General features: G+C 57.5%; 41 protein-coding genes and 1 pseudogene (2 of these 42 only partly in view). 30 read left to right on the top strand and 12 right to left on the bottom strand.

Features of this window, described 5'->3' with window-relative positions; translation table 11 throughout:
* The 3 genes in view from BCF11_RS02105 to BCF11_RS02095 are tightly spaced (at most 7 nt apart) and all read right to left on the bottom strand, a layout consistent with a single transcriptional unit that may run on beyond the window.
* A protein-coding gene (locus tag BCF11_RS02105; protein ID WP_098493278.1) for a CHASE2 domain-containing protein crosses the window boundary here: on the bottom strand, positions 1–402 show its beginning. 1,920 nt of this gene lie to the left of the window's left edge; 402 of the gene's 2,322 nt are visible here — the first part of the coding sequence; the start codon lies at positions 400–402; the stop codon falls past the left edge of the window.
* Between the two features lie 7 nt (positions 403–409).
* Complete coding sequence (locus tag BCF11_RS02100) at positions 410–1,708, bottom strand: FecR domain-containing protein (RefSeq protein WP_158229131.1); 1,299 nt, start codon at positions 1,706–1,708, stop codon at positions 410–412.
* Positions 1,671–2,414, bottom strand: coding sequence for a response regulator transcription factor (locus tag BCF11_RS02095; RefSeq protein ID WP_098493276.1), 744 nt, complete (start codon positions 2,412–2,414; stop codon positions 1,671–1,673). Before BCF11_RS02095 ends, BCF11_RS02100 begins: the two co-directional genes overlap by 38 nt.
* Before the next feature lie 457 nt (positions 2,415–2,871).
* Here BCF11_RS02095 and bamE point away from each other — a divergent pair, with 457 nt between their 5' ends.
* From bamE to BCF11_RS01945, 12 genes are all read left to right on the top strand, one after another.
* Entirely contained in the window at positions 2,872–3,747 is an 876-nt protein-coding gene (gene bamE / locus BCF11_RS02090) for an OmpA family protein (RefSeq protein WP_098493275.1), read from the top strand.
* A gap of 126 nt (positions 3,748–3,873) precedes the next feature.
* Entirely contained in the window at positions 3,874–4,278 is a 405-nt protein-coding gene (locus tag BCF11_RS02085; RefSeq protein ID WP_098493274.1) for a transposase, read from the top strand.
* A 606-nt stretch (positions 4,279–4,884) separates the two neighbouring features.
* Positions 4,885–5,397: a DUF4019 domain-containing protein gene (locus BCF11_RS02080; RefSeq protein ID WP_098493273.1), complete on the top strand. Its 513-nt coding sequence runs from the start codon at positions 4,885–4,887 to the stop codon at positions 5,395–5,397.
* Between the two features lie 102 nt (positions 5,398–5,499).
* Positions 5,500–16,653: an ESPR-type extended signal peptide-containing protein gene (locus BCF11_RS27880; RefSeq protein ID WP_158229130.1), complete on the top strand. Its 11,154-nt coding sequence runs from the start codon at positions 5,500–5,502 to the stop codon at positions 16,651–16,653.
* 88 nt (positions 16,654–16,741) lie between these two features.
* Positions 16,742–17,542, top strand: coding sequence for an OmpA family protein (locus BCF11_RS01980; protein WP_158229129.1), 801 nt, complete (start codon positions 16,742–16,744; stop codon positions 17,540–17,542).
* Between the two features lie 60 nt (positions 17,543–17,602).
* Positions 17,603–18,085, top strand: a complete 483-nt coding sequence (locus BCF11_RS01975) for a DUF4019 domain-containing protein (RefSeq protein ID WP_098493264.1) — start codon at positions 17,603–17,605, stop codon at positions 18,083–18,085.
* Between the two features lie 251 nt (positions 18,086–18,336).
* Positions 18,337–18,621, top strand: a complete 285-nt coding sequence (locus BCF11_RS01970; RefSeq protein ID WP_098493263.1) for a hypothetical protein — start codon at positions 18,337–18,339, stop codon at positions 18,619–18,621.
* A gap of 164 nt (positions 18,622–18,785) precedes the next feature.
* Complete coding sequence (locus tag BCF11_RS01965; RefSeq protein ID WP_098493262.1) at positions 18,786–19,064, top strand: hypothetical protein; 279 nt, start codon at positions 18,786–18,788, stop codon at positions 19,062–19,064.
* 166 nt (positions 19,065–19,230) lie between these two features.
* Entirely contained in the window at positions 19,231–20,694 is a 1,464-nt protein-coding gene (locus BCF11_RS01960; protein ID WP_098493261.1) for a mechanosensitive ion channel, read from the top strand.
* A gap of 92 nt (positions 20,695–20,786) precedes the next feature.
* On the top strand, positions 20,787–21,017 hold the full coding sequence (locus BCF11_RS01955) for a hypothetical protein (RefSeq protein ID WP_098493260.1): 231 nt from the start codon (positions 20,787–20,789) through the stop codon (positions 21,015–21,017).
* Positions 21,018–21,666: 649 nt separating this feature from the next.
* Positions 21,667–24,075: a phosphoenolpyruvate synthase gene (gene ppsA / locus BCF11_RS01950; RefSeq protein ID WP_098493259.1), complete on the top strand. Its 2,409-nt coding sequence runs from the start codon at positions 21,667–21,669 to the stop codon at positions 24,073–24,075.
* Positions 24,076–24,330: 255 nt separating this feature from the next.
* A complete protein-coding gene (locus BCF11_RS01945; RefSeq protein WP_098493258.1) occupies positions 24,331–25,533 on the top strand; it encodes a M20 aminoacylase family protein in 1,203 nt (400 codons plus the stop codon).
* A 38-nt stretch (positions 25,534–25,571) separates the two neighbouring features.
* Here the strand turns inward: BCF11_RS01945 and BCF11_RS01940 are convergent, their stop codons facing one another.
* From BCF11_RS01940 to BCF11_RS01930, 3 genes are all read right to left on the bottom strand, one after another.
* Positions 25,572–25,883 (bottom strand): addiction module antidote protein, encoded by a 312-nt coding sequence (locus BCF11_RS01940; protein WP_098493257.1) that lies wholly within the window; start codon positions 25,881–25,883, stop codon positions 25,572–25,574.
* A gap of 3 nt (positions 25,884–25,886) precedes the next feature.
* The gene (locus BCF11_RS01935; RefSeq protein WP_098493256.1) at positions 25,887–26,195 is read right to left on the bottom strand and encodes a type II toxin-antitoxin system RelE/ParE family toxin; all 309 of its coding nucleotides are present in this window, start codon (positions 26,193–26,195) and stop codon (positions 25,887–25,889) included.
* Between the two features lie 87 nt (positions 26,196–26,282).
* Positions 26,283–28,055: a tetratricopeptide repeat protein gene (locus BCF11_RS01930; protein ID WP_098493255.1), complete on the bottom strand. Its 1,773-nt coding sequence runs from the start codon at positions 28,053–28,055 to the stop codon at positions 26,283–26,285.
* Between the two features lie 190 nt (positions 28,056–28,245).
* Between BCF11_RS01930 and BCF11_RS01925 the strand changes: the two genes are divergently transcribed.
* On the top strand, positions 28,246–28,710 hold the full coding sequence (locus tag BCF11_RS01925; protein ID WP_098493254.1) for an NfeD family protein: 465 nt from the start codon (positions 28,246–28,248) through the stop codon (positions 28,708–28,710).
* A 54-nt stretch (positions 28,711–28,764) separates the two neighbouring features.
* Positions 28,765–29,682 (top strand): SPFH domain-containing protein, encoded by a 918-nt coding sequence (locus BCF11_RS01920; RefSeq protein WP_098493253.1) that lies wholly within the window; start codon positions 28,765–28,767, stop codon positions 29,680–29,682.
* 233 nt (positions 29,683–29,915) lie between these two features.
* On the opposite strand, the gene smpB is transcribed toward BCF11_RS01920, so the two are convergent.
* On the bottom strand, positions 29,916–30,365 hold the full coding sequence (smpB, locus tag BCF11_RS01915; RefSeq protein WP_061942239.1) for an SsrA-binding protein SmpB: 450 nt from the start codon (positions 30,363–30,365) through the stop codon (positions 29,916–29,918).
* Positions 30,366–30,432: 67 nt separating this feature from the next.
* Here smpB and BCF11_RS01910 point away from each other — a divergent pair, with 67 nt between their 5' ends.
* Both BCF11_RS01910 and BCF11_RS01905 read left to right on the top strand, forming a co-directional pair.
* Positions 30,433–30,873 (top strand): type II toxin-antitoxin system RatA family toxin, encoded by a 441-nt coding sequence (locus tag BCF11_RS01910; protein WP_098493252.1) that lies wholly within the window; start codon positions 30,433–30,435, stop codon positions 30,871–30,873.
* Entirely contained in the window at positions 30,866–31,183 is a 318-nt protein-coding gene (locus tag BCF11_RS01905; RefSeq protein ID WP_199110717.1) for an RnfH family protein, read from the top strand. The genes BCF11_RS01910 and BCF11_RS01905 overlap by 8 nt, the downstream gene beginning before the upstream one ends.
* Positions 31,184–31,417: 234 nt before the next feature.
* Here BCF11_RS01905 and BCF11_RS01900 read toward each other — a convergent pair whose 3' ends face one another.
* Positions 31,418–31,945, bottom strand: a complete 528-nt coding sequence (locus tag BCF11_RS01900; RefSeq protein ID WP_199110715.1) for a DUF4124 domain-containing protein — start codon at positions 31,943–31,945, stop codon at positions 31,418–31,420.
* A gap of 185 nt (positions 31,946–32,130) precedes the next feature.
* On the opposite strand from BCF11_RS01900, the gene guaB reads away from it, so the two are divergent.
* The 5 genes and pseudogenes from guaB to BCF11_RS01865 all read left to right on the top strand — a co-directional run bounded on the left by guaB (position 32,131) and on the right by BCF11_RS01865 (position 38,632).
* Positions 32,131–33,591, top strand: coding sequence for an IMP dehydrogenase (guaB, locus tag BCF11_RS01895; RefSeq protein ID WP_061533967.1), 1,461 nt, complete (start codon positions 32,131–32,133; stop codon positions 33,589–33,591).
* Positions 33,592–33,708: 117 nt separating this feature from the next.
* The gene (gene guaA, locus BCF11_RS01890; protein ID WP_098493249.1) at positions 33,709–35,289 is read left to right on the top strand and encodes a glutamine-hydrolyzing GMP synthase; all 1,581 of its coding nucleotides are present in this window, start codon (positions 33,709–33,711) and stop codon (positions 35,287–35,289) included.
* Positions 35,290–35,595: 306 nt separating this feature from the next.
* Positions 35,596–35,745, top strand: a pseudogene (locus BCF11_RS01885) (Arm DNA-binding domain-containing protein); the annotation flags it as partial.
* Between the two features lie 720 nt (positions 35,746–36,465).
* Positions 36,466–37,005 (top strand): ParB/Srx family N-terminal domain-containing protein, encoded by a 540-nt coding sequence (locus tag BCF11_RS01875; protein ID WP_158229128.1) that lies wholly within the window; start codon positions 36,466–36,468, stop codon positions 37,003–37,005.
* A gap of 427 nt (positions 37,006–37,432) precedes the next feature.
* Positions 37,433–38,632 carry a hypothetical protein gene (locus BCF11_RS01865; RefSeq protein WP_143751231.1) on the top strand — a complete coding sequence of 400 codons (1,200 nt, stop codon included), beginning with the start codon at positions 37,433–37,435 and terminating at the stop codon, positions 38,630–38,632.
* A 297-nt stretch (positions 38,633–38,929) separates the two neighbouring features.
* Here the strand turns inward: BCF11_RS01865 and BCF11_RS01860 are convergent.
* Positions 38,930–40,107 (bottom strand): IS3 family transposase gene (locus tag BCF11_RS01860; RefSeq protein WP_098493244.1). Its coding sequence is split into 2 segments (ribosomal slippage): positions 38,930–39,846 and positions 39,846–40,107, totalling 1,179 coding nucleotides; the frame shifts between segments, so codons are not numbered across the junction.
* A gap of 380 nt (positions 40,108–40,487) precedes the next feature.
* Entirely contained in the window at positions 40,488–41,135 is a 648-nt protein-coding gene (locus tag BCF11_RS01855; RefSeq protein WP_098493243.1) for a TetR/AcrR family transcriptional regulator, read from the bottom strand.
* Between the two features lie 106 nt (positions 41,136–41,241).
* Between BCF11_RS01855 and BCF11_RS01850 the strand changes: the two genes are divergently transcribed.
* Positions 41,242–42,135: an NAD(P)/FAD-dependent oxidoreductase gene (locus tag BCF11_RS01850; RefSeq protein WP_098493242.1), complete on the top strand. Its 894-nt coding sequence runs from the start codon at positions 41,242–41,244 to the stop codon at positions 42,133–42,135.
* A 116-nt stretch (positions 42,136–42,251) separates the two neighbouring features.
* The gene (locus BCF11_RS01845) at positions 42,252–43,115 is read left to right on the top strand and encodes a class I SAM-dependent methyltransferase (RefSeq protein ID WP_098493241.1); all 864 of its coding nucleotides are present in this window, start codon (positions 42,252–42,254) and stop codon (positions 43,113–43,115) included.
* A gap of 486 nt (positions 43,116–43,601) precedes the next feature.
* On the opposite strand, the gene BCF11_RS01840 is transcribed toward BCF11_RS01845, so the two are convergent.
* Both BCF11_RS01840 and BCF11_RS01835 read right to left on the bottom strand, forming a co-directional pair.
* Entirely contained in the window at positions 43,602–45,527 is a 1,926-nt protein-coding gene (locus tag BCF11_RS01840; RefSeq protein ID WP_098493240.1) for a 7TM diverse intracellular signaling domain-containing protein, read from the bottom strand.
* 63 nt (positions 45,528–45,590) lie between these two features.
* The gene (locus BCF11_RS01835) at positions 45,591–46,277 is read right to left on the bottom strand and encodes a response regulator transcription factor (protein WP_098497273.1); all 687 of its coding nucleotides are present in this window, start codon (positions 46,275–46,277) and stop codon (positions 45,591–45,593) included.
* 260 nt (positions 46,278–46,537) lie between these two features.
* On the opposite strand from BCF11_RS01835, the gene BCF11_RS01830 reads away from it, so the two are divergent.
* The 7 genes from BCF11_RS01830 to BCF11_RS01805 all read left to right on the top strand — a co-directional run.
* On the top strand, positions 46,538–52,705 hold the full coding sequence (locus BCF11_RS01830; RefSeq protein ID WP_158229127.1) for a GLUG motif-containing protein: 6,168 nt from the start codon (positions 46,538–46,540) through the stop codon (positions 52,703–52,705).
* Positions 52,706–52,787: 82 nt separating this feature from the next.
* Positions 52,788–54,428: a ShlB/FhaC/HecB family hemolysin secretion/activation protein gene (locus BCF11_RS01825; RefSeq protein ID WP_158229126.1), complete on the top strand. Its 1,641-nt coding sequence runs from the start codon at positions 52,788–52,790 to the stop codon at positions 54,426–54,428.
* A gap of 334 nt (positions 54,429–54,762) precedes the next feature.
* Positions 54,763–55,014: a hypothetical protein gene (locus BCF11_RS01820; RefSeq protein ID WP_143751230.1), complete on the top strand. Its 252-nt coding sequence runs from the start codon at positions 54,763–54,765 to the stop codon at positions 55,012–55,014.
* Between the two features lie 296 nt (positions 55,015–55,310).
* Positions 55,311–55,457, top strand: coding sequence for a Flp family type IVb pilin (locus BCF11_RS28125; RefSeq protein ID WP_199110713.1), 147 nt, complete (start codon positions 55,311–55,313; stop codon positions 55,455–55,457).
* 71 nt (positions 55,458–55,528) lie between these two features.
* Positions 55,529–56,113, top strand: a complete 585-nt coding sequence (locus tag BCF11_RS01815) for a prepilin peptidase (protein ID WP_098493236.1) — start codon at positions 55,529–55,531, stop codon at positions 56,111–56,113.
* Positions 56,114–56,143: 30 nt separating this feature from the next.
* The gene (gene cpaB, locus BCF11_RS01810; protein WP_098493235.1) at positions 56,144–56,989 is read left to right on the top strand and encodes a Flp pilus assembly protein CpaB; all 846 of its coding nucleotides are present in this window, start codon (positions 56,144–56,146) and stop codon (positions 56,987–56,989) included.
* Between the two features lie 26 nt (positions 56,990–57,015).
* A protein-coding gene (locus BCF11_RS01805; protein ID WP_098493234.1) for a type II and III secretion system protein family protein crosses the window boundary here: on the top strand, positions 57,016–57,671 show its start. The gene runs 991 nt beyond the window's last position; 656 of the gene's 1,647 nt are visible here — the first part of the coding sequence; its start codon is at positions 57,016–57,018; the stop codon falls past the right edge of the window.

The following is a 57,671-nucleotide window of genomic DNA, read 5'->3' as shown; positions in this document are numbered from 1 at the left end:
GGTGTTGCTTGCGTTGTCGGCCGGCTCGACGTAGCGCAATGGCAGGAAAACAGGGAGCTTCAACATGGCTGCCGCCAATTCCTGGTCGGCTTCAGGTGTTGCCCCCGGTTTGTCGAGAAATAGATCGAGCAGGATGGCGCGCGGTGGGTGCGCCGCCAGACGCTGCAGCAGCTGCGCATGCAGATTGCGCGGCCAGGGCCACGGACCCAGTTCGCTCAGGCTGCGTTCGTCGATGCCGATCAGCAGGATATCGGGCGATGGCTCGTGTGCATCAAGGCTGATCAGATTGTCGTAAATGGCCAGGTTGGCTTGCGCCAGGCCGGGCTGCTGGCCGAGCCACACCATGAGCGGTGGCAGCAGCAAGGCAATCAGCACACATTCGATCAGGAAACGATGTTTCATCAGCTCCTCAGGGGGCAGGCACTTCAAAACTGCCGCTGAAAGACGCTGCCGGAGCCGCGTCCACAGCCGCGGACCCGTTGCTGATCTCAATGCTGCGCCAGTAATATTTCCCCGGTACGACAAAAGGTCCTACCGTCACATTGGTGCCGTAGAACGCCGAGTCCTCGGCCAGCAGCGGCGCGAATTCGGTCGTGCGCGCCAGCTCAAACCTGAATTTCTGCCCCGACCGTCCCGGCCAGCGGATCTTGTAGCGGCCATTCCCCAGACTCTCCACGCCGCTTTGGCGCGAGGCGCTGGCCGCAATGTATACAGTGCTATCGCTGGGCAGGCCCTCAAGCTGACGGCTATCGAAAGCGGTAAGGCGCAGATGGTAGAAGCCTGGATCAAGCGTGTCGGGCAGCGTAAAATGCGGCAGGCTAGAACGCTGCTCATGCATCAGCTGCAGGAAACGGTCGTCGCGCGCGAGTTGCAGCCGGTAGCCGCTGGCGTCCGGCTGCGGTGTCACCACGACATCACCATCGATGGCGGTTTCAATGCGCTGCGGCGCCGGCGGCAGCGGGTGCGACTGCATGGCGTCGCTGCCGGCCAGCAGCGAGCCTTGGGCGACGCCGACCAACAGCGTACGCGGATCTGCTGCAAGTTCGCCAGCGACGACTTTTCCTTCAATCACTTCAACCGCTGTCACGTTGTCTTCGTCGCGCACCCGGAAGTGTGTGCCGCGCACGCCCAGTTCGGCGGATTTTGTGCGAACCTCGAAGTGTCTGCCGTTCTGCTTCTCCACATGCGATTCCAGGCGCCCGCTCAGCAGTTCGAAGCGCACCAGCTGACCACTGAACACCAGTACTTTGACAGCGCTGCTGGACGGCATGACCACATGGCTGCCGTCGGCCAGCGTCATGCTCAGAAACGCGTCCTGCTGGGTCACCAGCTCGTCGCCGGCCTGCACGCCGGTGCCGCGCACCAGCGGCCGCTGCGCTGCGTTGCCGCGCTTGAGTAATGCCGAACCCGTCAGTTCCGTCACTATCGCCACATCCCCGCCCAGCATCAGTACTTGGCCGAGTTTCAGGTGTTCTGGAACCGGTACGGCATTGTTCTTTTGTATCTGCGGCCAATGCAGCGGCGATTGCATGTACTGGCGCGAAAGATCCCATAAGGTATCGCCAGGCTTTACTACGTGGGTCTGCGCAAACGCGGGGCCTGCCAGCGTAAACAGCAATGACAGCAGCAAATTCCAGAGCGGCGCCGGGTGTCGCCGCTGCGTGGCCTGTTCAAGCTGCAGGTGCGGCGTCATCTGGTATGTTGTCATCGGTTGTTTCCAGTCGATAACCCTGGCCGTAGACGGTTTGCAACCGCAGTCCACGGGCTGCATACAAGCCCAGCTTTGCGCGCAGACGGTAAATCTGGCTGTCCAATGCACGGGTTGTCAATTCTCCGTCGTGTCCCATGCTTTCCATCAGATAGGCGCGCGAGACCGCCTGACCGAGTTTGCGAAATAGGGCAAGCGCCAGCCTGAATTCGCGTTTGGTGAGTTCGAAGCGCTGCTTTTCCCCGTTTTCTTCAACGCTGATGCTGGATGAAGGCCGGTCGAATACCCAATTACCGTAACGTTCCTGCGCTTTCGATACAGCAGGGCGATTGCGCTGCAACAGTCGACGGATCCGCGCCGCCAGTTCCAATGGCCGCAACGGTTTGACAAGGTAGTCGTCGGCGCCGATGCCGAGGGCATTGGCGACATCGTTCTGCGACGAGCGCGAACTGAGCATGATCACCGGCGTTTCACTCTGCTGGTACTGGCGCAGCCAGTGCAGCAAATCGACGCCGTCCAGATCCGGCACGTTCCAGTCCAGCACCAGCAGGTCGAAGGTTTCGCGCCGCAGCGCTCGGCGCAATGCTTCGCCGCGTTCGAACGTGACGCATGAGACGTTCTCATCGCCCAGCGCGAGCTGGTGCTCCAGGGTGTGTACCAGATACTCCATCTGGTTGGGTTCGTCTTCAAGTACGGCGATACGCATCGGAGCAGTTTCGGTTAAGTGGATAGAGAGAAAAAGACGACTGCCACGATCGTGGTCCGCTACGCTGCATAAAATTCACAAATTCTTGCATGGGCCACGCCTATCGGACAGACTGAAAGTGGCCGGACTGGCAATAGCTGCCTCGATCCGTCAATTCTTGCTTCAGGTAAAAGATCATACAAAATACGACAGCATTCGTGCCCAACTTGCGAGAATTTGTCAGGATCTACGATCAGGGGGAGGAGGAGCTGGCAATCAGTGGTTACACTATTTAATTCTTTTGTGCAACAAGATATTATCATTGGACGGGATGCAATTCTGATGAATTCTCGCAGAATCATCACAATAGATTTTTTTCTAAATATTATCGTCCCATACAAACTCAAGACAAGGCGGCTAGCAGTTTCGTCCGGCTGAAAGTGTCAGGGCTAGTGGGGCAATTTCAGGAGATGGAATCATGGTTGAGCAAGCGCGGACTGCGGTCCTGCGGACGGCGATGAAGTCTCTATTGCTGTCCACGGCAACGATGGGGATTTTCCTGCTCGGCGGCTGTACCGGCTCAGGCCTGCTGGGAATGCAGCGGGAACCGGCAAATCTTGCTGCACCGCAGGATGGAGATTTTCCCAACCCTGGCTCCTCCATATTGCGGCAAGGTACGGTACCCACCACCGAAGCGTTGCGTCTGATGCGCACTGGCATGGACAAGGACGAAGTACGTCAGCTGTTGGGTACACCGCATTTTAGCGAAGGAGTATTTGGTGTCCGCGAATGGAATTATCTGTTCCACCTTCGTGGCAGCAAGGAAACGGAGGATGTGGTTTGCCAGTACATGGTGCGTTTCGATAGCAGTGTGCGCGTCAGCGGTCTCTATTGGCGCAACCCGGATTGCGCCTTGCTAGTTGAGCCGCCGCCGGTTGAAGCGGTCCAGGCAATGGCTGCAATGACGCCGCAAAAACTGACCTTGAGCGCGGACAGTTTGTTCGGCGTGGAGGGAAAGGGATTAAAGGACATGCCGCCGGAAGGCCGCTTGAGAATTGAACGCCTGGCAAACGACATTAAGCGTAATTTCAGGCGCATCTATTACGTGGTTGTGACGGGGCATACCGACCGTCTCGGCGCTGAGGCTGACAAGATGGCACTGTCACTGGCCCGGGCCGACGCGGTAAGCAAATTGCTGGCGCAGCAAGGCATCAACGCCAAGGTCATCCGCGTTGCCGGCATGGGCGACCGGCAGCCGCTGGCGCAGTGTCCTGGCACGGCGAAGACGGCGGTATTGCAGGATTGCCTGCGTTCCAACCGCCGTATTGAAATTGAAGTGGTTGGGGAAGAATGAAGTGCAAGCGTATTTGAAGTATTTGTATCGGCTGGCTGTTTTGCTGGAGAGCGAGATAACGCAAGGCATGTGCCGCCAGGCCGTCGGTATTTTATTGCAGGAATAAATTTTCAGTAGAGATTTTTGATGGATGAGATACATATATACGAGATGAAACTGCGCGACGATCAATGGCTGCAGCTTGAGCCGTTGATGATCGGGAAGGCTAGCGACCCCGGCATGCACGGCAGGAATAATCGACTGTTCATGGAAGCCGTCTTGTGGATAGTGGCGAATAAAGGGTTATGGCATCGCATACCTTCTGAGTTTGGTCAATGGAACGCGACCTACATGCGGTTCCGGCGCTGGACTGAGAGTAATTTCTGGCGCTTCCTGGCCCAAAGCAGAATCCAGGATCCGGACCTGTTGCGCATGCTGACAGAGATTGCCGATTACGCCGATTTATACACGCAGCGTAGGGAGCAGCGACGGGTCAGGAAAAGCTACAGGAAGCGTTACATGGGGGGAGTCGGCATAGCCAAAGACATTTAACCGACCTGGATCTGGGTAGGTTGTTTATTGATTTCGATTGTCAGTAAATGTTACCTTAAAACAAGGTGAGACGAAAGCGAAGCGAAATTCCACTCTGACCACGAGCGATTAAGCAAACAAGCGGGAAACTCGATTTCAGATTAATGACGCCATCTGTCTGGAGCAGACATTTTGCGAATGGGGATTTTTGCGTCCGGAAAAATATGTTTCTGTATTCGTCTGCAATGCCATGAACAAGAGGGAAGTCCGGTCGTAGCAAGTATCCATATGGTCCGATTATCCGAATCATTTGAGGTGCTCAAAATTTTTAGCAATAAAACTGGCGCGCGCATATTGCAGCCGTTGTGCGCTGAGTTGGGAAGTTTTAATGCATTCATATTGCATCACTCATCGGAAAATTTCCTTATAGAAATTTAACGGTGAACAACTGTTAAAAACAGTATTTGGTTGTTGAATTTTTATTCAATGAGAATTACTTTAAAAATACGCGTACTACTTTTTACTCAGTTTGAGAGCGATTGAAGGCGCATATATCAAGGTGACCGAGATAAAAGTATAAAAAAACGTTTCTTGAGTGCATTGAAGCGTAGGAATACGGAGAAGACAATGGCAAGAGCACTGCAAATAACAAGCCTCAAATCAGGCTTGCTACGCCAGATGGCGTGCTGTTTCGGCAAAGCATCTATTTTTGCCAAACTGGCCTTGATGTTTCTAAGCATGGCGATCGCAACGTACGCTGCGGCGCAGTCGCCATCCGCCGATGCGGCTATTGATGCCGCTCTGCAGTGGCTGAAATTAGCCGACACCGGGCAGATTGACAAGATGTGGGAACAAAGTGACCCCCTGATGAAAAGCAAGTCGGAACAGACGGCTTGGATCAAATATGTCGGGAATATGCGCAGCCAGTTAGGCCCCCCACCCGAGCTGCGCACGTGGCAGGCGATGGAGCATCAGATCGACAACCCCAGTTTGCCTCGAGGCGAATTCGCCAGCGTCACTTTTCTATCCAGGTATTCCAATGTGCCAACTTGGGAAAAGGTATCGCTGGTCTGGTCGAGCGAACACTGGACCCCTGTCGGATATCAGTCCGGCTTGATTGCGGCAGCAGAAAAAAAATAAATTATCCGCATCCGTTCTCTCTTTAGCTTTTTTGCGCTACTGCGATCAAGCTGATTGATTTTTAAAAGTTGCATTTTTACCAAATTTGGCGGGGAGCCAATCATGAATAAGATTTATCGCACAGTCTATAGTCAAGCACTTGGCACCTCGGTTGTTGTGTCGGAAATAACCAATAACAAGAGCAAGTCGAATCGCTCATCCATCGCCACAGGCAAGCCGCAGAAGGCGGTGATTGCCATGGCTGCCGCATTGCTCGCCTTCGGGGGAGGAGCAACAGCCGCTTTTGCCGGGACTGCGATTCAAATTGACCAGATCAACGGCTCATCGGCGCTGGGTTCGGGCGGCTCCGCTCCAGCAACTGCGGATAGCTTTTCCATTGCAATCGGCGGCGGCAGCGGCGCTACAGCGAGAAACATCAGTATTGCCATTGGGGACGGCTCAATCGCGACCGGAACGAATTCAACCGCCCTTGGTAGGCAGACCAATATTACCGGCAACAATGCCACCGGGGTCGGCTGGGGCGCCGTCGTGGCTGGCGTTAATGCCTCCGCCTTTGGTGAGCTTGCGAACGCCGCAGGCGGCAATGCGGTGGCAGTCGGCGCCTCTGCGATTGGTAGCGGCCCGAATGCTGTCGCCTTCGGCTACACTGCGAATGCGTCGGGTGCCAATGCCGCCGCGGTCGGGTCGGCCGCCATTGCTAGCGGTACCAATGATTCCGCCTTCGGCGTGAAGGCGGTTGCCTCAGGCGGCAATTCGGTGGCTCTCGGCGCCTTGGCAAATGCGTCATCGGCCAACGCTATCGCGATTGGATTTCAAGCCAACGTCAGCGCCTTCCCCCTTGGTGCTGGCATCGCGATCGGCGTAAATTCCGTTGCTTCGTCACCTAGCGGTGGTGGCGATTCTCTTGCGATCGGAACCTCGGCAGGGGCGACTGGCCAGGACTCTACTGCAATCGGCGGGCAGACTACCGCTACCGCCACCAACGCCATCGCGATAGGCAATAACGGTACGACCGCCACCGGAACGGGCTCCATCGTCATCGGCGTCGGGGCCAGCTCGACAGGAACAAGTTCCACCGCCTTAGGCACTGGCAGCAGCGCTACGGCGAATTACGCGACTGCATTGGGCGGTACAGGCACCGCCGCCACCATCGCGTCCGGCATAGGCGCCACGGCAATCGGCACGAATGCGACCGCAGGCGCGGCGGCCGCGGCGCAGAATTCGATCGCCATCGGCGGCCAATCGTTGGTCGGCGCAGCTAATACCTCGGGCATCGCGGTCGGACGTGGCGCTACTGTCAATGGCGCATTCGGTATTGCGCAAGGCGACGGGATTGTCAGCGGCGCAACGGGCCAAAACGTAGCAATAGGCTCATCTGGCACAACAGCCAATTCCAGTACAGCTGCTGGTGGGGCCGTAGCAATCGGACGTGGACAGAAAGCCACTGGCAATGGTGCCGTTGCGATCGGTGATCCAAACGTATCGAACGGTACCGGCGCTGTAACGATGGGTGCGAATAACACAGCCGCTGGCAATGTTGCCGGCACTACTGCGGCCAATGGCGCGGTTGCAATCGGTAACGGCAATAGCGCAATCGGGCAAGGCTCGGTGGCGCTCGGCAATGCCAGCAATGCAGCTGCGGCTGGCGGTGTAGCACTGGGCGACACTGCTGTCGCGAATAACACCAATGATGTCGCCTTAGGTTCGCATTCAACTACCGCAGCGCCGCACACAGGCACTACAGCACAATTCGGCGGCACTGCCGCCGGCGTGGAAGCGGCGGCTTCGACCAACGGCGTGGTGTCGGTCGGCGCTGCGGGTACTGAGCGTCAGATCCAGAACGTAGCAGCTGGCGTCATATCGGCGGCCAGCACCGATGCTATCAACGGTTCGCAGCTGAATTCGGTCGTTACCGGCGTCAACAATCTGGGAACTACCACAGCGAGCACGCTGGGCGGTGGCGCGACTTATAGTCCGGCGACCGGCAATATCACCGGCTTCAGTCAGCCCATCAACACCGTGAGCGCCACTGGAGCTGTGACCGGTCCGACGGCGCAGACGACGGTCGCCGCTGCCTTAACAGCCCTTAACACGAATGTCGATAACACCGCCAATATCGCAGTCAAGTACGATGCGGCTGGCGGCACTAAGATCACTCTGGGTGCGACTGGAGGCGCCGGTGCGGGTGCGCCGGTAACGATCACCAACCTGGCGCCGGCGGCGTTGAATGCAACCAGCACCGATGCGGTAAACGGTTCGCAGCTGTTTGCGACAAATAGCCTGATCAACAACATCAACAACGGTGCGGGTATCAAATACTTCCACACCAACTCCGTTCTGGCCGATAGTTCGCCAACCGGCACCGATGCGATTGCGGTTGGACCTGTAGCCAATGCTTTCGGCAACGACTCGATTGCACAGGGCCTGAATGCAGTGGCTGGCGTCAGCGGCACGCCGGCGACGGCGAACGATATTGCCTTGGGCAACGCTGCCAGCGCGACTGGCGGCAATTCGATCGCCATTGGCGCCGGGGCCAACGCTAGCGTTGCCGGTTCCATAGCATTAGGTCAATCGGCAACTACGACGAGTACGGCATCGGCAGCTACCGGTGGCACTGGCAGCGTAGCCAATGCCACGATAGGCAGTACTACCTTTGGCCCGTTCGCCGGCGCCAGTTCGAGCGCAGGCGTGGTCAGCGTCGGCGCGCCGGGTTCTGAGCGCCGGATACAGAATGTCGCTGCAGGACTGATTGGCGCCAGCAGCACGGATGCTATCAATGGCAGTCAGCTGTACACCGTCGCGAGCACTGTAGGTTCCAATATCAGCAGCTTGTCGACGTCAACATCGACAGGCCTGAGCACGACTAACAGTAGTGTCGCATCTTTGTCGACCTCGACTTCAACCGGTCTGAGCACGACCAACAGCAACGTGGCATCGCTGTCGACCTCGACCTCGACCGGCCTGAGTACGACCAATAGCAACGTGGCGTCGCTGTCGACGTCCACCTCGACCGGTCTGAGCACTACCAACAGCAATGTGACATCGTTGTCAACATCAACCTCCACTTCGATCGTTTCGCTGTCCACTGGCATCAGTACGGTGCAAGCACATACGGATAATCTCGGAAATAGCACAGCCAGCACGCTGGGCGGCGGTGCGACTTACAATCCTGCGACCGGCACGATCAGCGGTTTCAGCCAGCCGATCAACACCGTGAGCGCCACCGGGGCTGTGACGGGACCGACGGCGCAGACCACGGTTGCAGGAGCCTTGACGGCGCTGAATACGAATATCGATAACACCGCCAATATCGCTGTCAAGTACGATGCGGCAGGCGGCAATAAGATCACCCTGGGCGCCACTGGTGGCACCGGTGCAGGTGCGCCGGTGACGATCACCAACCTGGCGCCGGCGGCGTTGAACGCGACCAGCACGGATGCGGTGAACGGTTCACAGCTGTTTGCGACAAACAGCCTGATCAACAACATCAATAACGGTGCCGGCATCAAATACTTCCACACCAACTCGGTTCTGGCGGACAGTTCGCCAACCGGCACCGATGCGATTGCGGTTGGACCTGTAGCCAATGCTTTCGGCAACGACTCGATTGCACAGGGCTTGAATGCGGTGGCCGGCGTCAGCGGCACACCGACGACGGCGAACGATATTGCCTTGGGCAACGCTGCCAGTGCGACTGGCGGCAATTCGATCGCCATTGGCGCCGGGGCCAACGCTAGCGTTGCCGGTTCCATAGCATTAGGTCAATCGGCAACCACGACGAGTACTGCATCGGCAGCTACCGGTGGCACTGGCAGCGTAGCCAATGCCACGATAGGCAGTACTACCTTTGGCCCGTTCGCCGGCGCAAGTTCGAGCGCAGGCGTGGTCAGCGTCGGCGCGCCGGGTTCTGAGCGCCGGATACAGAATGTCGCTGCAGGACTGATTGGCGCCAGCAGCACGGATGCTATCAATGGCAGTCAGCTGTACACCGTCGCGAGCACTGTAGGTTCCAATATCAGCAGCTTGTCGACGTCAACATCGACAGGCCTGAGCACGACTAACAGTAGTGTCGCATCTTTGTCGACCTCGACTTCAACCGGTCTGAGCACGACCAACAGCAACGTGGCATCGCTGTCGACCTCGACCTCGACCGGTTTGAGCACGACAAATAGCAGTGTGGCTTCGCTGTCGACATCAACATCGACGGGCTTGAGCACGACTAACAGCAGTGTTGCATCTTTGTCGACCTCGACCTCAACCGGTCTGAGCACAACTAACAGTAGCGTGGCGTCGTTGTCGACATCAACATCGACAGGCTTGAGCACGACTAACAGTAGTGTCGCATCTTTGTCGACATCGACTTCAACCGGTCTGAGCACAACTAACAGTAGCGTGGCGTCGCTGTCGACATCAACATCGACAGGCTTGAGCACGACTAACAGTAGTGTCGCATCTTTGTCGACGTCGACCTCGACCGGTCTGAGCACAACCAACAGCAACGTGGCATCGCTGTCGACCTCAACCTCCACCTCGGTCGTTTCGCTGTCTACTGGCATCAGCACGGTGCAAGCACACACGGATAATCTCGGGAATAGTACAGCGAGCACGTTGGGCGGCGGCGCGACTTACAATCCGGCGACTGGCACGATCAGCGGTTTCAGTCAGCCGATCAATACCGTCAGCGCTACAGGCGCCGTGACGGGACCAACTGCTCAGACGACGGTTGCTGGTGCTCTGACTGCATTGAATACCAACATCGATAACACGGCCAATATCGCAGTCAAGTACGATGCAGCCGGCGGCAGCAAGATCACCCTTGGCGCTACCGGCGGCGCCGGTGCAGGCGCACCGGTGACCATCACGAATCTGGCGCCGGCGGCCTTGAATGCCACCAGCACGGATGCCGTGAACGGTTCGCAGCTGTATGCTGTCACCAGCGGCAAGGCTGGCCCCTTCGTGTCGGACAACAGCGTAACCGCAGTGCAGCCGGTATCGAGCGGCGCCAATGCCAGCGCCGGCGGCTTCGGCGCAACGGCAACAGGTGCGGCGTCGACAGTGCTGGGCAACCAGTCCACCGACAACGGCAACGCCAATGCGACGATACTGGGCCAGGGCGCTAGCATTGCAGCTGGCACGGCCGGCAGCAACGTGGCGCTGGGCCAGGGCAGCACGGTGGCGGCAGCTGCGGTGCCAACTGCCGGTGCGACGATTGGCGGCACAGCTTATACCTTTGCCGGCGGTGCGCCGACCGGTGTTGTCAGCGTGGGCAGCGCAGGATCGGCACGCCAGATCACAAATGTAGCGGCAGGTCAGCTGAGCGGAACCAGTACCGATGCGGTGAACGGTTCGCAGCTGTTTGCGACCAATACCGCCATTAACACGATCAACAATGGCGGCGGGATTAAATATTTCCACACCAATTCGGTCTTGGCGGACAGTTCGCCAACCGGCACGGATGCGATCGCCGTGGGGCCTGTGGCTAATGCTTACGGCAACGATTCGATAGCGCAAGGCCTGAATGCAGTGGCTGGCGTCAGCGGCACGCCGGCGACGGCGAACGATATTGCCTTGGGCAACGCTGCCAGCGCGACTGGCGGCAATTCGATCGCCATTGGCGCCGGGGCCAACGCTAGCGTTGCCGGTTCCATAGCATTAGGTCAATCGGCAACTACGACGAGTACGGCATCGGCAGCTACCGGTGGCACTGGCAGCGTAGCCAATACCACGATAGGCAGTACTACCTTTGGCCCGTTCGCCGGCGCCAGTTCGAGCGCAGGCGTGGTCAGCGTCGGCGCGCCGGGTTCTGAGCGCCGGATACAGAATGTCGCTGCAGGACTGATTGGCGCCAGCAGCACGGATGCTATCAATGGCAGTCAGCTGTACACCGTCGCGAGCACTGTAGGTTCCAATATCAGCAGCTTGTCGACGTCGACCTCAACCGGCCTGAGTACCACCAACAGCAGCGTGGCATCGCTGTCGACCTCGACCTCGACCGGCCTGAGCACGACCAATAGCAATGTGGCGTCGCTGTCGACTTCTACCTCGACCGGTCTGAGCACCACCAACAGCAATGTGACATCGTTGTCAACATCAACCTCCACCTCGGTTGTTTCGCTGTCCACTGGCATCAGTACGGTGCAAGCACATACGGATAATCTCGGAAATAGCACAGCCAGCACGCTGGGTGGTGGCGCGACTTACAATCCGGCGACTGGCACGATCAGCGGTTTCAGCCAGCCGATCAACACCGTGAGCCCCACCGGAGCTGTGACGGGACCGACGGCACAGACCACGGTTGCAGGAGCCTTGACGGCCCTCAATACCAATATCGACAACACTGCCAATATCGCGGTCAAGTACGACGCGGTTGGCGGCAGCAAGATCACCCTGGGCGCGACCGGCGGCGCCGGTGCGGGCGCACCGGTGACGATCACCAACCTGGCGCCGGCGGCCTTGAATGCCACCAGCACGGATGCCGTGAATGGTTCGCAACTGTATGCCGTCACCAGCGGCAAGGCCGGTCCCTTCGTATCGGACAACAGCGTGACGGCGGTGCAGCCGGTGTCGAGCGGCGCCAATGCCAGCGCCGGCGGTTTCGGTGCAACGGCAACAGGTGCGGCGTCGACAGTGCTGGGCAACCAGTCCACCGACAACGGCAACGCCAATGCGACGGTAGTAGGCCAGGGCGCCAGCATTGCGGCTGGCACGGCCGGCAGCAATGTGGCGCTGGGTCAAGGCAGCACGGTCGCTGCTGCGGCGGTGCCGACCGCAGGTGCAACTATCGGTGGCACGGCTTATACCTTTGCGGGTGGGGCACCGACCGGCGTAGTGAGTGTGGGCAGTGCGGGGTCGGCACGTCAGGTCACAAATGTAGCGGCAGGACAGTTAAGTGCTGCAAGCACGGATGCCGTGAACGGTTCGCAGCTGTTTGCAACCGATACAGCCATCAATACCATCAACAACGGTGGCGGCATCAAGTACTTCCACGCCAATTCGACCCTGGCTGACTCGACGGCAACTGGCACCGATTCGGTCGCGGTCGGTCCGGCAGCAGTGGCAACCGGAGCAGGCAGCTTCGCCGCCGGCAATGGAGCGACGGCGAACAACGCCAATGATGTGGCATTGGGTGCAGGTTCCAGCACAGCGGCCGCAGTGGGAACGGCGAGCACGGTGATCAATGGCGCGACTTTCAACTTCGCAGGTGCTACGCCAGCATCGACGGTGAGTGTTGGCAGCGTGGGTAATGAGCGTACGATCACTAATGTGGCGGCGGGCCGTCTCAGCGGCACCAGCACGGATGCTGTGAACGGCAGCCAACTGTTTGCCACCGACACAGCTGTCACCAATCTGGGCAACACTGTCAACAACATCAACAACGGTGGTGGCATCAAGTACTTCCATGCTAATTCGGTGCTGGCTGATTCAACAGCGACAGGCACTAATTCGGTCGCGGTCGGTCCGGCAGCAGTGGCAACCGGAGCTGGCAGCTTCGCCGCCGGCAATGGCGCGACGGCGAACAACGCCAATGATGTGGCATTGGGTGCAGGTTCAAGCACTGCAGCAGCAGTGGGAACGGCGAGCACTGTGATCAATGGCGCGACTTTCAACTTCGCAGGTGCTACGCCAGCATCGACGGTGAGTGTTGGTAGTGTCGGCAATGAGCGCACCATCACCAATGTGGCGGCGGGCCGTCTCAGCACCACCAGCACCGATGCCGTGAACGGTTCGCAGTTGAACGCAACCAATACAGCGGTAACCGGTATCGGCAATACCATCAACAACATCAACAACGGTGGCGGCATCAAGTACTTCCACACTAACTCGGTCCTGGCAGACAGTGTGCCAACTGGCACCGATTCGGTCGCGGTCGGTCCGGCAGCAGTGGCAACCGGAGCAGGCAGCTTCGCCGCCGGCAATGGAGCGACGGCGAACAACGCCAATGATGTGGCATTGGGTGCAGGTTCCAGCACAGCGGCCGCAGTGGGAACGGCGAGCACTGTGATCAATGGTGCGACTTTCAACTTCGCAGGTGCTACGCCAGCATCGACGGTGAGTGTTGGTAGTGTCGGCAATGAGCGCACCATCACCAATGTGGCGGCAGGTCGCCTTAGCGGCACCAGCACGGATGCAGTGAACGGCAGTCAGCTGTTCGCCACCGATACCGCAGTGACCAATCTGGGAACCACAGTCAATACCATCAACAACGGTGGCGGCATCAAGTACTTCCACGCCAATTCGACCCTGGCTGACTCGACTGCAACTGGCACCGATTCGGTCGCGGTCGGTCCGGCAGCAGTGGCAACCGGAGCAGGCAGCTTCGCCGCTGGCAATGGAGCGACGGCGAACAACGCCAATGATGTGGCGTTGGGGGCCGGTTCCAGTACCGCGGCGGCAGTCGGGACGCCCAGCGCTGTGATTAACGGCACCACCTACAATTTTGCTGGCGCCGCACCGGCATCGACGGTCAGCGTAGGCAGCGTCGGCAATGAACGTACCATCACCAATGTCGCGGCGGGCCGTCTCAGCACTACCAGCACCGATGCCGTGAACGGTTCGCAGTTGAACGCAACCAATACAGCGGTAACCGGTATCGGCAATACCCTCAACAACATCAACAACGGTGGCGGCATCAAGTACTTCCACACCAATTCGACGCTGGCCGACAGCAACGCGGCGGGTACCGACAGCATCGCCGTCGGACCGGTCGCCAATGCCTACGGCAATGATTCGATCGCCCAGGGCCTGAATGCGGTGGCAGGCGTCAACGGCACGCCGGCGACTGCCAACGATATCGCGCTAGGCAATGGCGCGCAAGCGACAGGCGGCAATTCGATTGCGCAAGGGACCGGAGCGATAGCAAATTCCGCCGGCGCCATCGCCATCGGCCAGACAGCGACGGCAACCGGCGGCAAGGCGGTTTCGATAGGCGTGGGCAATACTGCCAGCGGCGACGGTGCGGTGGCGATTGGCGATCCGAACAATGCGACCGGCACGGGGGCGGTAGCAATGGGCGCCAACAATACCTCTAACGGCCAAGGCGCCGTGGCGCTGGGAAATGCCAACACGGCTACCGGCCAAGGCTCGCTAGCGCTGGGTAACGCATCGCAGGCGAACAATGCAGGCTCCATCGCTTTGGGCGACACTGCGACGGTGTCGGCTGCGGCGACGCAAGGGATTGCCATCGGTTCCGGCGCCTCTTCCAACAATGCCGGCGCAGTAGCTTTGGGCGCAGGAAGCACTACGGCGGCGGCAATAGCAACGACGGGCGCGACCATCAACGGCACTGCTTACAATTTTGCCGGCACCGCGCCGGCAAGTACGGTGAGCGTTGGCGCAGTCGGTGCTGAACGTACGATCTCCAACGTTGCCGCCGGCCAGGTTAGTGCGACCAGCACTGATGCGATGAATGGCTCGCAATTGTTTGCCACCAATACGGCGATAAACACCCTGGGTACGACAGTCACGAATATCACCAACGGCAAGGCTGGTCCATTCGTATCGGACAATAGCGTAACGGCGGTACAGCCGGTATCGAGCGGCGCCAATGCCAGCGCCGGCGGCTTCGGCGCAACCGCAAGCGGCGCCGCATCCACGGTGCTGGGCAATCAGGCGACCGATAACGGCAACGCTGATGCCACGGTGCTGGGGCAAGGCGCGAGCATTGCGGCTGGCACCAGCGGCAGCAATGTCGCATTGGGCCAAGGCAGTACGGTGACTACCGCTGCAGTAGCCACCACCGGCGCGACCATCGGCGGCACCGCCTACACCTTTGCCGGCGCAGCACCGGCAGGCGTGGTGAGCGTGGGCAGCGTGGGGGCTGAACGTCAGATCACCAACGTGGCGGCAGGGCAGTTGAGCGCGACCAGCACCGATGCCGTGAATGGTTCGCAGTTGTATGCGACCAACCAGCAGGTCTCCGTCAACACCACCAACATCGCAGGCAATACGACGGCGATCAATAATCTCACTGCCGGCAAGACTGGTCCATTCGTATCGGACAGCAGCGTGACGGCGACGCAGCCGGTCTCGAGCGGCGCCAATGCCAGCGCCGGCGGCTTCGGCGCGGTAGCGTCCGGAACCAACAGTACGGCGCTGGGCAACGGAGCTCAGGCTACGGTAGCGAACAGCACAGCCGTGGGGCAGGGCGCTATGGCAAGCACGGCCAACAGCGTGGCATTGGGTAATAGTTCGACTACTGGAGCGGCGGTCGCCACGGCCGGCACCACGATCAATGGGACCAGCTATACCTTTGCCGGCGCGGCGCCGGTGGGCGTGGTCAGCGTCGGCAGCGCCGGCAGCGAGCGGCAGGTCACCAACGTGGCGGCCGGCCAACTGACCGCCAGCAGCACCGATGCCGTGAACGGCAGCCAGCTGTTCGCAACCAATACTGCGATCAGCAACCTGACCTCTGTCGTGGCGCTGGGCCAGACCAAGTACTACAGCGTGAATTCGACTGGCGGCAGCAACGAGCATAACGAAGGAGCGACGGGGCTAGACGCGATTGCTTCCGGCAAGAATGCCGCTGCCACCAGCATGAACGCGGTGGCGATCGGCGCCGGCGCCAGTGCGACAGCCAGCGGCGGGGTGGCGCTGGGCGGCGGCTCGACGGCTGACCGTGCCGGCATGAACGGCGGCAAGGAGCAGTTCTCCAATACCGCGGTGGCGTCCACGCAAGGTGCTGTGTCGGTGGGTAGCGCAGGCAACGAGCGTCAGATCACCAACGTGGCGGGGGGCACCCAGGCAACCGACGCTGTCAATGTGCGCCAACTGCAGGCGGTGCAGTCAGGCGGTGTGCGTTACGACACCAATCCTGACGGTACGACCAACTACAGTAGCGTCACCATGGGCAACGGCAGCTCAGCTGGCCCGGTAACCATCCATAACGTTGCGACCGGGACTGCGCCCACGGACGCAGTCAATGTTCAACAATTCAATACCGGCCTAGGGGCTGCGGTACAGCAAGCCAACCAGTACACCGATAGCAGAGTGCAATCCTTGCAGAACTCGGTCGATTCGAATCGGCATGATGCTGATGGTGGCTCAGCGGCGGCAATGGCAGTAGGTGGATTACCGCAACCGTCAACGCCTGGGAAGAGCATGGTGGCGATTGCCGGAAGTACGTTCCAAGGGCAAACCGGGTTGGCGTTAGGTATTTCGACCATCTCCGAAAACGGGCGCTGGGTCTACAAGGCAGCTGCGACATCGAGTAGCCGAGGTCAAACAGGCGGTGTGGTATCCGCTGGCTTCCAGTGGTAACGGAGCTGCCCATGACAGATGCAAGCATCTGTCATGGGGCTAACATCCTGAACGTCTAATCGGGGAGGAAAATATGAAACAGTCAATAATGAAACCGAGCATTCTGGGGGCGGCCGTCTATGCTGGCTTATTGCTGCTTGTCGCTGGTACAGCCCTGGCAAATGACCCGCCAGAAAAATTTCCGGATCGAAATTCTTCCTACATGCAAGAAGGGACCTTCGTTTCGATTGAAAGCCTTCGCAACATGGCGCCTGGTCTAAGCAAGACCCAGGTCTACGACTTGCTGGGCGTGCCGCATTTCCACGAAGGTGTCTTTAACGTGAGAGTTTGGAATTACATTTTCAATTTCCGTACCGGTAAAAACAATGAGTACGTGACTTGTCAATATATGGTCAACTATGACTCTGACTACCGTGTCACCTCTACCCTCTGGAAAGAGCTGGATTGCCAGAAATACCTTAATCCGACCAACCCGACAATGGTGGTGGCAGACCAGCCTTACCATCAACGTGTCACCCTTTCCGCCGACGGCTTGTTTGTCTTTGGTAAATCCGGCCTCGCTGATCTGACCGGGCCGGGCCGGGAAAAAATCGACAGCCTGGTGAGCCAGCTCAAGCAGGATGGCGTCACGCTGGCTTCCGTGGTTGTGACAGGGCATACCGACCGTATCGGTACAGAAACTTCCAACTTCACCTTGTCCAAGGCAAGGGCTGAAACCATCCGCAGCTACCTAGTGCAGCAGGGCTTGGACGAAAAAGCGATAAAAGCTTATGGCGCTGGACTATCGCAGCCGGTGGTCCAGTGCCAGGGCGAAGCCGTTACCCCGCAGCTGGTGCAATGCTTGCAGCCCAACCGGCGTGTCGAGATCGACGTCATGGGAGAAAAGTAGGGCGCCGGCATCAGGCCGCCGGAGAATGCACAGTATCTTGACATCGATTGAGAGAGACAAATGATTTCACTTTCAGCATTAAGAAAAGCGGCCCTTATCTGGACAATCGCAATGAGCGGCTTAGCTATGACAAATTCGGCGTCGGCCCAGATAGACGGCTCGATCGACAGCGCTGTCGTCACGGCGACCCAGTGGGCAGCCATGGCGGATGCCGGCCAGGCCGATCGCATGTGGGAGCAGAGCGGCCAGGCCATGCAAAAAAACATCGGCAAGGATGGGTGGCTGAAATACCTGGGCGCGGTAAAAAAAGACCTGGGAGCGATTGGCGGGCGTCAATGGGTGCAGATAGTGCGCATCACCAATCCGCCCAGCCTGCCGCCAGGCGAATACATCAACATCGCATTTTCGTCGCGCTTTTCAAAAGGTATGGCGGTGGAGAAAATTTCGATGATACAGACGACCGGACAGTGGATTCCTGTCGGTTATGTCATAACGAAAATCGAAGCTGGAGCGGCGGCGCCGAATCCTGCCAAGATGAGATGAACTGACGATCATACATGTGCGAATGAGGCAGGCAGGATGCAAAGCGAAGGTTACCAAGCGTTGCTTGCGAGAGATTATTCAAGGTACTTTTGACGGTCGGCAGTGTGTCGGAGAAATACGGAATATTGCCCGTCAACATTGAATTTGAAAACTCTTGTGAAATGCCGCGAACCCCAATAGACATGGGGCTCACCACTCCTTAAGATTGATCTTAATGCAATTAAGCCGCAATGCTGTTTCTGGAGTACGTAATGGACGTTCATATCGAAAACTGTTTTATCGATGAATGCATCAATAAAATTCAAACGCTGGCAGCGCTGTCTCTCTATGGTGATAGCGTGGAGCTGGCAGTCCTGGTCGTCATCCACGATGCGTGCCGCTATATCATCCTGAGCAAGCCGGGCGACCCGGAGCTCAATTTACTCGCATTCAAAGAGCAACTTGACAAGCTGGCCGCCAATACGCATCGTAGCTTACCGCATTACAAGCAGACTCTGGCGTATGCAGCCTCGCTTATCGTGATTCATCAGGTCTGACCGAGCGATCTGCTCGATGCAAGGCTACTAAAGCCGTCAGATTTACCACTGGTAAAGCATTTAAAGGCGCCCTCAACAAAAAATGAAATGATGTGGCGCAAGTGTGGGGAACTCAGGTACATAACTGCATCGCCCGTAGAATGAATTTTCTGGAGTGATCTCTGATGAAGAAATTGTCTTTTATTGTTTGGCGCATGAGTAAAACCGACCTGCGCACCACGTGGTTTGCATTGCGGCATGCGGATCGACCGGGTTGGTTCATGCCGGCGATCATTTTACTCACGATGTATTTCTTCGCTCCGTTCAACTTGGCATTGCCTTTGCTCGGGATAGCCGATGACTTTGTACTGGTGCCGTTGATGCTGCACGCTCTTATCACAATGCTGCCCGTGCATGTCCGGCAGGCTGCACTGCAGGGAACAATCCGGTATCCTCGCCGCTAAAAAAAGGATTGAAACCACACAGTATTGCAAGTCTCGCGTTCAAGTTGATTTTGATGCGGACACGGACTGCTGTATCGACACACGACGCTTATTAGATAAGGTTTATCAGAAGTTCGAAAGAGGTAACGGTCGTCAAATCGCATCACAATGTTTGAGGGGGCACAAAATGGATTTATCCAGTTTTTTTATCTCGCTGCAAAACACGTTGGGAGCCTATCTACCAAAGATTGCCGGCGCACTCGGCATTCTGATCATCGGTTGGCTGATTGCTGTTGTTGCCCGGGCCGCAGCCCGCAAATTATTGAATGCACTGAAAGTCGATCAGCGTATCACCGAGAGCACCGGGCAGGGCGCTCGTATCGAGGGCATGATTGCAAGCGGACTATTCTGGCTGATTCTTCTCATTACCGCCGTGGGTATCTTCAATGTCCTGAACCTGTATGCGGTCTCCAATCCTTTCGCGCAACTCGTCACGAGGATCATCAACTATCTGCCGAACCTAATCGGCGGAGCGGTGTTGGCGCTGGTCGCTTGGCTGATCGCGTCGTTACTGCGCAGTATTGCCGACAAGGCGCTGCGCTCCAGTAAATTGGATGACAAACTGGCCGAAGCTACCGGCATGCAGCCTATGAGCGGCTATCTGGGCAATGTGCTGTTCTGGTTGGTCATCCTGATGTTCATTCCCGCCATTCTGGCAGTGTTCAACTTGAATGGCCTCTTGACGCCGGTGCAAGGCATGACGGATAAGTTGCTGGCGTTTGTGCCGAATATCTTTGCCGCGGCTGTGATTGCATTGGTCGGCTGGATTCTTGCCAAGATCCTGCGCGGTCTGGTTGTCAATCTGCTGGTAGCTGCCGGCGCAGACAAGCTGGCGCAGGGGGCAGAGAGCGCGATGCCGGTCAAGCTATCCAGTCTGGCTGGCGCCGTAGTGTATATCTTCGTTTTCGTGCCGACGCTGATTTCGGCCCTGGATGCCCTCAAAATCGAAGCAATTTCCCGCCCGGCCACTAATCTGCTCGACCAGTTCCTTGGCGCCGTACCCAATATCGTCGGCGCTGTCGTAATCCTGCTGGTAACTTTTTATGCCGCGCGATTTGTCGGTGCTCTGTTGCAAAAGCTGCTGGTGGCCGCAGGGGCGGACGGTCTGCCGTCGCTGCTCGGCCTGGAAAAAGTGTTCACCAGCTCTCTGCAGCCGTCGACGGTGGCGGGGCGTTTGGTGGTTTTCTTCGCCATGCTATTCGCGGTCGTGGAAGCCGCCAATCGGCTTGGCTTTTCGCAAGTGCGGGACGTCGTGACGCTGTTCATTGAATTTGGCGCGCATATCCTGATGGGTAGCGTCATTCTGATAATTGGTTTCTGGCTGGCCGGACTGGCGCGTCGTGTTATCCAGCAAGCAGACAATGACAACAGTAATTTGCTTGCACGCATTGCTCAGTTTGCCATTCTTGGACTTGTGTTCGCGATGGGCTTACGTGCCATGGGCATTGCCAATGAGATTGTGCAAATTGCCTTCGGCTTGGTCCTGGGTGCGATTGCGGTGGCGATTGCATTAGCCTTTGGGCTAGGTGGGCGCGAGGCGGCCGGCAAATTGCTGGAGCGCTGGTTTAACGGTCGTTCCGGACAAGACTGACGGCCGCACTTTTAGTGCGGTCAATCTCTAAACTAGTTGTGTGTGAAGTGGTTGGATATTTTTATACTGACGGCATCACGACAGGAGGGCTTATGACCGCTGAAGATGCAATTACAATTTTCCAGCGATTGAATGTAGAGGGTAGAGCGACGGTTGATCTGGATCACACGATTGCAGGTTTCGCAGGTTGGCTTGCTGAAGCGTGGCATAAACTGGACGATGACGCTATTGCCTTGCTGACTTCTGTCGGCGCAACCCTGTATCGAGAAGGGCTTGAGCAGCGTCAAAAATCCACTGGCGGCGAGAGCGATAAGGTTTTGTAAAATCAATCGATGGCAGAAAACGCCACACGGTTCTATTTCGACGTGCCAATAAAAAAGCGGCCCACATCACTGTGAGCCGCTTCTGTACTACTTATTCGTGGTAGGCCGTGCGGGATTCGAACCTGCGACCAACGGATTAAAAGTAGGGACTGCGGCCATTACAGGTCTCCACATAGACTTTCGCAAATAGGGGATCTTGTTCGAAGCCGGTAATACTTGTTTGTTATGCACAAGACTGTTGTGTTATATAGAGCCGGTAACCTTTCGATTACTTTGCCTTGGCTTTCGAAAAAATCAAACAGTCTAGCTCTGCGTAAATATCGACAAAGTATGTCGTCGTGTTTGGCTTCTATCCGCATTTCCCCGATTGCCGATTTCGATTCTAGCCTAAGCGTTTGAGATCGTGGCAGTTGCCTGACCTCATCCCTTAACCGATATACTTTCGCAAACATTCTGCCAACTCAAAAATACTGTATAAATAAACAGTATGTTTGAGTTTTGAGGAACAAGTCGGTATTTGCGGAACTCACACCTCGACCCAACCATACTGCCACGCCTTATAATAGGCTCCAATGCGAAGTACGCCTAAATTGGCAGCAATAGATTTCTTATCATCAAACTAGAGGTTGTTATGTCCAATGCAATACAGATGGGTGCTACCCAGGGGGCGGCTTACGTCATCTCCTTTGAAAATCTGCGGATGACGGATGTCGAATCCGTCGGCGGCAAAAACGCATCACTGGGTGAAATGATCAGCCAGCTGGCCGGCGCCGGAGTACGGGTGCCGGGCGGTTTCGCGACCACGGCGCAGGCATTCCGCGACTTCCTGTCGCATAGTGTCGACGGTGGGCCGGCCCTGGCCGACCGTATCGCCGAACGCCTGGCGACGCTGAACATTGAAGATGTACGGGCACTGGCGCAAGCCGGCGCCGAGATCCGTCAATGGATTGTGGAAACACCGTTCCAGCCGCGCCTGGAACAGGAAATCAACGATTTCTACAAGCGCTTGGTGGCAGATTCCTCCAGCGAAATGTCGTTTGCCGTGCGTTCTTCCGCGACCGCTGAAGATTTGCCGGACGCTTCATTTGCCGGTCAGCAAGAAACTTTCCTCAACGTGGTCGGCATCGACAACGTGCTGGAAGCCATGAAGCATGTGTTCGCTTCCCTGTATAACGACCGCGCCATTTCCTATCGCGTGCACAAAGGCTTCACCCATGCTGAAGTAGCGCTGTCGGCCGGCGTGCAGCGCATGGTGCGTTCCGATGTCGGCGCCGCCGGCGTCATGTTCACCCTGGATACCGAATCCGGCTTCAAGGATGTGGTCTTCATCACTTCCAGCTACGGCCTGGGTGAAACCGTGGTGCAGGGCGCCGTCAATCCGGACGAATTCTATGTCCACAAGCCGATGCTGGAACAAGGCAAGCTGCCTATCATCCGCCGCAATATCGGCTCCAAGCTGATCAAGATGGAATTCACCGGCGAAGCCAAGGCCGGCCGTTCGGTCAAGACAGTCGACGTGCCTATCGAGCTGCGCAACCGCTACTCGCTCAACGACAACGAAATCGTCGAACTGGCCAAATACGCCACCATCATCGAAAAGCACTACGAGCGGCCGATGGATATCGAATGGGGCAAGGACGGCCGCGACGGCAAGCTGTACATCTTGCAGGCGCGTCCGGAAACCGTGAAGTCGCAGGAAAAAGCCACCGATGCGCAGCAGCGTTTCAAGCTCAAGGGCGTCGGCACCGTGCTGACCCACGGCCGCGCCATCGGCCAGAAGATCGGCGCCGGTCCGGTGCGCGTGATCCACGATGCTTCGGAAATGGAAAGAGTGCAGCCGGGCGACGTGCTGGTAGCCGACATGACCGATCCTAACTGGGAACCGGTGATGAAGCGTGCTTCGGCCATCGTCACCAACCGCGGCGGCCGTACCTGCCACGCGGCGATCATCGCGCGTGAACTGGGCGTACCGGCGGTGGTCGGCTGCGGCGACGCTACCGACGTGCTGAAGGATGGCACCCTGGTGACGGTCTCATGCGCCGAAGGCGACGAGGGCAAGATCTATGACGGCCTGCTGGAAACTGAAGTCTCCGAAGTGGCGCGCGGTGAATTGCCGGCGCTGCCTTTGAAAATCATGATGAACGTCGGCAATCCACAGCTGGCTTTCGACTTCCAGTCGATTCCCAACGGCGGCGTCGGCCTGGCGCGCCTGGAATTCATCATCAACAACAATATCGGCGTACACCCGCGCGCGATCCTGGAATATCCGAACATCGACGCCGACCTCAAGAAGGCGGTCGAGTCGGTAGCCCGCGGCCACGCTTCGCCGAAGGCATTCTATGTCGACAAGCTGGCGGAAGGCATCGCCACTATCGCTGCCGCTTTCTGGCCGAAGAAAGTGATCGTGCGCCTGTCCGATTTCAAGTCGAACGAGTACAAGAAGCTGATCGGCGGTTCGCGCTACGAGCCGGATGAAGAGAATCCGATGCTCGGCTTCCGCGGCGCGGCGCGCTACCTGGCCAGCGACTTTGCCGAAGCATTCGAAATGGAATGCCAGGCCATGAAACGCGTGCGCAACGACATGGGCCTGACCAACGTTGAGATCATGGTGCCTTTCGTCCGTACCCTGGGACAAGCCGAGAAAGTCATCGGTCTGCTGAGCAAGAACGGCCTGGTGCGCGGCGAGAACGGTTTGCGCGTGATCATGATGTGCGAAGTGCCGTCGAACGCTATCCTGGCAGATCAGTTTCTCGAACATTTCGATGGCTTCTCGATCGGCTCCAACGACCTGACCCAGCTGACCCTGGGCCTGGACCGCGATTCCGGCATGGAATTGCTGGCCGCCGATTTCGACGAGCGCGATCCGGCCATCCTGGCCTTGCTGGAAAAGGTGATTGCGACCTGTATCGCCAAGGGCAAGTACGTCGGCATCTGTGGCCAGGGGCCTTCGGACCACCCGGATTTTGCCGAGTGGCTGATGAAGCAGGGGATCGAATCGATTTCCCTGAATCCTGATTCGGTGATCGATACCTGGCAGAAGCTGGCGGCGGCGCAGTAACAAACTCCCGCGGGACGGTTGCACGTCCTGCCAGCCATGAAAACGCGAGCCATGTGCTCGCGTTTTTATTTTCCGTGCCAGATCACGGAAGCTTATCCTGCACGGGCTGGAAGCCAGTAGCCAAAAAACACGCGAACAATTGTATTTTTGATAAAATCCAAGAGGCGTCTGCTTTTCCGGCGTCTGCGAGTCATCACGGCCAGTCCCCTGTCCGTTTTGGCCCTGAGTTTGCTTTTTCATCATTGAAACGGGCTGATTATGATACTTACCCCAGTCGATTCCATCCGCGCTTATCAGGATGAACTGACGGCAATCCGCCGCGACATCCATGCCCATCCCGAACTGGGTTTTCAGGAAAACCGTACGTCCCGGCTGGTGGCGGATTATCTGCAGAAATGGGGAATCGAAGTACATCGCGGGATCGCCAAGACCGGCGTGGTGGGGCTGGTCACTGGGCAGCAGAGCGGCGCCGGCATCGGGCTGCGGGCGGACATGGATTGCCTGCCCATGACCGAGACGAATTCCTTTCCCCATCGTTCCACGCATGCGGGCCGGATGCATGCTTGCGGCCACGACGGCCATACCGCGATGCTGCTGGGCGCGGCCCGCTATCTGGCGGAAACGCGGCGCTTTGCCGGCACCGCGGTGCTGATTTTCCAGCCGGCGGAAGAAGGCGGCGGCGGCGCCGAAGCGATGATCAAGGAGGGACTGTTTGAACGATTCCCGGTCGATGCGGTTTATGCCTTGCACAACAACCCGAGCCTGCCGCCCGGCGTGATTGCGGTGCAGCCCGGACCGGTGGAGGCTGCCGCGGATGAATTCGAACTGGTCGTCAACGGCCGCGGCGGCCATGCCGCCATTCCTCACACGGCGATTGATCCGGTGTTGGCGGCGGGCCATATCATCACGGCGCTGCAAAGCATCGTGAGCCGTAACATGCATCCGCTGGACGCAGGCGTGGTGACCGTTGCCAGCATGCAGAGCAGCCAGACCACGGCAAGCAACGTGATTCCCGCCTCAGTCCGGATGATCGGCACGGCGCGCAGCTTCACCGCGGCGGCGCGCGACCTGCTGGAGCAGCGGATAGGTGACATCGCGGCTAATATCGCCGCCGCGTTTGGCGCCAGCGTCGAGTACGTCTATCGGCGTGGCTATCCGGCAACCGTGAATCATCGCGAACAGGCATTGTTTGCCGCCACGGTGGCCGACAGCTTGATCGGCGCCGATAAGGTTATCCGCGACAATCCCCTTACCATGGGGGCGGAAGATTTTTCCTATATGCTGCAGGCTAGTCCTGGCGCCTACATTTATCTGGGGCAGGGCGGTGCGGAAGCATCCGATATCAGCGCTTGCGACTTGCACAACGACCGCTATGATTTCAACGATAACGTGACCGCCCTGGGCGCCGGCATGCTGGCGTCGCTGGTGGAGCAGAGCCTGCCCTTGAACCGCTCATAAGCTCGGCGGCGCAGCCGAGGGAGAGCGGCCGTTGCGGTTTATGGACGCGCCGCTGCTTCCAGTTGTGGGTTGGGCACGATGGTGATCCTGACGCCGAGCGAGTTGATCAGCTTGGCGATGGTTTCAAAACGCGGCTTCGCGCCTGGAGCCAGCGCCTTGTATAAACTCTCGCGGCCAAGCCTGGCATCCTTGGCGGTCTGAGACATCCCGCGTGCTTTCGCGACATCGCCGAGAGCGGCGATAAATACGTCGGGGTTGTCGTCTGCCAGCGCTTCGGTCAGATAGGCCGCGATGACTTCGTCGTTATCCAGAAAGTCCGCCGCGTCGAACGGGGAAAATATCGGTTTCATGCCTTATTCCTTCAATGAATCCTGCAACGATTTCGCCATTTCCTTGGCGCGCTTGATGTCCTTCTTCTGTGAGGACTTGTCGCCGCCCACCAGAAGCAAGATCAAGGTTTTGCCGTGCCTTGTGAAATAAACGCGGTAGCCGCGGCCGGTATGTATGCGCAGTTCGCTGAGTCCTTCGCCAACCGCTTCAACGTCGCCAAAGTTGCCGAAGCCTGCCGATCTTATCCGTCTCAGGATGCTGGCTTTTCCTTGCGCGTCGGGTAAATCATGAAGCCAGTCTTTAACGTAGTCAGAGAGAAAAATCTCAAACATGGGAATACTGTATCCAATTGGATACTGAAGTCAAGAATATTCAACTTTCATGTTTGCGAGAGTTGTTGTCAAATAAATACTCTGTATTTAGCTGATTTTGGGTGAAGCACTTAAGAAAATATTCAATTCCTTGACTACCCGTTTGATCACCCCATGCCAGTCTGCGATAGCATCCTGCCGGAACAGGCGGGCACTTGGATACCACGGGCTGTCTTCGCGATCCAGCAGCCAGCGCCAGTCGGGCACCCATGGCAAGAGTATCCAGACCGGCAAGCCCAACGCGCCGCTCAGATGGGCGATGGAGGTGTCCACGCTGATCACCAGGTCGAGATTGGCGATGATCGCCGCGGTGTCGTCAAAGCCGTCGATATCGGCCGCGGGCAGCCGCAGCTTGGGATTCTGCTGCAGGAAGGCGAGGTCGCTCTCCCGCACTTCCTTCTGAATCAGGAAAAAATCGGCATGCAGTTGCAGCAGCGGCGCAAGATCCTGCAGCGGCATGGAGCGTCGGTGATCGTTGGTATTGCCCGGATTGCCGGAGCAGACCAGGCCGATCTTCATCTTGCCGTTGGCAAAATCCTGCCGGCTTCTCCAGCTTTCCTGTTTGCTCGCATCGGCGTGCAAATAGGGCGGCCCGGCCGGGATGCTGGCCAGGTCGGTCTTGAACACCAGCGGCAAACTCATCAGCGGCGTCTGGTAGTCGACCGGCGGCGCATGCTCGCCAATGGCTATGACCTGGAACTGGCCCATGGTCTGGGCAATGGTTTTCAGGGACGGATCGACTTCCAGGATGACCTCTGCTCCCAGCGCGGCGACCAGGGTCGCGTAGCGGCAAAACTGGATGGTGTCGCCCAGACCCTGTTCCGACCACAGCAGGATTCGTTTGCCGGCGATGTCCTGCCGGCCCAACCACAATGGGAGATCGGTATGGCGCTGGGTATCGGCATTGCCTTTTTTCCAGCGGTATTCATAGCTTTGCCAGCCGGCGTCGAATTGCCCCAGCACCAGCTGCGACAGCGACTGGTTGGACAGCACGTCGGCATAGTCGTTTTGCAGATCCAATGCACGGCGGTAGCTGGCGAGCGCCTGCTCATGGCGTTTCATACGGCTCAGGGTAAGGCCGTGATCGCCCCATGCTTCGGCGTTGCCGGGCGCCAGCGCCAGGCCATGTTCATGATCGCTCAGGGCTTCCTCATAACGCTCCAGCTTGTGCAGGATGACTGCGCGGTCCAGCCGGTAGGCGGCGCTGTCCGGCGCCAGGGATACCGCGCGGTCAGCGCAGGCCAGCGCATCCGCATAGCGTTCCAGCTTGTCCAGCACCAGGCTTTTCTTGTACCAGCCGTCCGCCATGGCCGGTTGCAGCGCCAGCGCCTGGTCCAGGCATAGCAGCGCCTCGTCGAAATGACGCAGCTGGTAGCAGATGGCGCCCTTGTGGGCCCAGCCGTCGGCATAGTCCGGCCAGTGCGCCAGCGCCTGCTCCAGGCAAGCCAGTGCCTCCAGATGGCGCTGCAGCTTGATCAGGGCGACCGTCTTGGCTAGCAGGATTTCCGGTTTCACATAGCCCAGGGCGATGATGCGTTCATAGCCTTGCAGGGCAGCGGCGAATTCGCCGGACTCGAACTGCACGCGGGCGAGTTTGTAATGCAGCGAGACGTTGCTGGCATCCAGCGCCAGCGCTTTCTGGAACAGGCCGATCGCGGCCGGGCGTTGGCCGGTTGCGGCATAGATCACGCCGAGGATATGCAGGGCGTCAAAATTGGCCGGCTTGCTTTGCAGGATGTTCTGGAGGACTTGCTCGGCCTGCCTGGCATTTCCATTTTGGAAATCCTGATAGGCCTGTTGAATGATATTAATTGTGTTCATGTACTTGATTGAGTGCAGCCCGGATCAGGGGTTGTGCCTATGGGCGAGATCAGAGCATAGCATTTCATCAGACCCACGGCAGCCTGGCCAGATCTGGCCGGATCTGTTTGTTGATTGTCCGCATCAAGAAATCACGTGTTTATTTATCAATTGGATTACACTATGCGCTCTACATAACGGAAAGCAATATATGGCTGGATGGGTGATGTGGATGTTGGCGGCCGGGGTGCTGGTCGTGGCGGAATTGGCGACTACCACCCTGTATCTGCTGATGGTGGCGATTGGCCTGGTAATGGGCGGCGTCGCCGCGCTGATAGGCCTGGACGTCGAGTGGCAGCTGCTGGTCGCGGCCGTGGTTGCTCTGGCGGCCACTTACCTGTTGCGCCGCAGCCGCTTCGGCAAGCGTTCCCGAATCAAGGCCGAGCGCGATCCTAACGTCAATCTGGACATCGGCCAGTCTGTCACAGTCGACCAGTGGCAGCACGATGCCGCCAGCGACGGCGCCGGCGGCGAATTCACCGCGCGCATCAGGTATCGCGGCGCCATGTGGGATGTCGAACTGGCGCCGATGGCGACTGCCCGCGCCGGCCTGTTTTATATCCAGGAAATACGCGGCAGCCGGCTGATCGTCGGCAACAACCCCGATCAGCACTAGAACTTCTTTCGCCTGTGGCGAATGACCCTGTTCTCAATTCAAAAGGAAAAAATCATGTTTGGAAGCGTCTCCTTAGTCCTGCTGGTGATCGTCGTCATCTTTATCGCCAAGACCATCAAAGTGGTGCCGCAGCAGCATGCCTGGGTGGTCGAACGCCTGGGCAAATACCATGCGACCCTGGGACCGGGCCTGAGTATCGTGGTGCCGTTCATTGACCGCGTCGCCTACAAGCACGTGCTGAAAGAAATCCCGCTGGACGTGCCGCCGCAGGTTTGCATCACGCGCGACAACACGCAATTGCAGGTGGACGGCATCCTGTACTTCCAGATTACCGATCCGATGCGCGCGTCCTACGGTTCGTCCAACTACATCGCCGCCATCACGCAACTGGCGCAAACCACCTTGCGTTCGGTGATCGGCAAGATGGAGCTGGACAAGACCTTTGAAGAACGCGACCACATCAACACCACTATCGTCAGCGCCATCGACGAATCCGCCGCCAACTGGGGCGTCAAGGTGCTGCGCTATGAAATCAAGGACCTGACGCCGCCGAAGGAAATCCTGCATGCGATGCAGGCGCAGATCACTGCCGAGCGCGAGAAGCGGGCGCTGATCGCGGCATCGGAAGGGCGTAAGCAGGAGCAGATCAATATCGCCACCGGCGAGCGCGAAGCGTCGATCGCCAAGTCGGAAGGCGAAAAGCAGGCTTCCATCAACCGCGCCCAGGGCCAGGCTGCGGCGATCCTGTCGATTGCCGAAGCCAGCGCCGAAGCGATCCGCAAGACCGCCGCGGCGATCCAGTCGCCGGGCGGTTCGGATGCGGTGAACCTTAAAGTGGCAGAGCAGTACGTGGCGGCCTTCGGCCAGCTGGCGAAGACCAATAATTCGATCATCGTGCCTGCCAATATGGGCGATATCAGCGGCCTGATTGCCACCGCCATGCAAGTGGTCAAATCCCAGAGCAAGTCTTAACTTATTGAGAATTTCATAAAACAGGACAAGCCATCGTTCTGAAAATCGATATCGTAGGGTGGGTACTCCGTGCCCACGCTGTGCCGTGGAGATTCACGTCCTTGGGCATTCGTGCCCACCCTACCGGTGATTTGTTGTGATTTAAAGAAGCATCAATAATCACCGCATAAGAAACGCGGCCCCGGCGAAATTCAGATTCGCCGGGGCGGTTTTTTATTGCGGCTGGGGTTGGCTTAACGCCGATGCTGCTTCATCGCGGCCTGCACTTCGCGCTCGCCATCACGCTGGCGTTCGGTATCGCGCTTGTCGTGCTGCTTCTTACCCTTGGCCAGGCCGATTTCGCACTTGATGCGGCCGCGCAGGTAATGCAGGTTGATCGGCACCAGCGTATAGCCGGAACGCTCGACCTTGATGATCAGCTTCTTGATTTCTTCTGCGTGCAGCAGCAGCTTGCGGGTGCGCACGGCTTCCGGATGCACGTGGCTGGAAGCGCTGAGGAGGGCGCTGATGTGGGCGCCGAACAGGTAGATTTCGCCGTTGCGGACGATGACGTAGGACTCTTTCAGGTTGGCGCGGCCGGCGCGGATGGCTTTCACTTCCCAGCCGTGCAGTTCCATGCCTGCCTCGAAACGTTCTTCTATGAAGTAGTCGTGGAAGACTTTTTTGTTGTCAATAATGCTCATGTAGTAGGAAAATCGCGCAGGTCGGTTAAAATTTCAAGTTGTGATTCTATCAAACGGTTGATATTCAATGGCAGTAGTGCATAAAACGGTACTTTTGGGGTACAGCGCAGAGCAGATGTTTGCGCTGGTCGATCGGGTGGAAGACTACCCGCAGTTCCTGCCGTGGTGCGGCGGCGTCGATGTACGTGAACGCGCGGCCGGCAAATTGGTGGCGACACTGAACATACATTACCACGGTATCAAGCAATCGTTTACTACTGAAAACAGCAACACCCCGCCCAGCGCAATGCAGATGCGCCTGGTGGAAGGGCCGTTCAAGCACCTCGATGGCAACTGGAGCTTCAAGGCCTTGCGCGCCGATGCCTGCAAGATCGAATTCGATCTGCATTACGAGTTTTCCAGCAAGATCCTGGAAAAGCTGATCGGCCCGGTATTCAGCATGATCGCCAACAGCTTCGTCGACTCCTTCTGCAAGCGCGCCGACGCTGTCTATGGCCATCATGAGTGAATCAGCAACGGGCGCGGCCAGCGACGCCGGGCAGATATGGATACAGGTCTGCTACGCCACGCCCGCATTCCAGGCCTTGAAGGAATTGTCGGTGCCGGCCGGCACCCTGCTGCACGATGGCATCAAGCGCAGCGGCCTGCTGGAAGAGATACGCGAAATCGACCTCAGCTGCTGGCGCGTCGGCATCTACGGCAAGCTGAAGACGCTGGATACGGTGCTGCGCGATCGCGACCGGATCGAGATCTATCGGCCGCTGATCGCCGATCCTATGGAATCGAGGCGCAAGCGCGCAGACAAAAAAGCCCGCTAGGCAGCTAATGCCGTTCAGTTAAAACTGAACGGCATTTTTATTTGCGAAACTCGTAGGGTGGGCACTCCGTGCCCACGCGGACGGGCCGGGGCGTGTAGCCGGGGCACGAATGTCAGAGACACGAATATCCATGATACTGGGTGGGCACGGAGTGCCCACCCTACGCCATGTCGTTCTATCCTAACTGAACAGCATTACCGCTAGACAGCGGGTTTTTTTACGCCACTCGATGCTTTATTGGCAGTCGTTCAGGACTGCCCGGTTGTCGGCGTTCTGCTTGGCGCGCTGGTCATCATTCATAAAGGAACGCTGGCCGTTGGCGTCGGTCTGGGCAACGCGCGTGCCGGAATCCAGGGTGCGCTGGTTGGCGCGGGCGCGCGCACAGTTTTCGGCCTTGTCCGAGGCTTGCTTGGCTTCCTGTGCGGTTTTCTTGTTCTTTTCGGCCTGCTCAGCCTTGCGTTTCTGATAGGCGGCGTCCTGCTCGGCTACGGTAGGAGGGGCAGTCTGGGCCGTTTTTGCATCTACCGCGTTGTCAACCGCGCCATCGCTTGTTTCGGTGCTGCCGATGCCGCGCGGCAGGTTTTGCCCCGGGGTCTTGAGAATCCGCTTGTTTGGCACCGAGGTCGGTGGCGGCATGTCTGAATACTGTTTCACGCCCTTTTCGTCCAGCCAGATGAATTGCGCCAGGGCAGAGGTCGCTACGCCTAGCAAGACTAGCGCAGCAGCGGTGGAGAAAACGTGTTTCAGGCGAATTGCATTCATTGCTATTCCTTGGAGCGGGAGGGTTTGTTGAACAGAAGCGCAGATTTCGCCATGATTCATCCCTCATGTCAATCAAACGGTAGTGCTTTGTGGAAATATTTTCTCCTGCTCGCGTAAAATCACGCAAGGTTAGGCGACTTGCGCGGATTTCTGTATAATTCGCTTTTGCGCCTATAGGAAAAACTATGCGTCTACTTCAGAAAGCACTCACGTTCGATGACGTGCTGTTAGTTCCGGCTTATTCGGACGTCCTCCCCAAAGACACTACCCTCAAAACACGTCTGTCCCGCAATATCGATATCAACATTCCGTTGCTGTCGGCTGCGATGGATACCGTGACTGAAGCGCGGCTGGCTATCGCCATGGCGCAAGAGGGCGGCATCGGCATTATCCACAAGAACCTGACCGCGCAGGAACAGGCGCGCGAAGTGTCCAAGGTCAAGCGTTTCGAATCCGGCGTGGTGCGCGATCCGATCACGATCCCGCCCAACATGCGCATCCGTGAAGTGATGGCCTTGTCAGAACTGCATGGCATCAGCGGTTTCCCGGTGGTCGAAGGCAATCGCCTGGTCGGCATCATCACCAACCGCGACCTGCGTTTTGAAGAAGAACTGGACGCCGAAGTCAGCGCCAAGATGACGCCGCGCGACAAGCTTGTCTACGTCAAGGACGGCGCCGATCTGTCGGAAGCCAAGCGCCTGATGAACAAGCACCGTCTGGAACGCGTGATGGTGGTCAACGACGCCTTTGAGCTGCGCGGCCTGATCACGGTCAAGGATATCCAGAAATCGACCTCGCACCCGCTGGCCTCCAAGGACAGCCAGGGCAAGCTGCGCGTAGGCGCCGCGGTGGGCGTCGGCGCCGATAACGAAGAACGCATCGAACTGCTGGTGAAAGCCGGCGTCGACGTCATCGTGGTCGACACCGCGCACGGCCACTCCAAGGGCGTGCTGGACCGCGTCAAGTGGGTCAAGCAGAATTTCCCGCAGGTGGAAGTCATCGGCGGCAATATCGCTACCGCGGCAGCCGCCAAGGCGCTGGCAGACCACGGCGCCGACGGCGTCAAGGTCGGCATCGGTCCTGGCTCGATCTGCACCACGCGTATCGTGGCAGGTGTCGGCGTACCGCAGATTTCCGCCATCTCCAACGTTGCGCAAGCGCTCAAGGGCACTGGCATTCCATGTATCGCCGACGGCGGTATCCGTTTCTCGGGCGACATCGCCAAGGCGCTGGCCGCCGGTGCCTCGACCGTGATGATGGGCAGCATGTTCGCCGGCACCGAAGAAGCGCCGGGCGAAGTGATCCTGTTCCAGGGCCGCAGCTACAAGTCGTATCGCGGCATGGGCAGCCTGGGGGCGATGTCGGACGGCTCCGCCGACCGCTACTTCCAGGACTCCGCCAACAAGGCTGACAAGTTCGTTCCTGAAGGTATCGAAGGCCGGGTGCCGTACAAGGGCAGCGTCCTGACCATCCTGTACCAGCTGATCGGCGGCGTGCGTTCTTCCATGGGTTACTGCGGTTGCGCCACCATCGACGAGTTGCGCGAAAAAGCTGAATTCGTGGAAATCACCTCGGCCGGCATGCGCGAGTCACATGTCCATGACGTCCAGATTACCAAGGAAGCGCCTAACTATCGCACCGATTGATAGTTGGATTTGCACCTTGATCTAGTCCAGGAACGCGCCACCTGCAGTGATACTGCAGGTGGCGCGTGCAGTTTAAAGATTCTCATTTTTTGCTAAATCAGCCACCAGGCATCCACCATGCACTCAAAAATCCTCATCCTCGATTTCGGCTCCCAGGTAACCCAACTGATCGCACGCCGCGTGCGCGACGCTGGCGTGTTTTCCGAAGTGTTCCCCTACGATGTGTCCGATGAATTCGTCCGCAACTACGGCGCTTCCGGCATCATCCTGTCGGGCGGCCCGAACAGCGTCACCGACGGCGATACCCCGCGCGCGCCGCAAGCGGTGTTCGAGCTGGGCGTGCCGGTCTTCGGCATCTGCTACGGCATGCAAACCATGGCCGAGCAGCTGGGCGGCAAGGTCGAGATGGGCAAGGTACGCGAGTTCGGCTACGCCGAAGTGCGCGCCCGCGGCCACAGCGCGCTGCTGGAAGGCATCAGCGACTTCGTGACGCCGGAATCGCACTCCATGCTGAAGGTCTGGATGAGCCACGGCGACAAGGTCGACCACATGCCGCCAGGATTCAAGCTGATGGCATCGACCCCGAACTGCCCGATCGCCGGCATGGCCGACGACGAGCGCCGCTTCTATGCAGTGCAGTTCCATCCGGAAGTTACCCACACCATCAAGGGCGAAGCGATCCTGAGCCGCTTCGTGATCGATATCTGCGGCTGCAAACCGGACTGGAACATGCCGGACTACATCGCCGAAGCGGTCGAATCCATCCGCCAGCAGGTCGGCAGCGACGAAGTGATCCTCGGCCTCTCCGGCGGCGTCGACAGCAGCGTTGCCGCCGCCCTGATCCATCGCGCCATCGGCGACCAGCTGACCTGCGTCTTCGTCGACCACGGCCTGTTGCGCCTCGACGAAGGCAAGATGGTGATGGAAATGTTTGCCGAAAACCTCGGCGTCAAAGTGATCCATGTCGACGCTTCCGCGCAGTTCATGGGCCACCTTGCCGGCGTCACCGATCCGGAAGCCAAGCGCAAGATCATCGGCCGCGAATTCGTGGAAGTATTCCAGGTCGAATCCGCCAAGCTGCAGAATGCCAAATGGCTGGCGCAAGGCACCATCTATCCTGATGTCATCGAAAGCGCCGGCAAGGGCAAGAACGCCGCCCACACCATCAAGAGCCACCACAACGTCGGCGGCCTGCCGGAAACCCTCAACCTGCAACTGCTGGAACCGCTGCGCGAACTGTTCAAGGACGAAGTGCGCAAGCTCGGCGTCGCCCTCGGCCTGCCGCACGCGATGGTGTACCGTCATCCGTTCCCGGGCCCGGGCCTGGGCGTGCGCATCCTCGGCGAAGTCAAAAAGGAATTCGCCGACCTGCTGCGCCGCGCCGATGCCATCTTCATCGAAGAGTTGCGCAACACCAAGGACGATGACGAGCAGTCCTGGTACGACAAGACCAGCCAGGCGTTTGCGGTTTTCCTGCCCGTCAAGTCAGTCGGCGTGATGGGCGATGGCCGCACCTATGAATACGTGGTGGCCCTGCGTGCGGTGCAGACGCAGGACTTCATGACAGCACACTGGGCGCATCTGCCGCATGAGCTGCTGGGGCGGGTGTCGAACCGCATCATCAACGAAGTGCGCGGGATCAATCGCGTGGTTTACGATATTTCTGGGAAGCCGCCTGCGACTATCGAGTGGGAATGAAAATGCGTCTAGCACTCGCAAGTATACGAAAGTAGAAAATGCCTCAAAGCCCGCGTAAATGCGGGCTTTTTTGCTTTTTTGCTCCGCATTGATTGGCAGCCCGATGTATACCCAAGTACTTATTCCAGATGGCATTTGTGATGGTATTATCCACGCCGATGCCATGAGGGCCACTCGATACCATGCCATGATTTTCTCTACCTTCATGGTATTAAAAATATCTAGATCATTGATTTGAAAGAGATATTCGGCACAAAAATCGGATGTGAGAATCATGGTATTTCTAACTAAAAAAGGAAGAAAGCCATGTTGACCGATACCAAGCTGCGCAACTTAAAAGCAGGTGAAAAGCTTTTTAAAGTAAACGACCGTGACGGCCTCTACGTGGCCGTTACCCCAGCAGGATCGATCTCCTTCCGTTACAACTACTCGATCAATGGTAGGCATGATCCCTTGAGACTTCGCGAGCTGGAAGGCCTCCTTGCTGTACTTCTCGGCGATGAAGAGCTGAATGCAGCGGCCTACCCGTTTTAGGCTCCGTAGGGTCTGGCATTTCTGCAGAAAAGGCGCAATGCCTGCGGTCGTGATCTCGTGATTGAGCACGATGTCACACACGAGAAAGCCAGGGCTAGGCTTACCCTGATCCGATCGCTTTATCAGGCCGCCCAGATACGAGGGCGCCGACAAGTCCCAGGCGAATGTGCCGACCTGTGGGAGAGAGGCCTCTTCGTCTCGGATTTTCGCCTTGTCGTAGCTGATCAGCCCCAAACTGCGCGCCCAGCCGTGCACTGCCTTGAGCATAATGTCTTCGACGACGAACTTCACGAGTATCAGCGGCGGCTTCTTTGATTTGCTCAGGGGCGACTAAACAGTTTCGTATAGTCGTCGGCTCCCCACCGGCATTCCCACATATGGAACCTGTAGCCAAGTGGTGTCACTCATCAGAACATTTTTCAATCAATCCGACATGGTTTTGACTGATTTCCCGTCACGCTCGCTAAAGGTAAAAATATGCTTCCAAGTCCCGTACGCAGTTCTGTCCCACGCTCTCATGTTACGGCTTCCTCCGTGCAAGGCGAATCGACCGCTTCGTCTCATGTAGCTCCAAATGAAGATAGCTCCAAACGCGACAGATCGTCATCGCTTTCTCCGCCGTCGTCCCCGAGGATGGGCGCGATGCAGCAACAGTTATTAAATACGCTGCCGAAAAAACAAAAAATGGATGGCCCCAATCATCCGGAAGATCTTTCGAAAGAAAAATGGGACGAGATGAAAGGAGGGATCAATCCCAAGTTAAGGCAAAAGGTAGATGACATGTTGGAGGGCGGCTATGGCACAATTCAGATGCACACGTCATCAAAAGATGGAAAACAAACCTTCCTCTTGAAGGATGGCCCAGAGCGGTTCAATATCGAAAACGACGCCACTTGGCATGTTCCGGATAACTATGACTACAAAGTCAGCAAAACATGGGGAACGGGAAAGGATGGCCAAAAATTCGAATCAATCGATAAATTCAACTCCGGTAGACCCACATCCTCGCTCAACACAGAGAGGCTCGCTAGCGCAACTGAGGGAATAGAAAATGGCAACCTGCTGGATCCAATCAAAGTCAAGAAAAATTCCGGCGGAACGTTTGATATTCAGGATGGGAATCACAGATTGCAAGCTGCCAAAAAACTTGGTCTAGAAAAAATTCCCTACCAGGAGGTGTAGTAATGAGGAGTCGTCTTCGCAGTTGGAAATGCGGCTACGGCCAGGCTGGAAGATGACTCGAGTCCCCCCGCTACCTCGGATCCATCGCCCGATCTTCTCAAACATAGCGGCCTTCTGCCGTTTGATTCTTCCCTTCTTACCCCGTAGATTCTTGCGCTGCTTGCGCGCAGCAAAGGGCGCGCCGCCTGGCGCCTACCGTCGCCAATATACAGGGATACGCCTTCATTCGATTCCATTTGTGATTGCCTTCGCAAACAAAGAAATTATTTGAGACGGATAACGCTTCCAAACGATTTCTGCTCGCCGAGAAAATTGGAACGAAATAGGTGCTGGCGCCACTTATTGTTAAATCCGGCAAAAATTCGAGGCGCCACGATCTGAGACCGGACTAATGCAATCTCATTTTTTACGCTGAAAAGGAATAAACATGAAAGTGAACACATCGCAACCGACTCTGGTGGATGCAACTGCGCATCGAGAGGCGTCCGATAGCCAGCCATCCAGTCCGGCCGTCTCTAGCACATCAAACAACAGTGCCGATCACCCGCATGCGACACCGATGTTGGGGGGAGGGACACGGGGCTTTTTACTGAAGCAGAAGGGGCAGCCGGAATCGATGGACCATGTGACAAAATTCACTGGCGTAGCTACCGGAGAACTGGATGTCAATAATGTAGAGGGAAAGCGTTCGAAAGAAGGTAATTTGTTCTTGAGCAGGCGGGGTTCCTTGTATGCGGGGCCTGAGCAGTTTTCCCAGGCAAATGCTATCCGCAACGGGGCTCTTAAGTTCAGCGAGGGGCGGTCGGCTTTCGTGGATGGGAAAGAACTGCGCAGAGTGCAATATGCGGTCAACTGCGGTGTTGGCGGCAGTGAGGCCGGCAATATCCTGCAAAAGAAAATTAATGATAATGGCGGTAGCTCCGATGAAATAGTGAGAGTGCGTGCCAATGAAAGGTTTTCAACTGCTCCAATGAAGGACAACTTCGAGTGTTTAATTGAAGGGTTAACGGAGGATTTAGAAGATGTTGTAACTAAAGAGGATAAGACGAAATCGTGGGATGATTTTAAGGAGGCGGTTGGCCAAGAATTGGCGAAATGTCCGAGCAATACAACTCTGCCAGCAATTCTTACCGCCGCCGAACCACCAGAAAAATTAGAGGAATTGATGAGCGAATTGAACGACCTTGTCGATCAACTGCACGGCGTTGTGCAACAGAACGTCGAGAGGTACGTCCAGGGGCAGGATCGAACGGAAGGTCGAGCGGCGCTCCCATCTGATTGCGGCGAAGCCTCGCACTTGATTGTCGGCCAGCCGACCGCGGGCAATGATACTTTTAAGACCGAAAAAGCTACACCTGAGAATAGTGTCGCTCCTCGGCCTGGCGATATCTTTAAGCTCGAAACCGACAATCAAAGTGCTGAATTCGCGGTACATTTTGGTGCAGTAATCATGAAAGACAAGGACGTTGTGGCAACACTGGAAAATACCGCGACCAAGGCCTCGGAAGGCTTTAGCAAAGCGCCTTACGATCATGGTGCGAAATTCAATTTGTATGGTGCGGGTGAGGACGAAGGCTTTATGAAGAAGTACGAAAAGGATTTCCAGGAAAGGAACACCAATATCTGATCCGGGTTGCTGGTCTCGATAGAGCGCAAACAAGGCAGACACATTTGCAGTGTCGAGAACCGAAGTGGCCGGCTCCCGAATCAAGCTATTGCCGTATTGCGGGGGTGGCGGGAACCGAACCCGCATCCGAGAAGTGGGAATGCGGATAACCCAATATCTTCAGCACGTGGGGCGATTTGTACGGCATGGAATTTGTCTACTAGGAGCAAAGATATTCGCCGTTACCGCACACTGATTGTTTGGTAGCGTACAAATCCTTGAGGTTCCCTCTGTTTTTCGTCTTCCAACAGACGACTTCTATGCAGCTCGTTTTTCCTGATTCTGTTCACTGATCCAGCGCTGTAGAAACTGGAGCGGCGATTTATAACCGAGGGTCGAATGCTGCCGCTTGCGATTGTAAAACACCTCGATGTATTCGAAACTGGCCGCCCTCATTTCAGTCTGGGTGGTGTAGCGCAGGCCATGGTAACGTTCGTTCTTGAAACTGTTGAACCAGCTCTCAGTCGGCGAATTGTCCCAGCAATTTCCCTTGCGGCTCATCGAACACGTCATACCGAACTCACGCAACTTGTCCTGGTAGGCCTGACTGGCGTACTGGCTGCCGCGGTCCGAATGATGCAGGACGCCGGGCGCAGGACGTCGGCGGAACCAGGCCATCGTCAGCGCGTCTGCCACCAACTCAGTCGTCATACGCGGCTTGAGCGACCAGCCGATCACTTCCCGATTGAACAGATCCAGAACGATGGCGAGGTACAGCCAGCCTTCATCGGTCCACAAGTAGGTGATGTCGGCCGTCCAAACCTGATTCGGCGCCGCCGGCGCGAAATCGCGGTCAAGCAGGTTTCTCGCCACTGGCAAACCGTGCTTCGATTCGGTCGTAACCCGGTAGCGCCGCTTGTGGCGCGCATGAATTCCGTGCGTGCGCATCAACCGCTCTACGCGTCCCTTGCTCGCCGTGTAGCCCCGCCACCGCAACTCGCGGATCATCCGAGGACTGCCATAAGCACCTTTTACCTCGGCGTGGATGGCGCGGATCATGGCCAGCGTCTGGCCGGCCGTCAGGCGCTTGCGATCGGGCGTGCCGCCACTCTTCCAGGCTCGGTAACCGCTGATGCTCACGTCGAGCGTATCGCACATTTCCCTCAGCGCGAATCGATTAGTCTGCGCATCGATCCAGGCGTACTTCACAGAACATCCTTCGCGAAGTACGCCGCTGCCTTTTTTATGATTTCGTTCTCCCGCTTGAGCTTGGCATTCTCGGCACGTAAGCGCGACAATTCCATCTCTTCCGGTGTCACAACCTTGCTACCAGCGCCGTTCAACTTGCCAGCCTTAGCGGCCTTGACCCAGTTGCGCAGCGTTTGTTCGCTTAGACCAAGTTCCTTGGCTGTCGCCGCGAAGGACTCGCAGGCATTGACCCGTCTGACTGCCAATTCCTTGAATTCCGCCGTGTATGAACTTCTTGAAATCTTCATTTCTTGCCTTCCCAAAGTAACGTCAATTTTACGTCACCTGTGGAAGACGAAATTTCAGGGAAAGCTCACCTGCCCCTGCAATCACTGTAATAGACCTGCCATGTTTGCCGCATTACCTGCCGATATTTTTCAATATGGTATTTTTCATGGTATTTGATGATTGTGCGAGTGACAGAGTCAATTAAATAGAGGGTGTAATCTGCTAATTGATAATTGAGTGGGAGTGAGTTGCAAATATATCAATATTGTATATTGATACACTTGAAGGATTTAAGGCTCTGTTTTACAGGGCCTTTTCATATACGCCTTGTTCACGAGCCCTCCGATTTTTCCTCCCTTTAGCGGCAGTTATATCCAGTGCGTCAGAGTAGAACTGTTTGCTATCCGCCCGCGTGGCCGTTGCCACCGTGCGCGGCGAGGAACATGGCGACGGCCGAGCGGCAATAGGATTCGATTTCGTTGTTGTCCTCTGCTCTCGCCTCATCGAAGCGTGCGATCACCAAGAGATCGGATCCTTTGAAAAGCGCGGCAAACAAGCGGGCGGATTGGATAGCATCGGGCACATGGAGAATCGCCTTCGCGTGCAACTGACGCAACAGGGCCTCGATTTGGGCGATGACATGGGCGGGCCCGGCTTCGTAATGGAGCTTGCTTAACGATTTTTGATTCGTCTTGTCGGCCAAGACCATGGCTTCGACACTGCGGACGTCCGGACTCAACAGCGTGCGAAGCAGGGATGATCCCATCGCCATGAGCTGATCTTCGGCCGAACCGTCGGCACCTTCGAAAAGGGCCTGTGGTGCAAACGGATGACAATGGGCCGCCATGGCCGCGCTGAACAGAGCCTCCTTGTTCTCGAAATGCCGATAGATGCTGAGCTTGGATATCTTCGCCCGCTGGGCGACCTTATCCATGGTCGTCGCTTGAAAACCCAATTCCACAAAGAGTTCGCAGGCGGCGTCGACTATCGTTTGGCGAAGCGCCTCGTTGGCGGGCCGGCCGCGCCGGCCTTGACTGTTTTTGGTCACGACAATTCCAGTACTTGACAGTATTCAAATTCTCGCATTATGATACCACATAGTATCTTAAATGTGCAATCCAACCCCTTCCATCCACAACACGGAGCCCATCACCATGAATGACGTCATCATCATCGGCGGCAGCTTTGCCGGTCTCGCGGCCGCCCTGCAACTCGGGCGTGCCCGCCGTAAGGTCACGGTCCTCGACACTTGCCGGCCGCGCAACCGCTTTGCCGGCCATTCGCATGGTCTGCTCGGCCACGATCACAAGCCGCCGCTGGACATCCTAGTCGAGGCGCGGCAGCAGCTGGCGCGCTATCCAACGATCAGGCTGGTCAATGCCCGGGCCGAGAGCGTGTCTGGCGCAATCGACGATTTCTGCGTCGTCACTGACGATAACGAAAGCCTAAGGGCACGTCGCCTGATCCTGAGCTATGGCGTCGTCGACCAGATGCCTGACGTCCCGGGTTTCGCCGAAAGCTGGGGCAAATCCATCGTGCCCTGCCCCTATTGCGATGGTTTTGAAGTCGCCGGCCAGCATTGGGGCCTCGTCTGGTCCGGCCCGCCGTCGCACAATTATGTCAGGCTGTACCACGATTGGACCGATACGTTGACAGTCTTCGCCGATGGTCACGACATTCCACCCGATATCCGGGCCGATCTGGCGCGCCGCAAAATACCTGTCGCGGATGGCCGGATCATCGAGATCGCCCATCACGGGGACCATAACGCCACCGTCAAGCTCGATACCGGCCCCAATGTCGCGGTCGACATCCTGTTCGCGCATCCGCGCAACAAGCCGTCCGCAAGCCTGCATGAATCACTGGGTCTCGCCACGGTCGATACGCCCACCGGCATCGTCCTCAAGGTCGACGAGCGCCGTCAAACCAGCATGCCCGGCATCTACGCCGCCGGCGACCTCACGACGCCCTTCTTGCCATCAGTCACCCAGGCATCATCGCATGGCGCGATGGCGGGTATCTTCGCCCAGCAGTCGATGCTGGTTTGAGAGCACAGATTCCCTTCTCCGGCTGCGTCGTCGGCTTCGAAGAGGTTGGCGTAGATCGGCGCGGTGAAGGACGGAGCGTCCAGCCAGTTAGGAACGAATCTGAACAAGGATATGACATGGCACAGAAAGATACTTATCAGATCGCCGATTGGAACGGTCAAAGCGGGGAGCGTTGGGTCGCTAACCAGGCCCGGCTCGACGCCATGGTGGCGGTGTTCGGCCAGGCCGCGATCGAAGCCGCCGCGCCCGAAATGGGCGAGCGTGTGCTGGACATCGGCTGCGGCGCGGGCGCGTCGAGTCTGGCACTGGCCGCCCGCGTCGGTGCGTGCGGGCAAGTGCTGGGCGTGGACATATCCGAACCGCTGATCGGCCGAGCGCGTGCGCTTGCGCCACAGAATACGCCGGTCCTGTTCCAGGTGGCTGACGCCAGCAGCGCCGAGGTGCCCGAGGGCGCGTTCGACATCCTGTTCTCGCGTTTTGGGGTGATGTTCTTCGACGATCCGACAGGGGCGTTCGCCCATATGCGACGCGCGCTGCGGCCGGGCGGGCGGGTCGCTTTCGTCTGCTGGCGCGGCGCGGCCGAAAACGATTGGGTGCGCCTGCCGATGGGCGCGCTCAAGGGCATCGTCCCGCCGAGCGCGCTGCCCGATCCCGAAGCGCAAGGCCCATTTTCGTTAGGCGACCGGGGTCGCGTGGCACGCATCCTGACGGCGGCCGGCTTCACCGATATCGCTATCGCGCCCTTCGATGCATCCGTCCCGTTCGGCGAGGGCGGGACGCGGGACGCTGCGATCGACGACGCGGTGAGGATGGCTCTCGAGGTCGGCCCGCTGTCGCGTGCGCTCGCTGATCAGCCCGACGACATCCGCGCCCGCGCCTCGGCCGCGACTCGTGCTGCCTTCGCGGGCCTCCCCGGCGAGCGGTCGGTGATGATCAACGGCGCGGCGTGGATCGTCATGGCACGCAATCCGGCAAGCTGACAGGGATTAAGAGGGGAGACGCCCCCTGCTCGGTGGGGCGGGGCGTCTTTGGGCGGTCAGAGTTATGTCCCTTCTGGCTGGGAGCCGCGATTGGCGAGCTAGAGACTTTGATGGCGAGGTACAGCGTTTGCACGACACGTCGAAAAACGTTGGTACACCTACTTGGAGATGCTGTTTCTCAAAATGGTATTTTGTATGGTATTGCTTGGCGATCTCAATGTAACTAGTTGAGTTTATTGAGTTTTGAGTAGCTATTTATAATCGAGTGGGAGTGATTTGAGGTTGTTCGGGAGCTATCGAGTACTATCGAAAAAGTGATGTAAATTGTTGATTTGCAATAATTTACGTCACGATAGCTATCGATAGCCCGGCGGACGTGTCGGTGGTCCTGTCAGTCAATGAAGAGACGGGTCAACCGTATCCGTTCCAGGAAACGACAGCTCCTGTTGCAATTGCCCAGAACAACAATAAACCTTCGATTCAATCCTATACTTGCTTGCGTTTTATTGGCAGTCGCAATGTCAAGCAAGTTCCAACGTCGTTCGATTCCCAACTGATTTCGGCGCCGACAGCTTCTGCCCGGCGAATCTGATTGGACAGTCCCTTGCCGCTCACGCCATCGCCCCTTAGTGTACTTGCCACTGGAAATCCTTGACCGTTGTCGGTGATTGTCACGGCCACTTGATCGTTTTGCACCCCAGTCGCAACGCGGATTTCCGTAGCGCGAGTGTGCTTGATGATATTGGTGAACGCTTCTTGCAGAATGCGCAAAATATGCAACGCGTTCTTCGGATCGAGCCAATCGAGCGGGGGAACGTTGTTGACCTCCCAGCGCAGAGCGATGCCGGTGCTCTCCAGGCGCGGCCCAAGACGAAAACGCAGCGTCGCGAGCAACAGCAGCAGATCGGCTTCCACCGGCTCCATCGAGTCGATCGCCAGCTTGAGGTCGTCTATACAGCCCCTGAGTACCTGAGCGACTTCAGCTTCACTCATGCGTCCATGTTCTACAACCCGCAGTGCGCTAACGAGTGACGAACCCAGGCCGTCGTGCATATCCTGCATCATGCGCTGCCGTTCCTGGCTAAGCAGTTGGCGTTGCTCGATACGGCGCAGGCGATGGTGTGCTTCCGTCAATTCGGCCTCGCGTTCCTGCAAGCGCTGTTCTAGGCTGGCGTTGACCTGCTTCACATCATTAATTGCTTTGTGACGTATTATGATAAAGCGGTCAGCCAGAGCAAAGGCCAGCAGCAGCATTTCCACGGCAGAACCAAATTGCATTCCGAACGTCATGAGCATGTTGGCGGGCACCAGTCCAAAATATAGCAGGCTGCTCATCATGGCAGCCAAAAACAACACGATATAGGAAGCCACAAAGAAGTAGGCGCTACGCTGGCGTTTGAGAGCGCAGAATACTGCGCTGCCAAACGTCAGTATCAAGCCGGCAATGATAAACACAATGGCCGGCATAGTGAAGGTCTGAACCGACACGGCCAACCCGATCGGAATAAGTATGCAGCCGCCCACCAACGCTTTCAACAGCCGATCAAGTTTTGGAAAATTCTTCGCTGTATCCAGCATGCCTCGCATGAAAAAAAGCATGGCTGCGAGTGCAGGCAAATAGCCGAAACTGTTTGACAGGTCCGCCCATATCGCCGCGTCCGGCCAGAGGAATTCTTTGGCCAGCCCCTTCTGTATGGCCACACCAAGCGCCATGCAGGTGGCGAAGCTGACATACAAGAAATAAACGCCGTCTCGCAGTGCGATGAAGAGCAAAAAATTGAATAAGATCATCGCCGCGGCCATGCCGAAATACCAGCCCTGAACGATATAGTCGTTGCGCTCGTAAACATGAAAAGCTAGAGGTTCCCACAACCGGGCAGGAATGATAACGGTGGTGGCGGATTGTATGCGCAGATAGACCACTTGACTGGAGTGTGCCGGCAGAGTCAGGGGAAAGATAAAAGCGCGGTTTGGATAGGGACGCATGGCAAAAGGCATGACACTGCCAGTAGCCAGGGAACGATATGTCCCATCCGTACGCGATTGGTGAAGTTGAACGCTTGAAAGGAGCGGGTAGGTAATTTCCAGCATTCGCTCAACGGGATGATCGCTCGCGTTGCGCAAGCTCAAGCGCAGCCAATAGGCCGAACGGGTGAGACCATAATTCAAAGCCATCGCAGAAGCTTGTTCGCTTTTGAAATGGCTGGCTATGTCTGGTTTTTGGACGTCGGCCAGCGTCAGAGTCTGGCCAGGGTCTTCAAGAACATCGAAGTATTCAGTCAACGAAAGCGGCGAATGAATAAGCTGGTTGACGTCCAGTACCTTGTCCGCCGCAAAAACCTCGGTTGACAGCAGGAGCAATCCGCACAAAAGAAAAAATATCAGGTACCGGTATTTGTCGTTCTTGTTCATCCTAAGCCGGAACCTAAAGGGTTATTTTCGTCGGGCAGAAACCCGATCTGCGAAAGCGCTCAATTATTGCGCCAGCAGACCTTGATTGCGTGCTTCATAAATGGCCTCGGTTTTTGATTTCACTTCGAGTTTTGTGTAAATACGCCTCACATAGGTCAGTACGGTGTGGCGCGAGATGGAGATCAATAAGGCGATCTCGTCAGAAGTAAAGCCTTTGGTGATGTATTCCAGCACCTCTTGCTCACGCGCCGACAATGCTATGCGCTGTTTGCCGGATGTGGGCTCAGGCTTTGCAATGGCTTGGTCGTCGTGCCGGAAGCGCATCAGAATCTGCCGCGCTATCAGCGGGCTGATCGGGCTGCCGCCGCCGTGCAGGCTACGGATTTCATCGAGCATATTTTTGGGCGCGCTGTCTTTCAGCAGATAACCTGACGCGCCCGCTTCGAGCGACTGCATCACATGCATTTCATCGCCGAACGTCGTGCTGACCATGATGTTGCATGCGGGCTGTTTCGCATGCGCCGCCCGGATCACGTCGATGCCGGAGCCATCCGGCAAACCGAGGTCGACCAGCAGCACATCGGCCTGTATTTGATCCAACACCAGTAACCCCTGCGCCCGCGTGCCTACCACGCTCAACAGCGTGATGTCGGGCGCGCCTCCGATGGCCTCTATCAAAGCATTCTGAAAATTGACATCGTCTTCCACCAACACAACGCCAATGGGAGAACTGTTTGGTGTTTGTTGCATGAACAATCAGCCTTCTATCAGATCACTGCACAGATATTGCCACATATTTGCCATTACTTTGTAGCTAGTTCTAGTGACATACGAAGCTCGTCAAGTCTCCTAATATATCAGGGGGAAATTTTGCAAATTTATCACCTATATAAAAAAACTGAAAAGCAATGAATTGTCGCGTGAAAAAACTTCCGTATCGTCGCGCCAGGCATCTGCCGCTCTATTACTAAGTTACAACGGGGAAGCTCCACATGAAACGTCACGGCTCCATGAATCATATCTTTCGCCTCGTCTGGAGCCAGATCAGCAACAGTTGGGTGGCGGTGGCGGAAAACGCCCGTGGCCGTGGTAAAGGCGGCAACGGTAAGAGTCGCCCCCGTAAACTGATGGCAGCTGCCTTGTCACTCATCATCGTCACATTCGCCGTTCCGCCAGCGCAAGCGGGGCCAAGTGGCGGACAAGTGGTATCGGGTAGCGGCAGCATTGCGCAACGCGGCAACACCACCACCATCACACAGGCGACGCAGAATCTTTCGCTGAATTGGCAAAACTTTAACATCGCCGCGCAAGAGACTGTGAATTTCGTACAACCGTCGTCAAGCAGCATTGTGGTCAACCGCATTTTCGACGCTAACGGCACACAAATCTTCGGTCACCTGAATGCCAATGGCCAGGTGTATCTGATCAATCCGAACGGCATCTTGTTCGGGCAGGGCGCACAAGTTAACGTCGGCGGGTTGGTAGCATCGACGCTTAATTTGAACGACGCCAGCGGCAATACCCGATCCTTCAGCGGCAATGCGGTGGGGAACGGTGGCAGCATCGTCAACCATGGCACGCTCACGGCAAACAGCGGAGGCTATATCGCCTTGCTCGGCCAACACGTCAGCAACCAAGGCATCATCACCGCGCAACTCGGCACGGTCGCGCTAGGAGCAGGCAATGCGGTCACGCTGACTTTTAGCGGCAACAATCTGCTGCATCTCCAGGTAACCCAAAGCGACTTGAACAACCTCGCCGAAAACGGCGGCTTGATTCAGTCCGACGGCGGCAGGGTGATGATGACCGCGGGCGCGGCTAACTCGCTGGTGGCTAGCGTGGTCAACAACACGGGCGTTATCGAAGCGCGCACAGTCAACCAGAGCGAAGGCAACATCACCCTGCTGGGTGGCATGGCGGCGGGGACGGTCAACGTCGGCGGCACGCTGGACGCCAGCGCGCCCAACGGCGGCAATGGCGGCGCGATCGAAACGTCGGCGGCGACCGTCAACGTGGCCAATGGCGCAAAAGTCACGACATCCGCGCCGCATGGTCTGGTTGGCTCCTGGCTGCTAGATCCGAGCGACTTCACCGTTGCCGCCAGCGGCGGTAATATTACTGGTCAACAGTTGAACAGCGACCTGGCCAACAACAACGTGACCATTGACACTACCGGTCCGTCCACGACCTGCGTTGGCGCTACCTGCGTGACGACTGCCAATCCCGGCAGCCATGGTGACATCAACCTCAACGACACCGTCAACTGGAGCAGCGCCAGCACACTGACGCTCAACGCCTACAACAATATCAACGTCAACGCCCCGATTACCTGGGGCGTCAGCGGCGCACCGGGCAACACTGGCGCGCTGGTTATGAACGCGGGCAATAGCGTCAACCTCGCTGCGCAAATGAATTCGACTTACAGTGCGCCGCTGACAGTCACGACTGCCGGCAGCGGCCTCGCAACCTCAGCCGCTGTGGCTGGCGGCACGCTCAACGTCGTGCTTAACCCCAACGCGGGCGGCTTTGCCGGTTCGGTGAATTTCTATTCAGATGCTGGAGTGACGCCTGCCGCCGGCACGGGTCTGCTCAGCATCAATGGCAATAGCTATACCGTCATTGCCGATGTCACGCCCGGTTCCGGTGTCGGCGTGGCCGGGGACACCACCAGTACCACCCTGCAAGGCATGCAAAACAACTTGGGCGGGTATTACGCAATGGGCAGCAACGTCGATGCCAGCGCCACAAGTGGCTGGAATGGCGGCGCGGGATTCAGCCCGATCGGCCAATTCACCGGCGTCTTCGATGGCCTGGGGCATACGGTTGGCGGCTTCACGATCAATACGACGAACAGCAACGTGGGCTTATTTGGCGGCAACTCCGGCACGATCCGCAATGTCGGCATGGTCGGCGGCAGCGTGACGGGCAATAGCAACGTCGGCGGACTGGTAGGGAATAATACCAATGGCACGATCAGCAACAGCTATGTCACCGGCAACGTAAACGGCACCACCTCCCTTGGCTTTAACATTGGCGGACTGGTGGGATTCAGCTTCCTCGGCACAATCAGCGGCAGCTATGCCACCGGTACCGTCAGTGCCGGATCGCAATTGAGGGTTGGCGGGTTGGTAGGTTTTAACAAACTATCCACAATCAGAGACAGTTATGCCATAGGCAATGTCAAGGGCGGCGGCAGCGTCGCAAGCGGCGGTTACAACGGTAGCGGCGGGCTGGTGGGATACAACACCGGCACTGTCGACAGCAGTTATGCCACCGGCGCTATCAGCGGTAACGCCCTTGTTGGCGGGCTGGTGGGAACCAACAATGGCGGCACAGTCAGCAACAGCTACGCCACCGGCAAAATCACCGGCTTTACAAAAGCCGGCGGGTTGGCGGGCGGCAGCTATGGCGGCTCGATCAGCAACAGCCACGCCACCGGCAACGTCTCCGGCGCGGCCGGGACTGGCGGCGGGCTGGTCGGGGTAAATTCAGGCACGATCAGCGGCAGCTACGCCACTGGCAGCGTGACCAACACCAGTCTCTCCCAACCCGGCGGCGGGTTGGTAGGGTTAAACTCAGGCGCGATCAGCAATAGCTACGCCACTGGCAGTGTCAGTGGACGCTCCACTGTCGGCGGATTGGTAGGGTTGAACGTAGGCGCGATCAGCGGTAGCTATGCCACCGGCGACGTCAGCGGCGGCAACTTCGTTGGCGGGCTGGTGGGGGAAAACAGCAACGTGATCAGCAACAGCTATGCCGCCGGCAACGTGACCGGCACCGGCGGCAACGTCGGCGGGCTGGTTGGGGACAGCAACGCCGCGATCAGCGGCAGCCACGCTACCGGCAGCGTGACCGGCGCCGGCGACTATGTCGGCGGGCTGGTGGGGCACAGCTACATTGGCACGATCAGCGACAGCTACGCTACCGGCAACGTCTCCGGCGGCAACTATGTCGGCGGCCTGCTGGGGGCCAGCAACACCCTTGGCACGGTCAGCAACAGCTACGCAGCCGGCAGCGTCAACGGCAGCAGCTATGTTGGTGGGCTGATCGGTTTGTACGCAAACACACCGCTCATCAACAGTTTTTACAATGCCGAGGCAGTCAGCCTCAACGGCAAAATTTTAGGCAACGGCGCGCCGATGACGATGGGCGGCCTGTACGGCGCGCAATTCACCGATTGGGTCACGCACGGCGAATCCCTCAATATCGCGAATTATGCGGCGAACTTGCCGGCAGGCACAGGCGGTTATTACAACGTCAGCAGCGTGCAGGGCCTGCAAGACATGTTGGGCTTTTCAGAAAGCGTCGCCGGCCCCAGCTTCAGATTGAGCGCCGACATCAACCTGGCATCGTCGCCGGGATTCAATGTGTTGTATTTCGCCGGCACGCTCGATGGCGCCGGCCATGCTATCACCAATCTTTCCATTTCATCCAGCCTGAATAACGTCGGCATGTTTGGCATCCTTGCTTCGACCGCCTCGGTCTCCAACCTGGCTGTAACCGCTGCGAGCGTGAGCGGCCAGAGTTCCGTCGGCGCGCTGGCGGGCGTAAACTACGGCACGATCAGCAACAGCTTTGTCACAGGCAGCGCAAGCGGCAGCGGCAACAATGTCGGCGGTCTGGTCGGAGCGAATCGCGGCACGATCAACAACAACAGCCATGCTACCGCCAGCGTCAACGGCAGCTACAACGTTGGCGGGCTGGCGGGGGCGAACTACGGCGCGATCAACAACAGCCGCGCCAGCGGCAGCGTAACCGCAAGCGGCAACAATGCCGGCGGCTTGGTCGGTAGCAATGTCGGCACAATCGGCAACAACAGTGGCGCCACCGGCAGCATTAGCGGCGTCAACAACGTCGGCGGGCTGGCCGGAATAAATCGCGGCGCGATAGTCGCCAGCTACGCCACCGGCGGCGTCAGCGGCGCCAGCAACGTCGGTGGACTGGTGGGGGCCAACCAAGCCGACGGCGGCAACGTCATTCACGGTAATGGTTACGCCCTTAACGGCGCCAATGCCTCCAGCTCAATTAGCAACAGCTATGCTACCGGCAAAGTCAGCGCAACCGGTGACAATGCCGGTGGGCTAGTGGGGGGCAACGCAAGCAGCGGCGGCGGCGGCGACACTTTCGGCTACGTTGGCGGCAACGGCAGCAGTTCAATCAGCAACAGCTACGCCACCGGCGCCGTGACGGGCAACAACTACGTCGGTGGACTGGTGGGGGCCAACGACAGCCACGGTGGCAGCGGCGGCGACGGTACCTGCTGCATCGCCGGCCCTGGCGGCAACAGCAACAGTACAATCAGCAACAGCTACGCCACCGGCACGGTGACGGGAAACGGTAACGTCGCTGGATTGGTGGGGAAAAATAGTGGCATCAATGGCAATCCCGGCACCGCCAACTTCAGCATCAACGGCGGCTCCGGCGGCTACGGCCACAGTTCAATAAACAATAGCTTCTACAATACCGACGCCAATAATACGCTGACCGGCGTTGGCGGCACGGCCGATGTGCCAGGCGCCGTATGGGGCATGAGCATGGCGGCGATGGAGAATTCAGCCAATTTCACCAGCACCACCGGCACGAATGCCCTTGCCGACCATGGCGGTAACGGCAGCGTCAATCCTGGCTGGGATTTCCTCGGCGCCGGCAATGGTTCCGGCGCCACCTGGATCATGTATAACGGCTACACCACTCCGCTGTTGCAGGCGTTTCTGACACCATTGACTGTGACGGCAAACAATACAGCCACGACGTATAACGGCACGGCGTATTCCGGCAGCAACGGCGTGTCGTATTCCGTCGTGCCCAATGGCTCCAACCTGCAGGGCGCGTTGACATATGGCGGTGCCTCCCAAGGCGCAATCAACGCCGGCAGCTATGCGATTACACCGGGCGGATTGACTTCCTACAGTCAGCAAGGCTACCTCATCACCTACGCCAGCGGCAGTTTGACCATCAAGCCGGCAGCGCTGACAGTGACCAGCACCAGCGCCATCACCAAGCAATACGACGGCACGACCACGGCCAGCGGCGGCTCCTACATCGTTGGCGGAACCTTATTCACAAATTCCGGCAATGGCAATACGACTCAGGACTCGGTCGCCGGTGGCGCCTATGCCTACGTCAATCCAAACGTGCTAGGGGCGGGCAACAGCACGGTCAACGTTTCCGGCGTGACGGTCAACGATGGCAACGGCGGTAACAATTATGCGGTGACCTATGCCGCCAACGCGGCCAGCACCATCACGCCAGCACCGCTGACAGTGACCGGCACCAGTGCCATTACAAAGCAATACGACGGCACGACTACGGCCAGCGGCGGTTCCTACATCGTTGGTGGAACCTTATTCACAAATTCCGGCAATGGCAACACGACTCAGGATTCGGTCGCCGGTGGCGTGTATGCCTACGCCAATCCGAACGTGCTGGGGGCGGGCAGCAGTACGATCAACGTTTCCGGCGTGACGGTCAACGATGGCAACGGCGGCAACAATTATGCGGTGACCTATGCCGCCAACGCGGCCAGCACCATCACGCCGGCCAATCTCACGCTAAGCGGCTCCCGCACTTACGACGGTACCACAGTGGTGGCAGGCAGCGTGCTGACCGTAACCGGGGTCAATAATCAGACCTTCTCAGTCACCGGAGCCGGCGATACTAGCAACCTTGCTCGCGCCAACGTGCAAAGCAACAGCGCGCTTGCAAGTATTACTGGCTTGAGCCTGGGTGCCAGCAACAACGGCGGCCTCATCAGCAACTACAATGCGCTGAGTGTTGCCGGCAGTTCGGTGAGCATCACGCCGACGCCGACGCCAACACCAACGCCAACGCCAACACCAACACCAACACCAACGCCAACACCAACACCAACACCAACACCAACACCAACACCAACACCAACACCAACACCAACACCAACACCAACACCAACACCAACACCAACACCAACACCAACACCAACACCAACACCAACACCAACACCAACACCAACACCAACATCTTCAGAGTCAACCCAAACTGTCGCGTCTGCGGTAGACACGGTATTGCTGTATACGCAGAGTCAAACGCAAGTTAACGTGGAGAAAGCGGCAATGAATGCTGGTGACGTGAACTCGTCGTTAAAAATAATTGATGGCGGCGTGAGGCTGCCGAGCGATATGGTCAATATGAATGAATAAGGCAATTACCGTGAAATCCAACGGCAAGACGCGCATACTCACCACGCGATCCACAAAGCTCGTGAAACCGCTATGGACCGCCATGCTTGCCGTCTTCGCGCTGCCGGCAGCTTATGCTGCAGATCCGCCCAATGCCGGCAGCATCTTGCAACAGGTGCAACAGCCCAAGCTGCCATCTCCCTCCGCGACTGGAACCGGACTTATCATCGATCAGGATCGCCACACCAGCCTGCCGACTTCCGCACCGATCTCGGTCCAGGAAATTCAGATCGTTGGCAACACCTTGTTCGACACCGCCACCCTGCATGCACTGGTGGCTGAAGCCGAAGGAAAAAGCGTCACGCTTCCCCGACTCGGCGAATATGCGACTCGCATCACTGACTACTATCATCTCCGCGGCTACCCGCTGGCACGCGCCGTCATTCCGGTGCAATCCATCCGGGCTGGCCTGGTGCGCATGCAAGTCATTGAAGCCAATTACGGCAAGATTACACTCGATAATCGCAGCCGGGCGGGCGACGCCTTGCTACAGAAAACCTTGTCTCCTTTGCAGGCCGGACGAGCAGTCACCCAGGCAGGGCTCGACAGAACGTTGCTGCTGGCATCGGATATTCCGGGCGTCGCTGTCAGCGCAATCCTGAAGCCAGGCGAAGAGGTCGGTACTTCCGACCTGCAGGTACAAACCGACCCGACGGTACAGGTCGTTGGCAACGTGACAGCGGACAATTTCGGCAACCGCTATACCGGCCAGGCCCGCTTCGGCGTCGCCGTGAATGTCTTCAATCCGCTGCGGCATGGCGATGTTCTCAGCATCGGCGCCCTGAGCAGCGGCAGAGACATGAATTACGGCAGCATTTCCTATGAAACCCTGCTCAATGGCCTGGGCACGCGCATGGGCGGCTCTTATTCGGCGCTGCATTACATCCTCGGCGATAGCCTGGGTGCGCTTGATGCGCGTGGCACCGCGCAAGTAGCGAGCAGCTGGGTCAAGCACCCGTTCATACGTACACGCGACGCCAACCTGTACGGCCAGCTCCAGTACGATCGCAAACAATTAGATGATCGGATCGGCGCCAGCAGCATCAAGACCGACCGCCATCTGAATAACTTGAGCGCAAGCCTGAACGGAGACTGGCGCAACGGCATGCTGGCCGGCGGCATCGATACCTGGAGTATTGGGTTGACTGCGGGGAGAGTCGGATTCGACGATCGGGCGGCGCAACTGGCCGATGCTGCAACCGCTAAAACCCAGGGCGGGTTCACGAAATGGAACGGCAATTTCGCGCACCTGCAAAACCTGAATCAAAACGACTCTCTGTACCTGGCGCTATTCGGCCAATGGTCAAACGGCAACCTGGATTCCGCGGAAAAGATGGTCGCGGGCGGTCCTTATACGGTTCGCGCCTACGATATCGGCGTGCTGTCCGGTGATACCGGCGTATTCGGTTCGGTTGAACTGCGGCATGACCTGGGTCAGTTCGCGAGCGGATGCTGGCAAGTGCTGGCCTTCGTCGACAGCGAACACGTGAGGGTCAACAAGAATCCCTGGCTGCCGGGCGACAATGGCGCGACGTTGAGCGGAGCAGGCTTCGGCATGACTTGGTCCGGACCGGACCAGTGGCATGCCAAGCTCTATATTGCGATACCGTTCGATTCTACGCCGCAACTGATTGGCGACAATAAATCAGTGCGCGCCTGGGCCGAGATTGGCAAGGCGTTTTAGGGCTAGCGGACCTAAAGGACCGGGCCTTACATCTTCTGCGGATAGTAAAGCTGGTAAAACCAGGAGCAGGCAGTTTCGATTTGCGCCTGTATGTGATCATTTGAGCGAAAACACCGCTCCCTCACGGATATTTTCGTCTCCCGCACCGGAAAAAGGGATGAGAATCAGACGGTAAAAGTGACGGTAAAGTTTGATATCGATCATCATAAAGTCCTTTAATCATGCGGGTTGACGGACCTAATTGATGATGGAGTGGGAGTGATTTGATGGCTGGCGTTCGCTAGTACTCAAAAGTAAAAAATACCTGAAAGCCCGCGTAAATGCGGGCTTTTTTTTGCTTCATGGTTTTGCATTGATTGGTAAGCCAAAGAGTGTATCGCTGATTCGACAAGAGAATCTCAGCCAGGCCAAGGCCATTTACGACAAAGCATGGCTGCTTCAGCCAATCGGCGTGGCGGTATTTGACAAGGTCGAATATCTTGCCGGCCGGTTGCAGAAAATCTGGCTTGCCGTCAACGCCAAACAGACATCGTGCGTATCGAAACCCCGCTACCGGGCCTCTGGTTGCGTCAATTTCAGCAACTGAGACTCAGTTTTTTTGCAGGTTCTCGGAAATGATCGTCGCCACAATTTTTCTTCAGTCCACATTTTCCTGAGCCGGAGACGCGTGCAGGGGGCTTTCTAGTTGGTTTTTCCCGATCCCTCCTAGTGGTTTTGTCCTGCCCATGCCGGACTAAAGGAGCCGGTCTGTCCTATTCAAATAGGGACCGATCGTTCATGTACTTGCTTTTTTGCCTGCCTATACTCGTTTCAAGGATGTGAGCATTGCAGTCCGATTGAAAAAAATGAGTCGAACGATGAACAACCAAAACGGAGAAGAGTATGCGATTAATCGACGAACTATCGCATGCCCTCAAGCGTTTCTTCAAGAAAGAGGATGGTGCGTCTCTTATGGAGTGCGCACTTATCGGAGCGCTTGTCATCGTGGTCTGCGCGCTGGCGCTGCTCGCCCTGGCGAAGAATGTATAAGCAGAAGTCTTGGACGCAAGCCGCAGCTGGTTACCGCTCACGTTTCATTTGAATCGCTACTGAGAGAGATCATGCAAGCATTTCAGTCACTACTCGAACTTCTCGGCATGCTCGTCACGGATCCTCGTACGGGTGTCTTGATTGCATTGCTGGTGCTTGCTTCAATCTGCGATTTTCGGGTCTACAGGATTCCGAACTGGATAACGGCAAGCGGCACGGCTTTCGGCTTGATTTACAACACGGTGGTTCCCATTTCACCGCACGCCGGCTTTCTATGGGCATTCGAAGGTTTGTTGCTTGGTTTGCTCATGACATTGCCGCTGTATGCGCTCAGGGCCATGGGGGCGGGCGACGTAAAGCTGATGGCGATGGTCGGAGCGTTCCTGGGTTTCCCCGCCATATTTTATGCGGTCATATCCACCTTTATTGTCGGCGGCATCGCTGCCTTGGGATTTGCACTGTTTAACAGGGCGCTGGGGCGGATGCTAGGCAACGTAAAGAATATCGTGCAGATCATGGTGCTGTCGGCAATCGGAGGCATTAAGCCAGACATCCACATGGAAGCAAGCCAGTCGGTAGGGAAATTACCGTATGGCGTCAGCATCGGCATAGGCGCCACCGGCTATATGGTGGCACGGCAACTAGGTTATTTGTAGCTTGCAAAACAAACCTGACTGGGATCGAAAATGAAAAACGTCAAAGCAATCGGATTGCTCATGCTGGCAGCGCTGATCGGTCTGGGAGCCGCTGTATATGCGGCTGGGTGGGTATCGAAGCAAGGCAACATCGCGTCCAATAAAGTCGTGATAGCTGCATCCGATATCGAACTGGGAAGCAAGATCAATGCGCAAATGCTGTCGACAGTTGATTGGCCCAGTGGATCGGTGCCATCAGGCGCTTTTAAAGAAATCAAGGATTTGCAGGACCGGGTTGTGAAAGTCGGCGTGCTGCGCGGCGAAGCAATTCTCGACGGCAAGCTGGCGCCGGTGGGTACGCAAGGGGGGCTTTCCGCCGTGATTGCCGAGGGCAAGCGCGCCATGACGGTAAGAGTCAACGACGTGGTCGGGGTGGCTGGATTCGCGCTCCCCGGCAACTATGTAGATGTCATGGTGAATGCGCAGCAGGACAAGAACAAGGGCGAAGAAGGCAAGCAGATCAGCAAGACCGTGCTGGAGCATGTACTGGTGCTGGCGGTGGCGCAGGAAGCCGGCCGCGACGATACCAAGCCGCGGGTAGTCAGTGCGGTGACGCTGGAGTTGACGCTGGAGGATTCGGAAAAACTCGATCTGGCGCGCAGTGTCGGCACGTTATCGCTGGTACTGCGCAACCAGGTCGATAAGAACACGGTAACAACCGCAGGCATTACCAAGAACCAGCTGTTTGGAGAGCGTGTAGAACCGGAAGCAGCGCCAGCCAAGGTTGCTGCTGCCAGGCCCAGGGTGATGCGCAGCAAACCGATGGTGGCGTCAGCTTCGCAATCGCAATGTGTCGAAGTCATTCAGAACGGCAGCCGGACGCTCAACTGTTTTTAACTAAAACAATCTAGGGAGCAGTTCAAGTGAACAACAACTACAGAAATGCGATTTTCGTCGCCGCGTTGACCGCGACAGGTGGCGCTTTCGCGGCAACTGCACCTGTTGCCGGCCACGCTCCAGGTTCTTCTAGCCTGAGACCTTGCGGCTCCGTGACGGTTGATCCTGTCACTTACGTCACTCTTGGCAAGTCGAGTGTCATCAGGCTGGACGTTCCTGCAGCACGCATGCTGGTCGGCGGCCAGTCGTCGAACCGGGCTGGCCGGCCAGCTGTATCGAATGAAAAGACCGCGCCGCCGGGACCGGCGAATGCACCTCCGGCTCCGGCGCAAGCGGCTTCGGATGGCGTGGCGGATGTGGACATCACGTTGCTCAGCCCTACCGAACTGTTCTTTCTGGGAAGGTCGGCCGGATCCATGAATGTGGTCTTGCAGAGTTCGGACGGACGCTGCGTCATCAAGGACATCATCGTTACCGTCGATCCGGGTACCTTGCAAGCCAAGCTGAACGAATTGATGCCCGAAGAAACCGGGATCAAGGTACGGGGCGCCGAAAACGCACTGGTGCTGACGGGCCAAGTCAGCGATGGCGTCAAGCTCGATGAGGCGATCAGCCTGGCCACTGCTTACGGCGACGGCAAGAAGGTGGTCAACATGCTGCGCATCATGACGCCGCAGCAGGT

Source organism: Collimonas sp. PA-H2 (assembly GCF_002564105.1).
Lineage (GTDB): Bacteria > Pseudomonadota > Gammaproteobacteria > Burkholderiales > Burkholderiaceae_D > Collimonas.
The sequence above is the reverse complement of the archived record's forward strand: the minus strand, read 5'-3'. Positions and strand labels throughout refer to the sequence as shown.

Coding starts and splice junctions, on each gene's coding strand:
- bamE (WP_098493275.1), top strand. CDS start 2,872: ATGGTTGAGCAAGCGCGGACTGCGGTCCTGCGGACGGCGATGAAGTCT.
- BCF11_RS01845 (WP_098493241.1), top strand. CDS start 42,252: ATGGCACAGAAAGATACTTATCAGATCGCCGATTGGAACGGTCAAAGC.
- BCF11_RS01935 (WP_098493256.1), bottom strand. CDS start 26,195: ATGTTTGAGATTTTTCTCTCTGACTACGTTAAAGACTGGCTTCATGAT.
- BCF11_RS01815 (WP_098493236.1), top strand. CDS start 55,529: ATGCAAGCATTTCAGTCACTACTCGAACTTCTCGGCATGCTCGTCACG.
- guaB (WP_061533967.1), top strand. CDS start 32,131: ATGCGTCTACTTCAGAAAGCACTCACGTTCGATGACGTGCTGTTAGTT.
- BCF11_RS01875 (WP_158229128.1), top strand. CDS start 36,466: ATGCAGCAACAGTTATTAAATACGCTGCCGAAAAAACAAAAAATGGAT.
- guaA (WP_098493249.1), top strand. CDS start 33,709: ATGCACTCAAAAATCCTCATCCTCGATTTCGGCTCCCAGGTAACCCAA.
- BCF11_RS01865 (WP_143751231.1), top strand. CDS start 37,433: ATGAAAGTGAACACATCGCAACCGACTCTGGTGGATGCAACTGCGCAT.
- BCF11_RS27880 (WP_158229130.1), top strand. CDS start 5,500: ATGAATAAGATTTATCGCACAGTCTATAGTCAAGCACTTGGCACCTCG.
- BCF11_RS28125 (WP_199110713.1), top strand. CDS start 55,311: ATGCGATTAATCGACGAACTATCGCATGCCCTCAAGCGTTTCTTCAAG.
- BCF11_RS01970 (WP_098493263.1), top strand. CDS start 18,337: ATGGACGTTCATATCGAAAACTGTTTTATCGATGAATGCATCAATAAA.
- ppsA (WP_098493259.1), top strand. CDS start 21,667: ATGGGTGCTACCCAGGGGGCGGCTTACGTCATCTCCTTTGAAAATCTG.
- BCF11_RS01835 (WP_098497273.1), bottom strand. CDS start 46,277: ATGCAACAAACACCAAACAGTTCTCCCATTGGCGTTGTGTTGGTGGAA.
- BCF11_RS01900 (WP_199110715.1), bottom strand. CDS start 31,945: ATGAATGCAATTCGCCTGAAACACGTTTTCTCCACCGCTGCTGCGCTA.
- BCF11_RS02085 (WP_098493274.1), top strand. CDS start 3,874: ATGGATGAGATACATATATACGAGATGAAACTGCGCGACGATCAATGG.
- BCF11_RS01930 (WP_098493255.1), bottom strand. CDS start 28,055: ATGAACACAATTAATATCATTCAACAGGCCTATCAGGATTTCCAAAAT.
- BCF11_RS01940 (WP_098493257.1), bottom strand. CDS start 25,883: ATGAAACCGATATTTTCCCCGTTCGACGCGGCGGACTTTCTGGATAAC.
- smpB (WP_061942239.1), bottom strand. CDS start 30,365: ATGAGCATTATTGACAACAAAAAAGTCTTCCACGACTACTTCATAGAA.
- BCF11_RS01920 (WP_098493253.1), top strand. CDS start 28,765: ATGTTTGGAAGCGTCTCCTTAGTCCTGCTGGTGATCGTCGTCATCTTT.
- BCF11_RS01825 (WP_158229126.1), top strand. CDS start 52,788: ATGCTTGCCGTCTTCGCGCTGCCGGCAGCTTATGCTGCAGATCCGCCC.
- BCF11_RS01925 (WP_098493254.1), top strand. CDS start 28,246: ATGGCTGGATGGGTGATGTGGATGTTGGCGGCCGGGGTGCTGGTCGTG.
- cpaB (WP_098493235.1), top strand. CDS start 56,144: ATGAAAAACGTCAAAGCAATCGGATTGCTCATGCTGGCAGCGCTGATC.
- BCF11_RS01975 (WP_098493264.1), top strand. CDS start 17,603: ATGATTTCACTTTCAGCATTAAGAAAAGCGGCCCTTATCTGGACAATC.
- BCF11_RS01830 (WP_158229127.1), top strand. CDS start 46,538: ATGAATCATATCTTTCGCCTCGTCTGGAGCCAGATCAGCAACAGTTGG.
- BCF11_RS02080 (WP_098493273.1), top strand. CDS start 4,885: ATGGCAAGAGCACTGCAAATAACAAGCCTCAAATCAGGCTTGCTACGC.
- BCF11_RS01955 (WP_098493260.1), top strand. CDS start 20,787: ATGACCGCTGAAGATGCAATTACAATTTTCCAGCGATTGAATGTAGAG.
- BCF11_RS01905 (WP_199110717.1), top strand. CDS start 30,866: ATGAGTGAATCAGCAACGGGCGCGGCCAGCGACGCCGGGCAGATATGG.
- BCF11_RS01840 (WP_098493240.1), bottom strand. CDS start 45,527: ATGAACAAGAACGACAAATACCGGTACCTGATATTTTTTCTTTTGTGC.
- BCF11_RS02100 (WP_158229131.1), bottom strand. CDS start 1,708: ATGACAACATACCAGATGACGCCGCACCTGCAGCTTGAACAGGCCACG.
- BCF11_RS02095 (WP_098493276.1), bottom strand. CDS start 2,414: ATGCGTATCGCCGTACTTGAAGACGAACCCAACCAGATGGAGTATCTG.
- BCF11_RS01910 (WP_098493252.1), top strand. CDS start 30,433: ATGGCAGTAGTGCATAAAACGGTACTTTTGGGGTACAGCGCAGAGCAG.
- BCF11_RS01965 (WP_098493262.1), top strand. CDS start 18,786: ATGAAGAAATTGTCTTTTATTGTTTGGCGCATGAGTAAAACCGACCTG.
- BCF11_RS01960 (WP_098493261.1), top strand. CDS start 19,231: ATGGATTTATCCAGTTTTTTTATCTCGCTGCAAAACACGTTGGGAGCC.
- BCF11_RS01980 (WP_158229129.1), top strand. CDS start 16,742: ATGAAACCGAGCATTCTGGGGGCGGCCGTCTATGCTGGCTTATTGCTG.
- BCF11_RS01850 (WP_098493242.1), top strand. CDS start 41,242: ATGAATGACGTCATCATCATCGGCGGCAGCTTTGCCGGTCTCGCGGCC.